This window comes from Dyadobacter soli, assembly GCF_900101885.1.
Taxonomy (GTDB): Bacteria; Bacteroidota; Bacteroidia; order Cytophagales; family Spirosomataceae; genus Dyadobacter; species Dyadobacter soli.
Genome location: NZ_FNAN01000018.1, coordinates 1 through 55,656, shown reverse-complemented (window position 1 = coordinate 55,656; position 55,656 = coordinate 1). Strand labels below are relative to the sequence as shown.

Here is a 55,656-nt window from a genome sequence, read left to right as displayed (position 1 = left end):
TGCGCATTCATATTCGCACCATCCATATAAACCTGCCCGCCAAATGAATGGATCATCTCGCAGATCTCGATAATGCTTTCTTCATACACGCCGTGCGTCGACGGGTAAGTTACCATCAAACACGACAGGTCACCGGCATGTTGCTCCGCTTTCGCGCGCAGGTCTTCCACATCGATGTTTCCACGCTCGTCGCATTTCGTTACCACCACTTTCATACCGGCCATTACAGCAGATGCCGGGTTGGTACCGTGTGCGGAAGATGGGATCAATGCTACATTACGATGTGCCTCTCCACGGCTCTCATGGTATGCACGAATGGCCATCAGACCCGCATATTCACCCTGTGCACCTGAATTCGGCTGGAATGACATCGCCGCGAAACCGGTGATTTCGCAAAGCCAGGTGTTGAGCTCGCTCACCAGCTGTGCGTATCCGCCAACTTGATTGGTAGGAGCAAACGGGTGAATGCCGCCAAATTCCGGCCAGGTAAGCGGGATCATTTCGGCAGTTGCATTCAATTTCATGGTACAGCTACCGAGCGAAATCATGGAGTGTACCAGCGAAAGGTCTTTGTTTTCCAATGATTTCAAATAACGCAGCATTTCGTGCTCGGTGTGGTGCGTATTGAAAACCGGGTGCGTCAGGTAATCCGACGTCCTTACCAGGTTTTCGGGAAGCGAGAATTCAAGCTCCTCGTCAATCACCATTTCACCCTGGAAGCCTGAGACTTCTGCAAATACATTCAGCAATGCGATCACATCGTCGAAAGTTTTAGCCTCATCAAAAGAAATTGAAAAGCTTTCGTCGCCGTGGTAGCAAAGGTTAATGCCGTATTTCAACGACTGCTCACGCAGCTTGCGCGTCAGCGGCGTCTTGATAGTTACTGTATCGAAATAATTTTCCGTAACAACTTCATAATTGAATTTCCGGACAGTATCCACAAACAAACGGGTAAGGCCATGCACGCGTGCGGCAATGCTCTTAATACCCTCAGGTCCGTGATATACGGAATAGGCGCCGGCGATAACGGCCAGCAATACCTGTGCGGTACAAATGTTGGAAGTCGCTTTCTCGCGGCGGATGTGCTGCTCACGGGTCTGCAATGCCATACGCAATGCCCGGTTGCCTTCGCCATCCACGGATACGCCAATAATACGGCCCGGAATCTGGCGTTTGAATGCGTCTTTGGTTGCGAAGTAAGCTGCGTGCGGGCCGCCGTAGCCCATTGGTACACCGAAACGTTGCGATGAACCTATCACCACATCCGCGCCCATCTCGCCCGGTGATTTCAGCAATGTCAATGCGAGCAAATCTGCTGCTACCGCTACGGTAATGCCCAGCTCGTGTGACGAAGCGATGAAGTCGGTATAATCGATTACTTCACCGTTGGTAGCAGGATACTGAACCAGTGCGGCGTAAATGTTTTCGTCGGTAAGATCTACTGTCGCGTGGTTACCTACCACTACATCAATGCCGATAGGCTTTGCGCGGGTGTAAATGAGGTCGATCGTTTGGGGGTGGCAAAGCTCCGATACGAAGAATGTATTGGCTTTTTTCCTGGAAGCGCCTTTCACGGCGTGCAGCATTGTCATCGCCTCTGCGGCAGCAGTTGCCTCATCGAGCAACGATGCATTCGCGATCTCCATTCCCGTCAGGTCGGTCACGACTGTCTGGAAGTTCAAAAGCATTTCAAGGCGTCCCTGTGCGATTTCTGCCTGGTAAGGCGTGTAAGCAGTATACCAGGACGGATTTTCGAGGATATTCCTGAGAATGACGTTCGGTGTGATTGTGTCGTAGTAGCCCGTGCCGATGTACGATTTCAGCACCGCATTTTTGGAAGCAATTCTTTTAATGTATTGTAAAAACTCCTGCTCCGATTTGGGCCTCGGCAAATTCAATGGTTTTTGTAGACGAATCGCAGAAGGCAGAGTCTGGTCAATCAGTTCATCCACTGACCCGGCTCCGATAGTCTTCAACATTTCCTGCAATTCCTGTTCATCTTTACCGTGGTGACGGTTTTCAAACTTGTCCTGGTTTCGAAGATTAACTTTCATTCAAGTTAGGCTGAGAATGCCGCTATTAGGTGATTTTAAAATACAAAAGTAAGCAAATCCAAACAAATCTCTCAGAGATTGATGGCTATGCTTACTCTTGAATATGTACAAAATGTAACGGCGGGAAGTTCCTAGTGGTTAGGGCAGCCGCAATCGGTTTTTCGTTTGAATATCCCAAGGAATTTTTTGGACCTGGGCTTCTTGTAACCTTTGAATTTTTTCTTCTTACCAAACAATTCCACTTTCGCAGCTTCCGGCGTGGCAGCCGTAGCGGCAGAAACCGTTTGTACACCCGAAATACTGCACATCAATGCAAGTACGAGAAGCCAGGGGGTAATTTTTTTCGTCAGTTTCATAGTTGGATCTTCAAAGGTTACTAATGCAACGCAATGCACGCCGGTTTCGGTATGCAATGCGCTAACCCTATCACAATTTTCCGAAAATTTTACGCTTTTACCAATTCCAGGATCGTGATTTCGGGCAGGATACCCACGCGGCCGGGATAACCCAGGTAGCCAAAACCGCGATTAACGTACAAATACTGGTCATTCTCCTCATACAGCCCTGCCCATTGCTTGTACCGATATTGCACCGGGCTCCACCTCACCTTCCCGATTTCTACCCCGAACTGCATCCCGTGCGTATGCCCCGCGAGCGCGAGATCGATGTCTTTGTATTTAGGCAAAACCTGCGCTTCCCAATGGCTGGGATCGTGTGAAAGCAATATTTTGACGGGATAATCGTCAGTATGCTCGTAAGCTTTTTCCAGGTTTCCGTATTTGGCAAAATTACCTGCACCCCAGTTCTGAATGCCGATCAAACCGATGGATTCCCCATCTACTTTAATGGCCCGGTTTTCATCCAGCATCAGCTTCCAGCCCAGCAATTCATGTGCTTTTTTCAGATCATCGAGGTTCGCTGTCTTCGACCGTACATCGGCCCAATGGAAATAGTCGCCATAATCGTGGTTCCCGAGCACCGAGTGGACGCCGAGCGGCGCTTTTACCTTATCGAAAATGTTGATATAATCCTTCACCTCGATCGCCCGGTCGTTGACAAGGTCGCCGGTAAAAAATGCAATGTCGGGTTTTTCCTTCATCAACATTTCTATCCCGCCCTTCACAGCCGTTTTATTGAAAAAACTACCCGAGTGAATGTCCGAAAGCTGGGCGATTTTCATGCCGTGAAATTGCCGGGGCAAATTTTTCAAAGGCACCTTCACGCGACGAATGCGGTAATCGTGCGCGCCCGAGAGAATGCCGTACGCAAATGTTCCCATCAATCCTGCACCTGCCACCACGGCGGTCGTCGCGAGGAACTGGGAACGCGGGATCGTCGGCTCACCGGTTTCAGGGGAAGGTGTAGCTACCGAAGGCGCGAAAAAGCTCACAATCCACTGAAAAAAGCGACGGATATCGTCTATCAAAAGAATCGCCACGGCGAGTAATTTAGAAAGATAGGGAATGGCGATAAACGCAACCACGAAAGTCCGGGTGGTGCTTTTGAAATAATCAGGCGGCAATAGTTGCATTCCTATGTATGCGCCGAGCGTGACGAGCGTCAATGCCCAATATGCCCCTCCGATCCAGCGTTGTGTTAATGGGTTCAGGCTGCGGATGGCGAGTTTCAGACCTTGCCAGACGTACCAGTCGATGGCAAAAAGTATAAAGGTTAGTATGATAAAAAAGAAGGTTCTGTTCATTTTAAAATGATAGTTGTCATATCAACGACAAACATATGCAAAACCTTTCACGTTCAGCGCCCGACCGGGATTTTGGATGAATGTATAGAATGGATGAATGAAGGCTGATTTCGGCAGCTAAGCGGTTTTCGGTACTTTTGCACCTTATCCTTTCTTAACTATGTCTAAATATGATTTCAAACGGTTTCACATTCGCTCGATGAATGCGGGATCGGACCAGGAAAGAGCGGCGATCAATCAGGAATTGAAAGATTTGTACGCGTCGCTGCCTGATGACGAAAAAAAGATTTTCAATGAGGAATTACAGCATTTCCTCACGCACGAGGTTGCACGGATCAAGTCGGACTATGAATCGGTGAAAGGCCTGAACCAGCCGAACTGATCAGTTAAGGCGGGGATCGATAGGGTAATGTGCGATTGAGCGGTATTCACCGCCCATGGTGCGCAGGATCTCGCGCCAGAAGTTTCCTGCGGGTGTTGAAAACAGGAAATCGGAGTTGGTACTGGAAATAATCCACGAGTCCTGTTTGATCTCCTCGTCGAGCTGCCCGCCGCTCCATCCGGAATACCCGATGAAAAACATGACATCTTCCTGTTTCAGCGTATTCAGGTTCAGCAGCGTCTTGACATTCTCGAAATCACCACCCCAGAAAACATCCTTCATGATCTCCGTTCCGCCTGCAACGAGGTCGGGACGGCGGTGGATGAAATGCAATGTATTTTTCTCGACAGGGCCACCCAGATGCAGCGGGATGTCCTGGTAAATGGTCTCGTCCAGCACATCTCCGAGGAACAAATCGGTCGTTTGGTTCAATACAAAACCGAAGCTTCCCTGTTCATTATGCTCGCACATAAGGATTACTCCCCTTTCAAAATTGGGATCGCCCAAAAACGGCTTGGCGATGAGCAAGCTTCCTTTTGAAACTTTCGCGGCTGACGGCATGACCTGGCAAATTATTAATTCAACAACGAAATATATTTATTTTTCGCACTGAAAAACGGATATTGCCCAAAATATAATAAAAATAAGATCATGGCATTGATAAAATCTGTCCGCGGGCATCACCCTACCTTCCATGAGAGTTGCTGGTTTGCAGAAAACGCTACCATTGTGGGCGACGTGGTGATGGGCGAAAATTGTACTGTATGGTTCAACGCGGTAATCCGCGGGGACGTGAACAGTATCCGCATCGGGCATCACTCCAATGTTCAGGACGGCGCCGTGATCCATTGTACCTACCAGCGTTTCGCCACCACCATCGGCAATTACGTCTCCATCGCGCACAATGCCATCGTGCACGGCTGCACCATCGAAGACCACGTACTGATCGGCATGGGTGCCATCGTCATGGACGGCGCAGTTGTCGGTGAAGGGGCCATTATCGCAGCAGGAGCCATTGTCACCCAAGGTACCAAAGTGCCTCCCGGAACCATCTACGCCGGAAATCCTGCCAAATACCTGAAAGACGTTTCACCGGAATTGAATGCGGCCATTGACAGGACGGCTAATAACTATCTGGTTTATTCGGGGTGGTTTAGGGAAGAGGATGGTTTGAAATAATGATCCTCCTGCCCCGGCACGCCCGGAGGAATCAGAATCACGGCCTCCGGAACACGGTTTTCAAATAGGGATTTTCTTTTGCGTTTTACTGCGCGATACATTACGTAATACGTGGCAATACCTCCCAAAGGCCGATACACAGGCTTTGAAAGCTGAAAAGCGACCGTCAACCCTCCAAGTGCAATACCGGCGACACATGCCGGCAGCATAACTCGCTTCATGAGTTTGATTTTGTCGATATTGACAATGTCCTCATAAAAAACGAAACCGCCACTCCCGGGGATGTAAGGGTTATCCCGCAACATAACGCCATCATGTCTTATGACCGTGACCTCTCCAAAAACAAACTCCTCCTGCCCAAAGGCATTCTTTTGAATGCATTGCAAAAACTGGCCTTTTTTAATATAGGTAGTCTGTTTTGTTTTGACGGATTGTATCTGAAAATACGGCTTCTGAGCAGAAGTCGCTGGCACGATCAACCACAAGACTATAATAATCGAAAGTTTGAAGCGGTTTGAAAGACGTACAACATGGCTGACCATTGGCAATTTAAAAGAGTTCATATACAAGAGACGAGACAAACATATCCTCCCTTCATGCATCTGTTAATGCCAGCAACAGTACCAACAAAACCTCCAACAGCAGCTCCACCAATAGCAGCTGGCAGAGTTCCGATCGCAGCAAATGGCACACCGGCGATCAAACCTAGCAATGCACCATAGGTGATCTGGTGCTTGTAATTATAAATTTTCGCGTAGGCTTGATTCAATGAAAACTGATTGGGATTGGCTTTGTAGGACGCGGCTAAACCGTCATACCACGGACCAGTAGCCGCTCCATACTTGGCTATTGCCTTGTTCCTGTACTTCGTATTCAAGGCATTTTCATTTAAAGTCGAGCAATCCAGCGATCCGAAATTGTTGCCCGACATCTTAGCGTAGGCATCGGTCGCCATAGCTGGTGTCTTAGCGGTTGTGGATGGGCTTACGTCATCGTTGTATTTACTACAAGAGGAGATGATAATTGACGCTGCACAGAAAAGAAATACAGTAAACAGTAAACGGTAAGAATTAGTGTTTAATTCTTTCATGACATTATCAAGATTAAAGTGTGAGAAAATGATGATGCATTAAGGAGAAAAGCCCCTTTGAATGCATTTGGTCAAGTTTGTTGATGAACTACCCTCCTCATTTTACGCAATGTGAAACTACCTCACAAAGCAAATCAATTAATTACCTGATGCTGTTGCGGAAAGCGCAGGACTGCTTGCGGTTTCCGCACATAATTGCGCGGAACGGGCGTGAGCTATTTGGCGATTTCAAAAAGCCGTTAAATTTGTCAAGCGACTCATAACGAAGCACACTATGACAGATTTTGGAAGTAATTTCAGGAAGTTGAGAGAATGGGCGGGACTTTCCCAGGAGGCGCTGGGAATTAGTTTGAATGTGTCCGCTTCTGTCGTCAACAGGATTGAAAACAATAAGAGGAAGCTCGATATTCAGATATTGCAAAAGCTGGCGATCAGCCTGCAACTGGACATATCGCTTGTAGTGACGGTATTGTTCAAAGGCAAGTCGGCATTGCCGAAACAGCGAGCACCGAAAAGAGAAAAAGTGTTACCAATGCCCGCCTAGGAGATTCTATTCCGCCATTCCTTTCCGCGCGTTCAGATATCCCTTGATCACGGTGAAAGTCGTAATCGCCAGGAAGAAGATTATAATGTACTGCACGTAATCGACGATCCACGGGAATCTTTCACCGAAAAGATAGCCGCCGCCGGTTAATGTGAAGATCCATATCGCCCCGCCTACTACATTGTTGATCAGGAAGGAAGAAAACGACATTTTTACAATCCCCGCAAGTATAGGCGCGAATGTGCGCACGATAGGCAGAAAGCGGCTGATAATGAGCGTCCTGCTGCCGTATTTTTCAAAATAGTTATGCGTGGTCTCGATGTGTTTTTTCTTGAAAAAGAAAGAATCCGGCCTGTTTTTGAACATATCACCAAAATACTTCCCGAAAATGTAGCCGACCAGCGACCCCAATATCGCGGCCGTCAGCATGCTGATCAGCAAAATGAGAATGGGTACGTCGAGAATGCCGGTACCGCAGAAAACCCCCGCCAGGAACACGAGGTAATCGCCCGGCAGGAAGAATGCGAAAAACAGGCCGTTTTCCGCGAACACGATAAATGTAATTACCAAAAGCCCCCCGGTACGGATGATTTCCTCCGAATTGAGAATGTACTGGAAAAACTCGACAATTGAATCCATAATCAGTAATCTAAAAGTCGGGCCGCGGCTCATATTCCGCGGCTACCGGTTTGTTGACCTTTTAAAATTAAGCATTTTCCGATAGTTCCAGCCAGCGCATTTCCTTCTCGACCTGGCTCTCACTTATTTCCTCGATCTGTTTCGACCATTTGGCCAGCTCTTCATGCGAGCCGCCCTTGTTCAGGTTCTCCACCAATTGCGTTTTAGTCACTTCCATTTTGGCAATATCCGCTTCCAGCTGCTCCATTTCCTTTTGCTCCTTATAACTGAGCTTCCTCTTGGTGGCAGTGGGCGGTGCCGGCGCAGCTGCTACCGGTTCTTTTGGAGCGGCTACAACGGGCGCGGCAGGTTTCGGAGCATTGGCCGCTATTTTCTTCTCAGCCTCCTGCTCATCCTGGTAATCCCTCAGCTCGGTATAGTTACCCGGGAAATCGCTGATCTTACCCTCTCCGTCAAACACGAAAATATGCTGCACGAGGCGATCCAGGAAGTAGCGGTCGTGGGAAACGATCATTAAGCAGCCCGGAAAATTGAGCAGAAACTCTTCCAGCACATTCAAACTGTCGATATCCAGGTCGTTCGTAGGCTCATCGAGGATCAGGAAGTTCGGTTGTTTGATCAGAATCAACAGAAGCTGCAAACGGCGGCGTTCTCCTCCACTTAGTTTTGATATAAAATCATATTGTTTCGAAGGTGAAAACAGAAATGCCTGCAACAGCACGCCCACCGTCACGGTTTCACCGGTCCCAAGTTGAACCACTTCGGCCACATCTTTGACAATGTCGATCACCCGCTGGTTTTCATTAAATACCAGATCGGTCTGTTTGTAATAGCCAAACTGAACCGTTTCGCCGGTACTGATCTTGCCTTTATCGGGCTGCAACTCGCCGGTGATCATATTCAGCAGCGTCGATTTGCCCATTCCATTCTTCCCTACCACACCAATGCGGTCGCCGCGGCGGAATGTGTATTCGAAGTTTTTAATCAGTTCGCGCTCGCCGAAGCCCTTGCTGATATTTTCCAGCTCGATAATCTTGCTGCCGAGGCGCGACGTGCGCACATTGAGCTCCATTTGCACATCGAACTTCTTCTGGCTGGCTCTCTCTTTCAGGTCTTCGAATGCGTCCACACGGTATTTTGCTTTCGTACCGCGTGCTTTTGGCTGCTTTCTGATCCATTCCAGCTCCTTGCGCATAAGGTTACGCGCCTTATCGATGGTCGCGGCTTCGAGCTCTTCACGCTCGGCCTTCTTTTCGAGGAAGTACGAGTAGTTTCCTTTATAAGTATACGCCGAACCGTGGTCGAGTTCGAGCATCTGGTTGCAGACGGTGTCGAGGAAGTAACGGTCGTGGGTTACTACCAGCAATGTTGTGTTCGAAGTATTGAGGTATTCTTCGAGCCATTCGACGGTATCGAGGTCGAGGTGGTTGGTAGGCTCATCGAGAATGAGCAGGTCGGGGTCTTCGAGGAGCACTTTCGCCAATGCCACGCGTTTGCGCTGGCCACCTGAAAGCGTTCCGTAAGCATTGTCGGTATGGTGAATACCGAGGCGGCCGAGAACTTCTTTCGTTTTATACTCAAAATCCCAGGCATTGAACTTGTCCATATCCTCCATCACCTCCGAGAGCTCGTCGTGGTTGTCGGTTTCAATAGCGTGCTCATAGCGCTTCACTACCTGTGCTACCGGGTTATTGGAAGAAAATATCACATCCAGTACCGTAAGCGTTTCATCAAATGCAGGACTTTGGTCGAGATAGCCCACACGGATGTCTTTGCGGATACTTACCGAGCCTTCATCGGCGGGAATCTTGCCCGTCAGGATATTCAGAAATGTGGTTTTCCCCGTTCCGTTCGTCCCGATCAACGCTACTTTATCACCCTTGCTGATTCCAAAACTGATATTCTTAAAAAGCCACCGGTCACCGAATGACTTCGCGATATTTTCCGCCGAAAGATAATTCATGATTAAATCTAAAATTCTGTATATGCAAAGTTAGGACAGATATTAAACAACGAAGAAAAAATTCGCTTTCATAGGGTAAATAGGCTAATATTGCCACTTATATTCAGTTAGATGGTTCCATTGAACACATTCATTATCATGTCCAAACAACCCCTTTACCTAATCTTAACCGTTTTTCTTTGTTTTAATGCAGTAGCGCAGGACAGTAATTTTAAAAGCTATACCCAAAAAATCGGAGGCAGCCCTCAGGTGTACGACATGGTCGCGATACCGGGCGGTGAATACACGATGGGAAGCCCGGCAAGCGAAAAAGGTCGCAGAGCCGACGAAGGTCCCCAGCACAAGGTGAAAATCGAACCTTTCTGGATGGGCAAAACTGAAATGACCTGGGACATTTACGATTTGTACGCTTTCAAAAATATGGAAAAGGAAATGGGCGCCCGTCACCCGGATCCTGACAAGAGCGTTCAGAAAACCGACGCAAGTACCCGCCCCTCCCCTCCTTATGTAGACATGTCTTTCGGAATGGGCCGCGCGGGTTATCCTGCGATCAATATGACGCAATATGCGGCAATCTTTTTCTGCAAATGGTTGTATGAAAAAACCGGCATCTTCTACCGCCTTCCAACCGAAGCGGAATGGGAGTATGCCTGCCGCGCGGGTTCTAACACACCTTATTCTTTCGGTGACGAATCCAAAATCAACGACTATGCATGGTACCGCAAAAACAGCGATGCCGCTTACAAAAAAGTAGGAACAAAAAAGCCGAATGCGTGGGGATTGCACGATATGCACGGAAACGTAATGGAATGGACGCTCGACCAGTACATTCCTGACTATTACGCGAAACAGCCAAAAGGTGAAGCATTCGCTCCGGTGACCGAGCTGTATCCTACCTCCGTGCGCGGCGGTTCATGGGACGACGAGGCGGCCGATCTGCGCAGCGCAGCCCGCGTGGCTTCCAAGCCTGAATGGAAAATCCTCGACCCTCAATTGCCGAAATCGGAATGGTGGATGACCAGCGCGTCGTTTGTGGGTTTCCGCGTTGTAAGACCTGTAAAAGTACCTTCGCAAGAAGAGATTAACGCTTATTACAGCCCTAAGTTGATTGAAGACTACTGATCATATTTAAACTCTTAATTCGAAATGGAACAAAACAGACGTAATTTTTTGAAAGCATCGGGCCTGATCGCCGGCGGTGCTATCCTGAGCCCGCTAGCCGGCTATGGCTACAACAGCGCGGTTGGTGACACCATCAAAGTGGCCCTTATCGGTTGCGGCGGACGTGGAACCGGCGCGGCGGCACAGGCATTGAGCACTACGCAAAACGTGCAGATCGTGGCTATGGCTGATGCTTTCAAGGACCGTCTTGATGATGCCTACAAAAACCTGACAGCTAAAAAATACAAGGATGCTGCCGGAAAGCCTGTTGATATTAAACTGAAAGTGGATGTCCCCGACGACCGCAAGTTTGTTGGGTTCGACGCATTCAAGAAGGCCATCGCATTGAAAGATGTGGATGTAGTGATCCTGGCAACGCCTCCGGGCTTCCGTCCTTCGCATTTCGAAGAGGCTGTGAAAAATAACAAGCACATTTTCATGGAAAAACCCGTTGCAACCGACGCACCCGGTATCCGCAAAGTGCTTGAACTGGCAGAAGAAGCTAAAAAGAAAAAACTGAACGTAGTAGTAGGTTTGCAACGCCACTACCAGGCCAACTACCGCGAGGCGATCAAACGCATTCACGACGGCGCGCTGGGTGATATCGTAGGTGGCCAGGTGTATTGGGTAGGCAGCAGCCCCTGGATGAAAGAGCGCCAGCCCAACCAGACTGAAATGGAATACCAAATGAGAAACTGGTATTACTTCAACTGGCTTTGCGGCGACCACATTTCGGAGCAGCACGTACACAATATCGACGTCGCCAACTGGGTGAAAAACGGCTATCCTGTTTCGATCCAGGGCACAGGCGGACGTCAGGTTCGTACAGGTAAGGCTTATGGCGAGATTTACGACCACCATACCCTCGACCTGGTTTATGCGGATGGTACAGTAATTTCAAGCCAGTGCCGCCAGTTCGAAGGAACCTGGAACCGCGTTGACGAGGCATTCGTAGGTACAAAAGGCCGTATCGACAGCTTCGACGACAAGAAGACTATCCTGAAAGACTACAAAGGCGGCGTGATTTACCACCACGACAACTCCAATTACAGAAACCCATACCAGGTAGAGCACGACGAACTGTTCGCCGCCATTGCAAAAGGGGAATACAAATTTGCCGATGCAGAAAACGGTGCGAAAAGTACCATGACCTCCATTATGGGCCGTATGGCGACCTACTCAGGTAAGCAGATCAAATGGGAAGAAGCGTTGAACTCCGATATCAACCTGTTCCCTGACAAACTTGCATGGGATGCGTCTCCGAAAATTGTGCCGGGTCCTGACGGGCTTTATCCTGTGGCAATCCCGGGTAAAACTCAGGTGATATAATTCAAGACCAATAACGCAAAATGGCCCTCAACGGGCCATTTTGCGTTTTAATAGTATTTCTCGAAGCGAATGTATATATTCGGTTAGGGAATTCTTGACGATACTTATTGTTGAACGAAATATGTAGTCAGTGAAACTAAGCCTGAGAAACGCTCTACTTATCCTTCTTGCCGGTATGATCGTGCTGGCAACCGGTTCGTTTTTAAACGCATCCAAAACCCAGTTCAGTGACCCGGTCATTCTGAGCGGGCTTGCGATCGAATTCATAGGTACCATTTGGCTGGTACTTTACCTCAACCAGCGCCGCAGGCGGCACAAAGCCTGACTACAATTTCGCCGACCTGTTTCTCAGGTAAAAATCCGCCAGTACCAACGCCGTCATCGCTTCTACGATAGGCACTGCGCGCGGTACTACACATGGGTCGTGACGGCCTTTTCCTTGTACAATGGCCACATTCCCGAACTGATCTACGCTCTCCTGGTCCTGCATAATGGTAGCAACAGGTTTGAATGCCGTGCGGAAATAAATGTCCTCGCCATTTGAAATGCCGCCCTGAATTCCACCGGAATGGTTGGTACGTGTGTGAACATTACCAGTTTCATCGGTATAGAATGCATCGTTGTGTTGCGAGCCGGGTAGCAATACCCCGTCGAAGCCGCTGCCGTATTCAAAACCTTTCACTGCATTAATGCTCAGCATAGCTTTGCCGAGTTCCGCATGAAGCTTGTCGAACACAGGTTCTCCCCAACCGGCGGGCGTTCCTTTTACTACACAATTGACAACCCCGCCGATGGAATCGCCTTGTTTACGGATGCCGTCGATATAGTCGAACATTTGCTGGGCCATTGTCGGGTCCGGGCAGCGTACTGCATTGTTCTCAGTTTCCGAAAGGTCCAGCTCCTGGTAGCTCTTCTCCAATTTCATCGTACCCACTTGCGACACATAAGCCTGAATGCTTACGCCCAGTTCGGCCAGCATAAGCTTCGCGAGTGCGCCTGCGGCTACGCGTGCGGCCGTCTCGCGCGCAGAACTGCGCCCGCCTCCGCGATAGTCGCGCACGCCATATTTGACCTGATAAGTATAATCGGCGTGGGAAGGCCTGAATTGCGCCGCTATATGCGAGTAATCCTTGCTCCGCTGGTCCTCGTTCCGGATCACCATCGCGATGGGCGTACCGGTCGTTTTTCCCTCAAATACTCCTGAAAGTACTTCAAATTCGTCGGCCTCCTTGCGTTGCGTCGTAATTCTCGACTGTCCCGGCTTTCTGCGGGTCAGTTCGCTTTGTATGAAATCCGAGTCGAAATTCACGCCTGCCGGACAGCCTTCGATCACTACCCCGATCCCTACTCCGTGCGATTCGCCAAAAGTGGCTATTTTAAATATCTTGCCGTATGTACTGCCCATTAACTTACTTTCTAAATACCCAAATCATTGTTACCAACAACAACACGATTACGATGTTGGTTAAATCCTTCAAAATCTTTTTATAATCGATCGTCTCGCGCCCACTGTCGAGGTTTTCCAGGTTATCGTACAACCCCGACGAGCCCGAAAGCGACAAGTTAGTCAATTTGTAGTCTTCTCCCCTCACTTCCAGCGATGCCGCGGAGGTAAGTGTATCGTATTTTGCTTTTTCCACATTGAAATATATCCAGTGAAAATACCGGCTCAATGGGAATTCGCCATCTTTCCGCGGAACTACAAAATAGTTGAACGTCTTTTCGCCAACCACGCTCTGGTAACTTCGCTTGGTGATCTGGCTAACTTCGGGCGGATATATATCAAAGGAAGAACTTGCCTGGATCACGGGCGCGGGGATCGCTGTAATATTGCCCACTCCTTCCACCTTGAACATGTATCGGACGCTCTCTCCCGGATAAACCAGATCGCTCGATAACCTCTCCTTCAAACTATATTGACCAACTGCGACCTGGTCGCGAAGCGGATGATCGGGAAGTTGCTTTACCACTACCGTTAACGGCCTCGAATAAAACCCTTTTATAGACTTTTTATCCACATTCACCGCCCGTCCGCTTTCAGTCACCAGCATATCCAGCTTCACCGCGGGCAACTTTATATCTTCCGTAGTAATAGGGAAAAAACGGGCCTGATACATATTATACTCGGCGAATTTCCGGCCCCTGATAGTCACCTTCCGTTTGATGATCTCCTCCACACCCACATTCTCTTCCCAGCAATTTACAGGCCTTATCGCTTTCAAAATGCCCTGTAACTGTTCGTTGAAACGGTAAAACTCCATTTGCACCGGCGCATTTTCGGCGATGTACAGCGATATGCGTACTGCGAAGCCCTGCCTGATGTAAACCTGCTTCTTATCAGTCTGTACCGATAAAAAAACCGATTGGCTGTTATCATCTACTTCTTCCACATCCATGGTTTCCGTTGCCAGCGCACCACCCGACTCCTCTCCCGACCGGGCGAACACAACCATCGTCTCCTCCGAGCGCAGTTTGGTATTGTTAACTGTCAGCGTAAACTCGGGAATGAGGTAATTACCGGCCTTGTTCGCATAATATTCCTGCGTGATAGTCTGGATTACTACCTTCCGGCCGTCCACCGTGCTCACCGAGCTCGTGGCCGACTTGCTGCGCTTTTCCAAATCCTTGATTTCGGGGAAGATAACCGATGGCCTTGTCTCCACATCCCGTAAAACTACCGATACAAGGAACGGTTGATCCAGCGTGAGATTTTTCGATCCATACTCGATTGTAGCGGCATTTTCTGGGGATTGCGCCAGGGAAATACTAAAAAAACACAAAAAAATATTTAATAACGCATATAATTTCATTTCAGTTTTTCGTTATCTTTATTGGAATTGCTGAAAACGAAGCGTTTTAAGGGTTTCTCTTTGTTTTATTCGTTGTCCCTAAACCACAAAACTACATAATACTATGGCCTCGATGCTTGAATACATTAAAATTATTCTCCAAAAAGTCAGCTTCGACCGCAAATTATTTGAAAAAGAACTCAGAAAAGCGATACGCATGTTAATGCCCGCTGAGATCAAAAGGCTTAGGCAATGGTGTTACGACCATTATGCAACCGTTCACCTTCCGGTGTTGAACACGTGTTTTGAACGACTTTCCTCATTGAATTAGCAACAACAAATTACCATTTGATAATCGAGAGCTTAAGAAAAAAGAAAGCCGCCCGGATTCGGGCGGCTTTCTTGCTTTTAGCCTTTTTGGAGACTTATTTCTTCTTCGGAGCAGGCTTCGCTGCCGTACCAGCCGCAGCAGGTTGTGCTGCCGGCTGAGCAACCGCCAATCCTAATGCTTCTTTCGCAGCGGCATTATCCGGATCTACTTTAAGCAGCTTCTCCCAATATTCCTTCGCTTTCGCTTCGTCTTTCAATGTAGACTGCGCGTGGAATGCAAGGTACGGATACGCAAACTTCAAATACGGCTTGTACTTGTTTGGATCTGGATCTTTTTCAGCTAATTCTGCCAATTTCAGATAGTATGGCTGCGAGATGCCTTTGTCAACATTCTCTTGTCTGTCGTACGCATTGTAAAGCGTACTTGCACGCCAGTAGTAACCGTATGGCCAATCTGGCAATTTCTGCGTTACAGTTGCGAAAATCGAATCTGCTTTCAGGTACAGGTTACGCTTGTCAGTTGCAATTTTCACGCTGTCGGCGAAGTTAGGATCACCTGTTTTCGGAACAACGATAGCCTGAGCAGTCTGGAAGTTAGAAAGACCTTCATAGTAGTAATCATTGGCGCTTGCTTTGGCTGTATCCAGTGAATTACCCTGTTCGTAAGCAGCAGCAGCCTTAGGGAAATCTTTCGCAGCGTAATATAAGCCGGCAACTTCTTTGTAAGCAGCAGCAGCTTCAACTTTGCTGGTGTCCATAGCAGCACCTTTTTTGATATACTCCATACCCAGCGAGTCGTAGCCTTTGCCATCTGTTGATTTCGCGTTAAGCGCACGGCCAAGATATTTGTAATCGTCACCGATTACTTTTTCAGGAGATCCTTTGATAAACTCGTCCAGATTCTGGATTGCTTCGTCAGGCTTGTTGGTTTTAAAATAAGCCCAACCATACATACGCTTGATGATCGGGTTGTTGATCTTACCTTTTGCTTCTTCCAGGAATTGAAGTGATTTGTTGTAGTCGTCAGCAGTAAATGCAAACTGAGCACCACGAAGCTTCATTTCAGGGTCCGTGCTACCGCTTTTTTGCAGGTACAAATCGAAGTTTTCAGCAGCCTGCTTGAACTTCTGAGCCCAGAAATACAATTCAGCAAGGTCTCTGTAAGCGGGAGCGAAGTTCGCATCCGCATCAATCGCTTTTTTGTAGTTTTCCAAAGCGAGGTTATAGTTTTTACCACGCAGGTAAACAGAACCTATCGCATTGTGAGCAACCGCATAGTTTGGTTTCGCCGTCAGCGCGTATTCGTAAGCTGTTACAGCATTACCACCTTCGTTACGCAGCATCAACGCATCACCTTTCGCGATGTACGCGTCAGCCAGGTTCTTGTCGCGTGCGATCGCCAGGTCGAGCAAGCGGATCGCTTCGGCAGGGTCATTATTTTTTTCAAACAATGTATAAGCCTCACCTATTCTGAAAAGAACTTCTGCATCTTTCTTGTTTTTCTTTTCAGCTACATCGAACAATTCTTTCGCCTTTGCACGATCGCCTTTCGACAATGCAATGGTTCCAAGACCTACCTGGTTCAGGTAAGACTTTTCGTCCAGCGACAGACCTTTTTCGAATGCTTTCTGCGCCTCATCCAGTTGATTGGTTTTGATATAGTAATAACCAAGGTAATATTGGTTATCAGCAGAAGGGGTTCCTTCGGCAAGCTTTTTGAACGCAGCGCCTGCCTCATTATAACGTTCTCCATTAATTAATGCCAACCCGTCCTGTACCGTCTGTGCGTGTAAGTTAACAAACGCTAATAAACCAAATACCAATGCTACTAATTTCATTCTCATGTTTCTGTTCATTTTTTACCCGGTTAAAATAATGATAAAAAACTTGGTTTTTCAATAACAAGCCCCAAATCTACTAATTGTTTACTGTACTATAACTCTGTCTTAATTTCAAGTTCTCGCGGGTAAACTACGGTAGGCAGTAAACCCATTTTTTGAATAATCAACCCGCCGACATCCCGGGCAATGTAGGTCATTAACCCACCTCCAAGCCCCGAGTATCCTTCCCGGCTGATGATATATAGATCCCTGTGCAAAGGATAGCGTTTGAACTCCAATCCTTCCTGAAATGGCTGGATGTAGTCCGAAAGTGAATCAGGCTGGGCGTCTTTCGCAACTCCCATTACCCGGATACCCTTTGAAAGCTCTTCCGAAGCCAGCGAATGTCCGTCACTGATCCAGTTCACCCCGATAAACCCGAGATGGGTCGGGTTCTCCCTTACGTCCTTGATTACATTCTCGTTGGATCCTGCTGAAATAATCCTCAGCTTCTGGATATCCTTAATGCCAAACTTGTTGAGAACGAAGTTCAGGTTGCTTGCATTGGCATTATCGAAAACCAGTGTAATCAATCCCTCTTGTCCACCTTTGATCTGCGACCAGTCGGTAAGTTTACCTTCCATGACCGCTTTCAGCTCTGGAAGCGTGATAAGGCTATCCGTATTGCTCTTGCCGATTACCAGGGCAAGTCCGTCGGTTGCGATATGCTGAAACTTCTGACTGCCCTTTTGCTTCTTGATAATGTCCAGCTCTTTCTCGTTCAACTGGCGCGTCGCGAAAATAATCCTTGCGCTATCATTCAATAGCTGGCGGATCGCTTCCTGCTCCGGCTTATAGTCTACGTTAAAGTGCGTGTTGGGATAAATTCCCTCATAGGCACCCGTCAGCGAGTTGATCAGCGGTTTGAAAGATTCGTCGGCCGCAATCGTGATCGTTCCCTGCCGCGGATTGTCCAGGTCACCGCTGGACGAGGTACATCTGAGTAATCCTGCTATACCGAGCGTTGCCAGCAGCAGCAATCCTGCCAATCTCTTTTTCATGACTCGTCGTCCTGGTTTTTTCTCAACACTCTGTAACCCCGGTAGGCTCCGTATAAAATAAGCGTGCCAGCAAAAGCATACCGCCAGATGCTGCCGATCGGCAACAATCTAAATGAGAAGGAGGAGAGGATCAAAAAGACCCCTCCTCCTACGTATGCCAGAGCCATTACCGAAGAGGTCAGATCACCGAGCTTCTCGTGCAATGGTTTCTCCCTCATGCCTTACTCCAATTGGAAGTTGATTGGCAGGTTGTATTTAACACGAACTGCACGTCCTGACTGCTTTCCTGGCTTCCATTTAGGCATAGCTTTCACTACGCGGATCGCCTCTTCATCGCAACCAAAACCCAAACCTTTCAAAACAGCTACGTCCTGGATACTTCCGTCAGTGTTCACAACGAAGGACATGAAAACCCTTCCGGAAACGTTAGCACGGGATGCAGCACTTGGGTATTTGATGTTTTTTCCAAGGTACTTGTACATTTCTGCGGTACCTCCCGGGAATTCCGGTTGTTGCTCAACCACTGTAAATACCTTTTCAGGCTCAGGGGCTGCCTCTACTACTGTTCCTTTGCTAGGCGCCGCAACAGCTTCGGGTGCAACAATGATTTCATTCGCGTTAGGGTCACCCTCGATGGTTTTGTCCGCAACAACAGCTTCTTTAATTTCTTCCACTGTTGGTGGTGGTACCTCTTCGGGAACCTCTTCATCTTTCTTAACCTCAGGAGGCAAGAACTTCACCGTGTTCACCTTAGGTGCTTCCACTGGTGGTGGTGGCGGTGGTGGTGGTTCTGCCGGGTCAATTGGTGGCGGCGGGATTTTCATCAAATCCACTTCAACCATCGGTGCCTCTTCTTCCTTACCGGCCGTCAAGCTGTTGATGATCGACGGTGTAAACATGGCAAGGACAAAAAGCGCAGCTCCGAGTAAAGTAGCCTTCGTCACATCTCTGCGATATCCTTGACGAAGTGAAAATGCACCGTACGCCTTATTACGATCCGCAAACACTATATCATCCAGTGTTGCATTCGGGCTGATTTCTGCCATGGCGCTGTGATTAATTTTGTTTGAAACTAATTTTATGGTTTGATTTTGTCACCCAAAAGAGTCTTTTCCGAATCGGTCAAGGCATCTACGAGTGCATAACGCTTGGTCTTTGTGATCGCCATTTCGTCGAGTACGTCTACCATATTTTTATAGGTAGATACCGCCGTTGGCTTAATTACCACTACAAACGCTTCATTACCGTCTTTATCCTTTGGATTAGCTGCGTTGATACGCTTTTGAGACGCGAAAATCACACTTCTCAGATCGAACCCGTAACGGGTTGTTTTCATATCTGTCTTTGCTTTATCGTCATCTGCAGCGATACCATCCAGATAGTAAACGTCATCGTTCGCACCCATAAACAGGGTCAATACTTTCGACGCTTTCAAAGGTTCTGTCGGCTTTTCCTGATCTTCGGTTTTGTCAGGCACAGCGAGCGACATGGATGTCGGTTTCGACATTGTTGTCGCCAGCATGAAAAAGGTGATTAGCAAAAATCCTAGGTCTACCATGGGAGTCATGTCCACACGGGTGGACATTTTCTTGGCCCTTACCTTACCATCACCTTTACCGTGCCCACCACCACCGGATTCTTCAATTGCTGCCATTTCTTCTAATTATTAAATGATAACATTATTCGTTTGTGTAACCGGCCGGTGCTTGTTCGCTACCTGTGATCAGGTTGAACTTGTTGATGTTCTGCGACTGCAGGTTAGCAAGCACGTCTTTGAACGCAGGGAATTTCGACAGGTTGTCGCCTTTCAATGCGATACGTAGCTGGCTATCCGCTTTACGTGCAGCATAAACCCAGTCTGCCAATTCGCTTGCGCCTGTGGAGTCAACCGGGATCCCTGGTTGCTTCACCTGGCTCATCTGCTCTTTCGGCATGTTCAACCAGGGCTTCAACTGATTCAGGGGCAAACCGAAGCTTGACTGCAGTGCAAACTTAGTTCTCTCGGCATCAGTGAATGTAATGCCTTTGGCCTGACCAATGTTGTCCAGCATCGCAGCGCGAGTAGGCTGGGCGTCAACACCAAAGAACACTTTCCCTGCTTTGTCAATGCTAATGACCATGATCTTATCATCTGGCACTTTGATCTGCGAAATCGATGTAGGTGTTGTAATCTCTGCATCGTTCGACTTAAAAGTCGCCGTCATAATGAAGAACGTCAAGAGCAAGAAGGCAACATCCGTCATGGCCGTCATATCAGTATGCGGCGCATGTTTCTTAGGCCTTACCTTTCCCATACAAATATATAAGTTTTTTTTATATTAACGAAACTTCACTATAAAATAGTTCAGCGAACTATTAATAATGTGCAGCAAAGTTCGACTGAAGGCTCATGCCAATTTCGTCGATGCTGTAAGTAAGATCGTCAACACGGCTGTTCAGGTAAGCGTAAGAGATAGTCGCGATAGCCGAAGTACCGATACCCAATGCGGTATTGATAAGGGCCTCAGAGATACCAGTTGCAAGAGCAGCGGAGTCAGGAGAACCTGATGTACCCAAAGCCGCGAACGCCTTGATCATACCGATTACCGTTCCCAAAAGCGCCAAGAGGGTAGAAGCACCCGCGAGTGTAGCGATGATGGTCAGGTTTTTCTGAAGCATTGGAAGTTCAAGTGTAGTAGCTTCTTCGATCTCTTTCTGAAGAGCCGCCAGTTTTTGCTCTTTGTCAAGCGCAGTTTCAGTAGTCAACTGCTTGTATTTCAAAAGACCTGCTTTGATAACGTTACCAACAGATCCTTTTTGCTTATCGCATTCTTTGATCGCTTCTTCGATTTGGTTTTTGTCAAGCAGGCTTCTCACTTTGCGAACGAAAGAATCAATGCTGCCTGAGCCGCTAGCTTTGTTCAAAGTGATCAAACGCTCGATTGTAAAGGTCAATACAATAAGGAAACACGTCATCAAGATCGGTACGATAGGACCTCCCTTGTAAACGATTCCGTAGTAATCACCATCGATAGGCCCTTTTTCGTGATCACCGTCTTTAAAGTGTTCCGGAGCACCCAGAACGAAAATGTAAACACAAAGTGCAATCGCAAAAAGGAGAGGGATTACCAATGCCGGGTTCAAACCGCCTTTGCCTTTAGTTGCTGCCGCAGCAGGCTTTGGAGCTGGTGCCGGACTTGTAGCTTTCTTTTCCATCAGACTTACTTTTAAAGGTTAAATTGAGATTTTGGTTGTGAATTAAATAAAACTTTTGGTTTAAACTGGTTTTCGTAAAATAAAATTTTGAATGCTTTTCGGATAAACGACATCTACAAAAGTATGAGTTTTCCTTTTAAAAAAAAGCAAGCGTTTCGGCAGATTTTTTCTCAGATTTTTCTCCGAAACGATTCCGAATTGCATAATTTAAAGAATGCCCTCCCTTCTATTTTTAGTAAAATTTCTAGTTTTAATACTGACTTCTAAGGATATAACGGTTACCCTCAAACCTCTATATAATTGTACTCTTTGCGTTCATATGTAGCAACATGTTTTTTAGTGAGGAGATTTGCGTTTCAAAATATTTCAAGATTACCCTAGAAAAGCAAATATTATTTTTCTCCTACTATGTGTCTTAACAACAATTTTAAATTTCAGTGGTGCCGATTTTCAGCCGAACCCTGAAATTTGACTAAATCAATCCTGCCCGCGTCCCGATTTTTTCGGCCTTGCAACCGCTCGTCACTTAATTTCCCGAAGCTTACCACTAGCGGAATGACAAAAATCCGGTAATTTTGGCTTTCCGCAGATAGCATGTCTGTTAACTTAACAAATTCTTAAAATACATGAAGATCGATCAGGAGTCGCTCAAAAAGATCGCGCACCTCGCACGATTGGAGATCAGGCCCGGGGAAGAAGCGGCGCTCTTGCAGAGTATGGACTCGGTTCTTACCTGGATGGACCAGCTCAATGAAATCAATACGCAGGGAGTGGAGCCTTTGACGCACGTGCTCGATGAAGAAAATAACTGGCGCGAGGATAAAGGTGCCAATACGCTCACCCGCGAGGAAGCGCTCTTCAATGCACCTTCGAAAAATAGTACCTATATAATGGTACCCAAAGTGATTGAGTAAGTATAGGACACAATGTCCTATACATCAACAACGGATCTCGAAATCGTCGGCGTCCGACAATGCGGGGAAACTTTGCCGGTAAGCCATCAAATCCGCCTTTGAAATGTGGACGATCTTTTCGGCCTCCTGATTTCCGAGCAATACCACTGGCTCACCCAGATAATCCAGTGCCGCGGAATCTCCCTTGTATTCCAGCCCGTTTCCATCGCTCCCGACGCGGTTCACGCCTATCACATAGCATTGGTTTTCGATCGCCCTGGCTTGCAGGAGCGTGGTCCACGCATGCGCGCGGCGCGTGGGCCAGTTCGCTACATATAATAAGATGTCATAAGGATCGCTTTGCAGGTTACGGCTCCAAACCGGGAACCGGAGATCATAGCAAACCAGCGGGCAGATTTTCCAGCCCTTCCATTCGATCGTCAGCCGTGCATTGCCGGCGGTATGATGGTCGCGCTCCCCTCCCATTTTGAAAAGGTGCCGCTTATCGCTATGTGCGAGCACGCCGTCCGGACGTGCGCACAGGAGGCGGTTATAAAAATTCCCACCTTCATTTACTGTGAAACTTCCCACCACCAATGCATTGTGCTGTTTCGCGATCTGCTTCATCCAGCGCGTGGTGGTGAGGTTCATCGGTTCCGCGAGTGCGGTATTCATCGTAAAACCGGTATTGAACATTTCCGGAAGTACGATCATGTCCACCGGCTCCGGCAATGCGGCCAGCTTTTCTTCGAATGTGGCCAGGTTGGCCGTCACATTTTCCCAATGCAGATCAGCCTGGACCAATGTGACGGATAGTGTTTCCTTATTTTCCTGCATTACCGGATATATAATGATTAGAACCTATCGACGGCTTGGGAAACGCATACGATAATCCGCATCTACATTTCCTTTGGAGATATCGGTTAGTTTCTTCTTGATGAACTGCTTTTTCAGTGTAGGCAGGTAATCCACGAACAGCTTGCCCAGCAAATGGTCGTACTCGTGCTGGATAATGCGGGCGGCCATTCCGGAATAGGTTTCCTCGTGCTCGTTCCAGTCGAGATCGCGGTAGCGGATGCGCAGCGTTTCGGGACGGTACACATCGCCGCGGATGCCGGGAATGCTTAGGCAGCCTTCCTCGAATGCCCATTCCTCACCGGTTTCTTCCAGTATCTCGGGATTGATGAACGTCTTTTTAAAATCGACCAATGACAAATCCGGCTCGTCGTCTTCGTCTTCCTCATCTCTTTCAGCGAACGGCGTACCGTCTACTACGAAAATGCGGATATTCAGACCGATCTGCGGCGCCGCCAGGCCTACGCCATTCGCGCCGTGCATGGTTTCGAACATATCCTCCGAAAGTTTCTTCAAATCCACTTCATCTTTCTCGATAAAACGGGTTGGCTTTCTCAGGATCGGGTCACCGTATGCAACTATTGGATAAATCATGCTTATTAAACTTTTGCTTCCTATATAATATGTACTACTTACAAATTCTACCTTCTGCTTTCCATGAACGATTGGAGGATGATCGTGGCGCTAACCTTATCGATATTGCCCTTATCCCGCCTGTCGCTTTTCTTCGATCCCGCGACGATCATGGATTGTAATGCCATGGATGAGGTAAACCGCTCGTCGTGCAAATGCACAGGGATTTCGGGAAATGCTTTTTGTAATGTCTTTACAAATGCTGAAACCCGGGCCGCATTCTCGCTGTCGGTATTATCGAGCTTTTTGGGCATTCCTACCACAAATGCTTCCACTTGCTCACCCGATGTGTATTTTTTGAGAAAATCGGTGAGCTGATGCGTGGGTACTGTATCGAGCGCAGTTGCGATGATTTTCAACGGGTCGGTAACAGCTAATCCGCTGCGTTTGGCACCGTAGTCGATCGCCAGGAGACGTGGCATGGGCTTAAAATATGTTAATAGTTTGCAAAGATAAGAGCTTTCGGCTAGCTTTTCCCGATGGATCACCCGATTGCACATTTTGGCAGCATGCATTCCGGATTCCGATTATCTTTGTTCTATGATTGAAAAGCGCTGGATACATTACCCTCCCTTTACCTCTGAACAAGAACAGGTTGCACAGAGATTGACCGAATCCCTGAAAGTAAGCCCCTCGCTGGCAACGCTTTTGGTGCAGCGCGGCATTCTCGATTTCGACCAGTCGCGCGATTTTTTCCGCCCCGATATCAAGCATTTACACGATCCGTTTCAAATGGCGGATATGGAAAAAGCCGTGGAGCGTTTGATCAAAGCTATTGATTCGAATGAGAAAATACTCGTTTACGGTGATTACGATGTGGATGGTACCACGTCCGTCGCATTGTTTTACGGTTTTCTCAAAAGGATTTATCCCAATCTCGATTATTACATTCCCGATCGCTACGAGGAAGGCTACGGCGTTTCCTGGCAGGGCGTGGAATGGGCCGAAGCCAATGGCTATACATTAATAGTAACCCTCGACTGCGGCGTTAAATCCGTTGACAAGGTAACCGTCGCCCTCGAAAAGGGCATCGACTTCATTATATGTGACCACCACCGGCCAGGCGACGAGCTGCCGCCAGCCGCTGCCGTGCTCGACCCAAAGCGCGAGGATTGTTTGTATCCTTATAAAGAGCTCACAGGCTGCGGCGTCGGTTTCAAGCTTTTGCAGGCATTTTGTATCAAACAAGGCCTCGATCCTGAAACGCTTTACGACTATCTCGACTTGCTGGTCGTCAGTATTGCTTCCGACATCGTGCCGATTACGGGCGAAAACCGCGTGTTAGCATTCTATGGTTTACAAAGATTGAATGCGCATCCGCGGACCGGCATTAAAGCATTGATCCAAATCTCAGGAATCAGCGGCTCGCTGGATATTACCAATGTCGTTTTCGGACTCGGCCCGCGCATTAATGCAGCCGGGCGCATCAAGCACGCGAAAGAAGCTGTTAGACTATTGCTTTCGGAAATCGAGGAAGAGGCCATTGCATTCGCCGAAGAAATTAACAAGCATAACAGCGAGCGCCGCAATTTCGATTCGAGCATTACCGAGCAGGCACTTTTCATGATCGAAAACGACGAATGGTTTTCGAATGCGAAAAGTACCGTATTATATAAGGAAGACTGGCACAAAGGCGTGATCGGCATTGTGGCCAGCCGGTGCATTGAAAAATACCACCGCCCAACGATCATACTCACGCAATCGCACGGGAAAGCGGCCGGTTCCGCCCGCTCGGTGCCTGGTTTCGATGTGTACGAGGCGATCGAGGAATGCGCGGATCTTTTGGAACAATACGGCGGGCACACTTTTGCTGCCGGACTCACATTGCCGCTCGATAATGTGGAAGCATTTCGAATGCGGTTCAACGAAATCGTAAGCAGCCGCATTCAGCCGGACCAGCTGGTGCCGATGATCAATGTGGATATGCTGCTGGAACTGGAAAACATCACGCCGAAGTTTTACAATATCCTTCGGCAAATGGGACCATTCGGACCAGGGAATTTGACGCCGGTTTTCGAATCACGAAATATGACGCTGGTCGGAAGGCCGATGTTGATGAAAGAAAAGCATATCAAATTTGATGTAAAGCAAAACAGCTCGGCGGTTTTTACGGCCGTGGGCTTCGGAATGGGGCATTTTTATCCGGATATCGTCAACGGAAGGCCGTTCTCGATCTGCTATTGCCTCGAAGAGAATAATTTCCGCGACAAGAAAACCTTGCAGCTGTCGTTGAAAGACATTAAGCTGCATTGAGGAAGAACTGAACGAACAATGATACTAAGAACCGAAAACCTCGTGAAGAAATACGGGGTTCGTCTTGTTAATAATAATGTAAGCTACCAGGTCGAGCAGGGCGAGATCGTCGGGCTGCTCGGGCCGAATGGGGCGGGGAAAACCACTTCCTTTTATATGGCCGTTGGATTGGTGAAACCTAACAGCGGAAAAGTGTACCTCGACGATAAGGACATTACGAACCTTCCCATGTACAAGCGCGCGCGCCTGGGCCTGGGCTATCTCGCGCAGGAAGCATCCGTTTTCCGCACATTGACGGTAGAAGAAAACATTAAGGCGGTCCTGGAAATGACCGACCTTTCCAAAGCCGACCAGAAGCATAAGGTAGAAGAACTGATCGAAGAATTCCACCTTGGCCATGTCCGCAAAAGCAAAGGTATGGTCCTTTCGGGAGGTGAACGCCGCCGTACGGAAATTGCAAGATCACTGGCGGTGGATCCGAAATTTATATTGCTCGATGAGCCATTCGCTGGTGTGGACCCGATTGCGGTAGAGGACATTCAAAGCATTGTCGCCAAATTGAAACATAAAAACATCGGTATCCTCATCACCGACCATAATGTGAACGAAACCCTGTCGATTACCGACCGGGCATATCTGCTTTTCGAAGGGAAGATTTTGAAACAGGGAAGTGCCGAGGAACTGGCGGAAGACGAGGTGGTGCGCCGCGTTTACCTGGGACAGAATTTCGAGTTGAAAAGGAAGATCTGAAATGTCTCCAGCATAGAAAAGGGAACGCTCGCGGCACTCCCTCTCTTACAATTATTCACCATGAACTGTATTACTAGTCAAAAAGAGTAACAGCGATGCTACTTCTTAGGGCACTTTTTACAATGCTTGCCCTTCTTCTTGTATTTCTCGCAACACTTCTTAAACACGCATTCGGTGCTGTCTTCGAAGTTTTTCATCCAGAAACACCCCTGCTCCGACCCCACATTGTAATCACTCATTGTACAAGCGCTCATTCACATTGCCGTTTAAACTGAGGCAAATATATTACCTATTTAGAATGATTCAAATTTTAGGCGAAAATTATTTTGAATAAATCTAAATAATCAGAATACCGGAAATGGGTCACTTATCACTTCGCCCCGCTCCATTTGTCCGATCTCCTCCTCGCTGCAAAGACATTCGCGTAGTTCCCGGGTAACCGTACCTTCATCTACATCCTGTCCGATGATGACAAGCTCGTTCATCCTGTCGCCAAACCTTCCCCAGCGGCTTTCGATCATGCCCCGGTTTTCGAGAAAAGCCTGGTATTTCAGCCGCTCTTTGAATGGCATGCTAACCCACCACACACCTGCGGGTTCCGCTCGCAACGAACCGCCTGCCTGGCTCCAGTTCATCGCCTGCTCCGGCCGGGAGCTAAGCCAGAACAGCCCTTTGCTGCGGATAATGCCCGCCGGCCAGTTTTGGGACAGGTATTTCCAAAACCGCTGCGGATGGAATGGGCGCGAGTCGGTAAAAATGAAGGAGCGAATGCCATACTCTTCTGTTTCAGGCTTGTGCCCACCATTCTGAACCAGGTTCAATTCGCGTATCCAGCCTGCTGACTGGGATGCCACTTCATAGTCAAACAACCCCGTGTTCAGGATCGAAGAAGGCGAAACTTTTGAAAAAGAGCTCTCGATAAGCCTTGCAACTGGATTCAATGCTTTGATCACAGCTTTTAATTCCTGCAAATGCTGCCGTGATACGAGGTCTGATTTATTCAGAATAATCACATCTGCAAACTCGATCTGATCGGTAAGCAGGTTGACAATCGCCCTGGTATCCGACTGATCCTCATTTAGTTCACGGCTCACCACTGTATCCACCGACCCGAAATCCTTCGCAAAGTTGAATGCATCCACGACCGTCACCATGCAATCGATCGTCGCCCATCGGGAAAGGTCGATCCCGTTTTGCTCGTCCGAGAAACTGAAAGTTTGCGCGACCGGCACCGGTTCGGAAATGCCTGTACTCTCGATCAGCAGGTAATCGAAGCGTCCCTCGCGCGCCAGCTTTTCCACTTCCACCATCAGGTCCTCCCTCAAAGTGCAGCAAATGCAGCCATTCGACATTTCCACCAGCTTCTCTTCCGTCCTGTGCAAAACATTTTCCTCCCGCACCAACCGCGCATCGACGTTGATCTCGCTCATGTCATTCACGATCACCGCCACTTTGAGCCCTTCCTTATTATGGAGGATATGGTTGAGAAGCGTCGTCTTACCCGCGCCCAAAAAGCCACTTACTACCGTAACGGGCAACTTTGTTCTTTGCATAAAAGGTCGTATTTATATTTGCAACAATGTTGCAAATATAAATACAGCACAAACAATAATGCAACACTGTTGCATTATTGGAACTTATATCCTTTGGTTTTCAATGCCTGGTAGATTTCGTCCGGGCTGGTACGGCCCTTTTCATAAGAGAGGCTTACCGCGGGCATAGCAACCTTGATACTACTTTTCCGAATCCCGTCAATACCCGACAGGTCGGTTCTCAGCCGCTGCTCGCCGCTATGTTCTAAAAAATGGATGTCCAGCTGCCGCGATTGCCGGAACCGCTCGAAATGCTGCTCAGCCAGTATTTGCTCTTCCGTTTTGAACGGTTCGCGGTAACCGATGACCAGGCCGCCCACGGTAATCACCAGACTGCCATAAAACGACAGCATTTCCAGCCGGCTATGGAATGATAATGCAAAAAAGTGGTAGGCTAAAATTCTTCCCACGAGCCAAAGCAGAACACACCACTGCATTACCGCGAACATAGGCTGGTAACTGCTTAAAAAACCGGTATGTGCGACCGACGCGGGAATTAATGAGAAAAGTGGAAGCAGGCAGCATCCGATATGCAGAAGTGTAGCAAAGAGGCTGGCAGACAATGAATAAACGAATCGCATTGGTAAATAGAACTTGCAAGACTATTGTTTCCTAAAACTTTTTAATTCATTTTTGCAACGTTGTTGCATTTAATGAAGTTCCATTCGCAATGAATCTTACCCGTCCGATTTCCCTGTTTGCTATTTGCCTGCTGGCAGCCTCCTGCTCGAAGAAAAGCGAGAAAAGCCCTCAGCTAATCGAAGCAAACCGTTTGCATCTCGAAGCCATTGAAATTTCAAAACAATTGGAAACCAGACTCGATAGCCTGTCGCCCAAAGCAGCCGGCGATGTGGAGAAATCACGGATCGATAGCCTGAGATCCCTGATTGAAACCTGGGAGGAGAATGTGATTGAGGTGCCCGGCTTCCCGCATGCACACGACCACGCACATGGCGCACATTCGCACAAGTCAGCCCCGCCCATGACCGACGAATCAATGCTAGATTATCAGCGGCAATCGCGTGAGGCTATTATTGAATTGAAAGAGGCTATTGTAAAAATTGACAGTCTGCAAAAATGAAACGACTTGCCTTACTCTGCACTCCTCTGCTGGCATTCGCATTCCATGCCGAACCGCTGCAAATAAACTGGAAACGGTTGACCGACGTTCGGTTTACCAGAAAACTTAATAGCGAGTTGAGCATGTATTTCCTCTACCCCACGTTCGGGCCATCGGTGAATGCATTACAGGGCAAAGAGGTGATTATCAGAGGATATATGATACCCGTCGATCCCAATGAGGACATTTACGTAATTTCCGCCAAGCCGATGGCTGCCTGCTTTTTCTGCGGCGGCTCAGGCCCGGAGTCGATTATGGAACTACAATTCAGGAAGAAAAAACAGCGCTTTCGCACCGATGAAGTAAGGACTGTGCGCGGGAAGCTGGCATTGAATGCCAATGATGTCGATCACCTCAACTACATTTTGAAGGAAGCGGAAGTGATCGAGTAAAAATCAGGGGATTTTCTCCCAAATTTCATGCATAGGCTTGCCGTCGCTGCTTTTGCCGCTATGGTCCCAACGGCCATTATCGAGCTTATGGTTAAATGAGAGGGACGAGCCCACGCGATTATTATCCTTGGAGAAAAACTGGATATTCTCGGTATACTTGCCGTCTTTCACCGTGTAGGTTCCGCCGCCCGTCGCATAAAATCCCTTCACCGCCGGGTCGATCGCAAACCATTGAAAACGGGTTTTCGACAGCAATTTGAGCGTTTTTCGCGTTCCTGTCTGGTGAATTTGAACGAGCCCGCCCTGACCATTGTCGCGCTCCGTAATGTGCCACGCGCCCGCCATCGGTGCATTAGTGGTTGCATCATCTACACGCATCCACACCATCGCTTCCTCATAGCGCAATGTGAGAATGTCATCTTTCACCGTTACCGTGAACTCGATCGGAATGCCGATTTTGGCCGTATCCGCCGAGTTGAATTCGGGTGTGTAAGTCATTTTATCGCCGTTCATCGTAAACGGGCCGCCCTCGGCTCTTTCAAAATATTTGTTACCAATGCTGTAAGAAGCGATAACGAGGTAATTATCAGCCACAATGAGCGTCGAAGCACTCCCGGTTGGCTCCTGCGACTTCCAGGCACCTTTCGGAGCTTGTGCCAGGAGCTCCTGCGCGAATGTTAAGAAAGAAATGAGTAGAAAGGCGGTTGTCAGTATATGTTTCATTGCATTCGGTTTGATGGAGTTACCATATACGTTATCAAAATTATGCCAATTTCTGTCGGAAGCAATTTTCAGCGCAAAACTTCCCGCAAAACATCCAGCGACTTGATCTCTCCAAGTCCCTCCATGTGGATTTTGTAAAAGAAAATCAGCTTTTCGAGGATATTTATCCGCCTTGTCCTGTCCAGTGGAATGGACAATCCGTAGCCATTTTCCAGCATTTCGACCGTGGCCGAGTGCTCCTGCGCATCGGGTTGGTGGGGAAAATGGTTGTGTTTCAACTCATTTTCCAGGTCGTCTGCCGTCTCCACGCCAAACCCCAGGTAATGTGCAAGTTGCATCAGGAACTGGATATGGAAATTTTCGAAACCCGTCTCCGCCTCATCCAGATACAGGACCGATTGTTCAATAAAATGGAACAATGGCTCGTTGTTTTCTTCCTCGCGCAAAGTCTTACCAAGCATTTCGGTCACAAAAAGTGCCAGGCCTGATTTTATTACATCAAAAGGTATCGCGTAGAATGGCGCGTAGCATTTGATCTCGGAAATACGGTGGATAGTGTCTTCCTTGTTCTTGTGATACACCACCAGATCGAGCAAAGTGAGGGGTTGAAAGAAGGCGATCCGGTTGGTTTTGGAATTGCTGCTTCGTACGCCGTTGACGATATATGTCTGTATACCAAAGGCTTCCGTATAAATCTTCGCGATAATGGAAGATTCTTTGTAACGGATGTAGCTCAATGCGATGCCACGGGTTTTATGAAGCATGGAAATTTTAATATCGATTTGATCAAAAGTAGTTATCTTTCTTTTAATTGATTGTCTATTGAAATCTTGCTTTCTCTTGTGATCCGGCAGTTAAAACTGCCGGCAAGGGGATTGACGGTTCGGCACTTTCGCGCAGAGTCGCAATCTAATACCGTCGGTTTAAACCAACGGAAAGGCAGTTAAAACTGCCGGCAAGAGGATTTGACGGTCCGGTACTTTCGCGCAAAGCCGCAATCTAATACCGTCGGTTTAAACCGACGGAAGGAAAGGAAAATTTGAGCAATTTTGCAGTTTTTTAAGCCAAAGGATTTGTACCTTTGTAAGAAATAACGAACTAAACGAGAATCGAAATTCGTTAGGCTAATATTCAGGGAATACGCTTTGCATACCAGCAAACACCAATATCTCTAAAAGCATTACTCTTCTTATGAGCGACGCCATTAAGCATGAGTGCGGCATAGCACTTATCCGTCTTAGAAAGCCTTATCAATACTACATCGACAAGTACGAAACGCCGCTGTACGCAGTCCATAAGCTTTCGGTGATGATGGAAAAACAGGTCAACCGGGGCCAGGATGGAGCCGGGGTAGCCAACATCAAGATTGATGTCCCGCCCGGGAAACGATACATCAGCCGATACAGATCCGTAGAGCCTCAGCCACTTACGGACATTTTCTCCAAAATTCACAAAAAATTCAGGAAGGGTCTCAAAAACAACCGGGACCATGCCAGCGACGGAAAATGGTTGCAGGAAAACCTGGCTTTTACGGGAGAAGTGTGGCTGGGACATCTTCGATACGGTACACATGGCTCCAATGAAGTGGAAAACTGCCACCCGATGCTGCGCCAAAGTAACTGGCGGAGCCGCAATCTTGTTATGGCGGGTAACTTCAACATGACCAATGTGGATGAGCTTTTCGGCAAACTGGTTTCACTCGGCCAGCACCCGAAAGAGAAAGTCGACACCGTAACGGTAATGGAAAAAATTGGACATTTCCTGGATGAAGAAAACCAGCGGGTGTTCGAGCGTTTCAAAGGAGTTTATGAAAACCCGACATTGTCCGACGTTATCGAGGACAATATTGACCTGCCTCGCTTGCTCTACCGCTCGTGCCGCGATTTCGACGGCGGCTATGCGATGTGCGGCCTCACAGGTTATGGCGCATCTTTCGTAATCCGCGACCCGGCAGGCATTCGCCCGGCATTCTATTATGCTGACGATGAAGTAGTTGTAGTCGCCTCCGAAAAGCAGGCGATCAAGGCTGCATTCAATGTAGATTATGATCAGATCACCGAAATTACACCGGGTTCTGCATTGATCGTAGACAAAAACGGTGAATATAACGAGTTCCCGATCCTGCCCCGCTTGGAAAAACGTTCATGCAGTTTCGAGCGCATTTATTTCTCCCGCGGCACCGATCCGGACATTTATAATGAGCGCAAACAGCTTGGTAAACTGCTGATTCCGCAAATTCTTAAAGAAGTTAATTACGACCTCGAAAACACGATTTTCTCATACATTCCGAACACAGCTGAAACGGCTTTCCTCGGAATGATCGAAGGTTTGGAAGAATATCTTGCCAAAAAGCGCAAGCAGGCCATTATGGAAGGCATTTTGTTCGAAGAAGACCTTGAAAAAGTGCTTTCTTTCCGCCCGAGGATCGAGAAACTGGTTACCAAAGATGTGAAATCACGCACATTCATCACAGCCGATGCTTTGCGCGATGACATGGTTTCGAGTGTGTACGATACCACTTTCGAGGTAGTTCGCAAAAATGTGGACACCGTGGTGATCATCGACGACTCCATCGTTCGCGGTACCACCCTTGAAAAGAGCATTCTGACAATGCTCGACCGTCTGAAACCGAAGAAAATCGTGGTAGCATCTTCCGCCCCACAAATCCGCTTCCCGGATTGCTACGGTATCGACATGTCGAGGATGAAGGATTTCGTCGCTTACCGCGCGGTATTGAAATTGCTGGAAGAACGCGACATGGAATACAAACTGGAAGATGCTTACACCCAGAGTGTTACAGCATTGGCAACCAAGAATCCATATCACACCAACTACGTAAAAGCGCTGTACGAACCTTTTACGGACGAAGAGATTTCACAAAAAATCGCTGAAATTATCCGCCCGAAAGGTTTGAATGCAGAACTCGCAGTAGTGTTCCAAACCGTTGAAAACCTGCACAAAGCGTGCCCGGGCCATCTCGGAGACTGGTACTTCACCGGAAACTACCCAACTCAGGGTGGTAACAAAGTTGTGAACAAAGCCTTTACGAACTCCTACGAGGGTAAGTTGGAGCGCGCTTATTGATAGGAAATATTTGAAGTGATGGTAGTCGGCCTGGAAACGGGCCGGCTATTTTTTTGATCACCTACCTAAATTGAGTCAGTACGTTGACGGAATTAACATTTCTATTAATTTGCCACCTCAATTCTCAACCTAAATCTCAATGACCCAATTCAACACAATTCAAAAAGCCTGTCTGGCATTTGTTCTGGTATTGACGGCGACATTTGCTCAGGCACAAGGTACCTTGAACGACATCGCATTCCTCGACGGCCGCTGGCTCGGAACTTATAACGGTGGGCCTATCGAAGCTTCCTGGACTGCGCCCAAAGGCAATAACATCGTCGGTTTCATTCGAATGATCAAAGATGATAAGCCTGCGCTTTATGAAATCTTCGCATTTGAACAGACCGATAATGGCCCTGTGGCGATGGTGAAGCATTTTAAACCCGGCATGATCTCGCTGGAAGAAAAAGAGGTAGCTGATCGTTACAAATTCATCGAAGCTAAAAAGAACCAGGCTTTATTTGAAAAAGACGACGCTTCTGTGCGTATCATTTACGAAAGACGCTCCCCTACTCAACTGGTGATCCAGCGCGGAAAAAAAGAAAATGATAAATGGAGCTTTGTGGATCTGTTTATTTTCAACAAAATCCCCTGAGAGAACCCCAATGACATTTTGAACAGCAATCCACGCGGGTTGCTGTTTTTTTATGTCTTAATTTTTGAGGATCAGGTACACGCCGCTTACGAGCAAAATGGCACCCAAAATGCGCGGCAATGTGATATGATGGACCGCAAAGCCCTGTAAACCAAAATGGTCGATCGTCATGACGGTTACCATTTGTCCCGCGATGATGAGGCACATCATATTGGACGGGCCGATATTGCGGACGATAAAGATCACCGTAATCACATAAAACGCGCCCAATACACCGCCCAGGAAGCGCGTCCAGGAAACCTGTTTGAGATCCGCTATCGACGGGATCGGGTTTTGATTGAAGCAGGCAAATGCAATGCTCAGGACCATTAATCCCACGAAAAACGAAGTCATTCCGGCGAGAATCGGGTTATTGATCGACTCCCGGAGCTCGGTATTCACGCCGGATTGCACGGCGTTGCTGATACCGATGAGAAAAGCGAAGATCAGGAAAATCCAGTTCATGCGGCAGCGGTGATCTTTAAGCTATTGCTTCAATTCATTTACCTTATCGGGATCGACCGTTTTAAATCGGCCATAAACCCGCAGAATGATCGCCAGCGCCACGGTTACCTCGGCTGCCGCGACCACAATTACAAACAATGCGAAAAGCTGGCCGCTCAATCGCTCGGGATCGTGCCGGCCAAATGCTACCAGATTGATATTGACCGCATTCAGCATCAACTCGATACCGAGCAGCATACCTATAAAATGCCGTTTGGTGATGGAAATAGCGAGCCCTATGCAAAACAATGCAGCCGCAACAACCAGGTAATATTGTACAGGAATGGTCGTCATGCGGTCGGGTTTCTGTTTAATGCGAGATAGGCAGCGCCGATGAGCGCAACGAGCAAGAGAATTGCGGCTATTTCAAAAGGTAATAAATGGCTGGTCATCAGTTCTACGCCAATCGTTTTGATCGTCGATTTGGTACTCATTTCTTCTCCCGCCATTCTGAAATCCGAGGATAGAATCACTTTCACCAGCAATCCGAATAGCCCGGCGCCAGCCACAAAACCCCAAATTTTCCTGGTTATGGCTACTTCGACGCGGTTATGGCGTGTGGAGTCGTCGCTTTTCTCCTTTTTTTGTGTAAGCATTATGCCAAATATCAGCAGCACGAGAATCCCGCCCACATAAATCATGATCTGGGAAACGGCCAGAAAATCCGCGCCCGCGAGCACGTATAATGCAGCCACGCCCAGGAACGCGACGAACAATGCGAATGCGCCGTAAATGAGGTTTCTGGAAAAAAGTATGAACAGCCCGGCAGCGAGTGTCAATGCGGAAAAAACGTAGAATATAATTGCCTCCATGCGCGCCTATTCTTTGGGTTTCGGTTTCATTGTCGGACGGAATGCTGGTTTGGCGGCTACTGGCTTTTCCTCAGACGCCGCAGGTGTCTCCGGGGTTGGCGTCTCTGCCGCCGGTTTTTCGGCATTATCTTCTGAAACCACTTTCGGCTTCATCGTAGGACGGAATGGCGCTTTGGCAACTGGTTTTTCAACCGGTTCGGCAGGCGTTTCGGCAACCGGCTTCTCAACTGGTTCAACAGGCGTTTCAGCAACCGGCTTCTCCGCATTGTCTTCTGAAACCACTTTTGGTTTCATCGTCGGACGAAATGCTGGCTTGGCAGCAGCGGGAGTTTCGGTAACTGGTTTTTCAACCGGTTCAGCAGGCGTTTCGGCAATCAGCTTCTCCGCATTCTCCTCTAAAACCGCTTTCGGCTTCATCGTTGGACGGAATGGCACCTTGGCAACTGGTTTTTCAACCGGTTCAGCAGGCGTTTCAGCAACGGGTCTCTCCGCATTATCTTCTGAAACCGCTTTCGGCTTCATCGTTGGACGGAACGGCGCTTTGGCAACTGGTTTTTCAACCGGTTCAACAGGCGTTTCAGCAACCGGCTTTTCCGCATTTTCATCCGATACAACCTTTGGTTTCAAAGTCGGACGGAATACAGGCTTGGCAGCCGCGGGCTTTTCAGTTGGTACGGCTTCCGGTGCAGCTTCCTGCGCCGGCACCTCACCTTCCACCTTCTTAGGCTTCATCACCGGTTTGAATGCCGGTTTCGGAGCCGGAGTTACCGATTCATCGGCATCGGCATTGGTATCTTTGGCTACGGGCTCTTCAACTGGCTTCGGTTTTGCGGTGGGTTTGAAAACCGGGCGGGCAGGTGCAGCAGTACCGGTTGCAGCCGTCGCTGGCGTAGCCGCAGGGGCTGCTTTCGCGGCTTTCAGCGCTTCTTTTTCCTTCTGGAACTGGTCGAGGAGCATGCGCTTCTCGTCGGCTTGTTCGGCGGTGAGGTTGGAATAATTGTAAACCATATCCCGCACATCGAGCTCGCTGTAATCGAATGTCTTGGTCATTGTCAGACATTCCGTCGGACAAACCGTTGTGCAAAGGCCGCAATAGCAGCATTTGGCCATATCGATATCGAATTTGGCCGCATACAGGCGGATCGGCGAGCCGTCGGAGGCACGCCCAACGTCTTCTACCGCTTTTATCGGCTCGATATCGATGCAATCGACCGGACAAACCTTCGCGCATTTGTCGCAGACAATGCAGTCGTCCATCTCGTTATGCAAACGGTACCTGCCATTATCGGGAATGGGAATGGTTTCCAGCGGATATTGGATCGTAACGATGCCATCCTGCTGGTCGTAAAAGTCGGATGAACGAATATCCGCAGGTTTACGACTCTTACGGGCATTCAAAAGGTGCCGTAACGTCAGCCGCATGCCCGTGAGGGTCGTACTGATGCCGTCGGATATGTTTTTAAAGTATTCTGACAAAATCCCTGTTCGTTGGTATAGCGGTTTACCCTATCACAAATATAGGGTAAACGGTTCAAAAACTCACTTTTCCACGCCCACTGCTTCCAAAAGCTCCTGCAATTCGCTTTGCAGCGACTCGGTTTTATCGGCAATGTACCAGCGCTGAATGTCCTCCGAAAATTCACTGTAAGACTTCACCGGGTTGGCTTTGTATTCCAGCAACAGTGCTTGTGCACCGGCAGGACGCGGCCCCCAGGTGAAAATTTCATTGAAATCTTCGTCCACAGCAATCAATTTCGGTATAGAACGACCTCCATTGGTCAGGTAGGCGTCCATGAGTTCCGGATTCTCGTCCCGAAGCAGCAACCTGACGGTAATCAAAGGATTCGAAAGCGAAGCGGCAACGATAGTAGGAATATTCTGAGCCGCATCCCCACACCATGCTTCTGTGAGAATGTACCATGTTTGCGGGCCGTCGACCTGGTCCACAGCCTCCCTGAGCGAATCGTGTATCTCCGCCTTTTTATTAAGACGCTGCATCCTCGCAAAGTTCAGCTTCGTGTAATGGCTCAATGATTCGGATTGTTTCGGACCGGTTGTCCTGTTTTCGAGAACCACCGTTTCCATTAAATGCATGTATTCGGAATATGTATAAGCCCCGTTTCTAACCGATTCAGGGAACAGATGTGCTACGTTTTTCATTGGATTCTCATTTATTAGAAAACCCTCCGGCGGCACTTTCAGTTCACTTTTTCATCATCAAAAATTGCACTTTTCTATGTCACTATAAATTGATTTTCAATGCGTTTCAAAAAGTCCTTCGCCAATTCCTCCCGGTTAAAATGGGTATGTACAAACCGGTAGCCATTTTTACCATGCTTGTGCAAAAGTTCCGGGTCGTTCATGTAAAGTCTGATCTTTTCTGCCATGTCCGCCGGATTTCCTGGCTCCGCAAACATCCCCGCTTCCGCTCGCTCGATCAGCTCGCGCGAAACGCCGTCGATCGCCATGAGTACCGGCTTTTTACAGGACAGGTAGTCAAAGGTTTTGTTACTATAAACTGTTTTGAAAATAGCTGCTTTTTTCAAAACGGCTACGCCAATATCTGCCATTACTATGTACTCGATTATCTCCTCTTTCGACACCGGCGCCAGGAACGAAATGTTGCTCAGCTGCCTGCAACCGGCCTCTTCCATTATCATTTTCTTCTTCATTCCATCGCCGACCAACAGAAAATGCGCATTGGTACCATGGAGCCGGGTGGCAGCCTCCACCAGCTGCATTAAATCATTTGCCAAACCATGCGCTCCGACGTAGATGATCACAAACTTTCCTTCCAACCCAAGCCTCGCCCGTAACCCGCTCGTACATACGCTATGCAACGCGCGTTCGCTCAACCGGAAATCCGCCGCATTGGGAACCATCACGATCTTACCCGGTTCGACGCCTTTGTCATGAATAAGCCGTTCCCGAAATGCCGGCGTAAGCACATTAATCAGCTTTGCCTTTCGATAGAGGTATTTTTCAAAACGACAGGACAATCTGATCAGCCACTTATTCTTCAAAACGCCCATTTCAATCGCCGATTCCGGCCAGAGGTCCCGTATTTCCAGCACCAGCGGAATGTGCTTCAATCTTGAAAGCAGCAAACCGGGAATGCCCACCAACAGCGGCGGCGACGTTACGATCATGCAATCATAGCTGGAATTGGCGAAACGCAAACCCGCATAGGTGGCTGCCAATGCAAAAGAAATGTAGCTCAAAAGCCTTCCCGCAAAACAGTTATGATAATGCCGCGAGCCGCTGCAACGGATCAGCCGGACGCCATATGCATTCTCTCTTATCTCGAAATGCTCCCTCATTTCGCCACCCGATTGCTCCTGCATATAATGTACATCACCCGCGATCACCGTCACCGCATGCCCTTCACGCACCCATACCCGCGCCATTTCATTCCAGCGTGACCCTCCTGCGGCATTGTCTTCGAGAAAATATTGGTGGATGAGAAGAATGTGCATAAATCCCGATCAATAAGCTTTGATAACCGTTTGAACATAGCACTCAGCCGTTTCGAATACCAAGGCATTGCATTCCACCTTTTCACCATACACCTTCGAGTACCAGCCCTTTTTAACGGTCATTGGGATTTCTTCACCGCATTCATCGACGGCACTAATCTGAAAATCGCGTAAAAAAGCCTTGTCAGGATGCCATAGCTGGCGAATGCGCATTCCTCTGGGCACATTCAAAACACGATCTTCAATTGTCCAATGCGGTTGGCCAACCTTTTTAACGACCCGTCTTTTATGAACAATCCCCTTGCCGACGTGCCGAAAACCTTCGAATTCGGCCTCTATCCAGAATTCATCCCCACTGATACCCGCTGCTCCCTTTGCATTTTTGATCCAATGCGTCCAGATGAACCGGTGCTGCTTTTGCATTTGATCAAAATCATCGATCATGACCGTGTTGTGTGCGCTCGTGCCTGAGAAGTAGCGCATCGATTCGTCGTCAGCATTGTAAAGCCAGGTTCCGGCGTCACGCAGGATATTGCGGCCGTCGATCCAGATGTCGAGATGGTTGTTATCGGCCTGGAATGGACGGCTGTAATACTTGCCGCAGCGCAAAAAGGTGATCGTGTTACTGTCGCGGATCACGTGATAACCGCCTTTTTCGAAAACAGACAGCGGTTTGATGGTGGGTTCCAAGGTAGATGCATCCGCATTCCGATCGCCTGTCAGCCACAGCAGCTCTTCGGTCCAATCTCCCGTTTGATAACCCAAATCTACTCCCAGAACATTGGCGAGTGCGGCCAGTTGCGGTCGGAAATCGCGGAAACTGCATTCCGTTAGTGGGAAAAACAATGCGCCGTCATTGTTCCCGTAGTTGGGAAGGTGACCGTTTTCATCGTTCTGACAAGTTCTTAGGAAAGTCAACGAAGCCCTCGCACGCGTATAAACGCCTTCACACATAGGACTATGCTGCAATTTGGCCAGTCGAATGCCACAGGTCATCAGCTGCACGACTAGCCGATGGTAATTCATCGAAAATTGAAGGTAAGTCCCGTCCGATGTGATTTGTGAAACAATCTCTCTTTCGAACAAATGCTTGCCTTGCTTTTTCCAGCGCCCGCTTGTCGGGAAACAGGGGAATATTGTGCCGGTAGCAAAAAGACCCAATGCTTCTGTCAGAATGTGATTATTCCGCACGGCGATTTCCGAAAACCTGATATTTCCCGCTACATGCCGCATCTGGTCGTAAATGCTGCACAGTATCTTATCAAGTAACGCCTGGTTCAATGTGCCCGAGAGGCGATAGTAATGCAATGCAAAAGTCCAGTTGAGTACCCGCAGCGCGATTTCCTGGCTGCATTTCCAGTTCGGACCACAGTTAACAGGATTTTTATCGATCCAGTCCGTCATCAGTTCAAAAACCATTTCGGATTGGTCCTCCCAAAAATGATAGTCATAGCGAATGAGGTCGTACAAAAATGTAAACCGCGATTTCTCCCACACATATTTGATATCCCCTGCTTTTACCGAAAAATCATTCACCTGCGACCAATGCTCATTTACATCGTACCGATATCCAGTTATCGGATTGGTGTGCCAATCAGCCATTTCGAACCATTGGCTGCTGAAATAGCGAAACCTGCCTGCCCGTATCTGCAAAACCCGCCATTCAAGGCTGTCGAGGCTCTCGTTTCTTCTCACATTTAGTTTGTGAGTATCGAAAAGAAATCTGGGTTTATGATCGCGCCACTCCCAAATGCTGATAAACGAATGATTCGTAGCGCGTTTCGGAAAGCGCAATTTGAGCAGTCCGGTTTTTGTCTGCAACCAATAACCCATCCGAAACAGCACATAGCGCCATCCCATTTGCCGACCGACGTACCACAGAAGTGTCAAGTATCGCACCGCTTTCATGATACTTTCACCCAACTGCCGGTCCACATACTATCCCGCGCCGCCAATGTCGCCCGGCTCGCATTCCAGATGTCTTCCGGAGGCATTAGTGGCTCTTTTCCGCATGAAATGCATTCAAACAGCTGGTCAAACTGCTCCTGATGACCTTTGCCGGCATTCTTGGTCATTCCGCGGAATCCTTCGAAGCCATAGCCGCGCAGCGTTTTGTAGTCATCCAAAACCAATGTCCGCCCGAGCGAATGCACTTCGATCCGCTCCTTTGGATAACCACCATGACCATTCGAAAAGTAATGCACGGTACCGGCAGACCCGTTCGCCAGCCGCAGCAGCACGCTCGCATTCTCGGAACTCAGGCAACCACCGACCGTCAATGCATGGGTACAAACTTCCGTAATGCGGCTTTGAGTTATCCAGGCAACGAGATCGATGAAATGGCACGCCTCTCCCACCAGCCTTCCTCCGCCCCGCGTGCTATCGTGTATCCAGGTGTTACCTAAAATGCAGCCGGCATTGACGGTAATGACAATATTCATCGGGCCGCCTTCGAGCAACTCCCGCATCTGGGCGACGTGCGGCGCGTATCTCCGGTTGAAACCCACCGTGAGGGAAACCGGAGACGGTGCGTTTTGAAGTGCAGTTTTAACCTTATCAATGCCCGCAGCATCGATACTAAGCGGCTTTTCCACAAAAACATGCTTACCCGCCCGGAGCGCATCAGCCGCAATTGCAACATGCTGATCGTGCCTCGTAGCAATGATGACCAGGTTCACTCCCCTATCGGCCAGAACTTTGCGGTAATCGGTGGCAATCAACGGAATACCATATTTCGCGGCCAGTTCCGAGGCCCGTAATCCACCGTAGCTTGCAATGTATTTAATGCATTTTCTTCTAAGTGCCGGCAGCAGCGTCATACAGGCAAAATTTCCCGCCCCTATCACGGCTGCCACTACATTTTGCCTCACGAATGCATGGTCGGGATTCCGAATCACCGTTTCGTCAGGCTGGCATTCGCCGCTATAATCGATCAGCACTCCGAGTGATCGGTTATCCTTTCGAAACAGGCTTGAATAACTTTCCAGCGGAAGAATATCAGAGATTAACGGCTTTACATCCAGCGAGCCATTACCCAGTAACCGAAGGACTTCCTGGAAATTCCGGTTCACTGTCCACCGGACGTAAGGCAGAGGATAATCGGCACCTTGCTCCTCGTACGCGTGGTCGTAGCGCCCGGGCCCATACGCGCAGGAGACCTGGAATGTCAGTTCCTTGTGATAAAAATCGGAACGATTCAAATGCAGCGGAACATCGCCGATGAGCACTATTTTGCCCTTTTTTCTGCAAATAGCAGCGGCCATTCCAATGACATTCACCGACCTGGACGAAGCTGCTATGATCACTCCATCCATTTCACCGAACTGCCCGGAGATTAATTTGCCGGTATATTTCGTCGGATCAATGGCTGCAATGCCTTTTGCTTCGGCAATGCGCCGGCGGCTCTCTTCGGGCTCGATGCCTGTTACCTCGCATCCTTGCGCACGCAGGATGTCGGCCACCATCAACCCTACCAATCCCAAACCTATCACCGCCACCCGCTCACCAATGGCGGGCGCGAGCAATCGCACGCCATGCAGGCCTACCGCGCCTAAAACTGCGAATGCAGCTTCCTCATCGGGAACATGATCCGGGACTTTGGCTACAAGGTTCGCCGGTACGCAAACCATCCCGGCATGCGGGCCGTTGCTAACCACCCGGTCACCGATCGTGAAGCCCTCGACTCCCTCTCCTATTCCTACTATTTCTCCCACATTGCAATACCCCAACGGCAGGAGTTGATCCAGCCTGCGGAGCACCGAGCGCGTCGTTTTCCATAAGCCATCGGTTTTAATTTTGTCTAAAACAAGGCGGAGCTTGTCGGGTTGCTGCCGCGCTTTCAAGAGAAAGTTGGCTTTGCCGAACGCGATCAGCATTCGTTCGGTGCCGGCGGAAACGAGACTTTTGCGGCTTTTAATAAGCAAATAACCCTTTCGGGCGAGCGGAACGGGGACATTTAGTAGCGACGTCTCCCCCGTCCGGAGGTTCTGGACAAGTTGTTTCATAAATATAGTGTGCAGTTTGATTAAAAATCAGGAGATGGAATTTACGAATTAATCCTGTCATCAAGATTTGATACTTTTGGCAAACCTGTTCAGCATACAATCCTTAATCATATCCATTCCCGAATGAAAAAGCAGATCAATATCGGCATCGTAGGTTACAAGTTTATGGGCCGGGCACATAGCAATGCATGGAAAAAAGCCCCACTGTTTTTCGACACGCCGTCGGTACCCGTGCTGAAAGTCGCGTGCGGCCGTCATCAGGAATCACTGTCGGAGTTTGCGGAAAACTGGGGCTGGGAAGAAACCGAAACCGACTGGCAGAAGCTGGTAAACCGCCCGGATATCGACATTATCGACATTGCATTACCCCAAAACCTGCATTATGAAGTGGCGCTGGCCGCAGCGAAGGCCGGCAAGCACATCTTTTGCGAAAAACCGCTTTCGATGGACAGCGCACAAGCGGTCGAAATGCTGAGAGCCTGCGAGGAAAACGGCGTGAAGCATTATCTCAACCACAACTACCGCCGGACGCCGGCTGTGGCGCTCGCCAAAAAAATGATCGAGGATGGCAAAATTGGGCGCATTTTCCACTGGCGCTGCGCATACCAGCAGGACTGGATCGTGGACCCGTCGTTCCCGCTTACCTGGCAGTTGAAAAAAGAAACCGCGAAGGCTGGCCCGCAATGGGACCTCAATTCGCACGCCGTCGATCTGGCGCATTTCCTCGTCGGTGACATTGTTTCCGTGTCTTCACTGACCACCAACTTTATCAAAGAGCGCCCCATCGCCGACGAAACCGCCACCGGAAGTCTCACCGGCGCATCCAAGGGCGACGAAACGGGCGAAGTAACCGTCGAGGACGCCGCATTGATGATGGTAAGGTTCCAGAACGGCGCCATAGGCTCGTTTGAAGCGACCCGGTTCGCCACCGGCCGCAAAAACCGCCTTACATTCGAGATTTACGGAAGCAAAGGCAGCCTCGTTTTCGACCTGGAACGCATGAACGAGCTGCAATACTACTCCAACGAAGACACAAAAGGCGAACACGGTTTCCGCACCATTCTCGCCACCGAATCCATCCACCCCTACGCTGGTAACTGGTGGCCCGCCGGGCACATCATCGGCTACGAGCACGCATTCGTACACGCGGCAGTCGATTTTCTGGATGCCATCGAAAACGATTCGGAGATCAAACCGAATTTTGCGGACGGTCTGAAAATTATTCAGGTGCTGGAAGCCGGATTACGTTCGGCGGAGAGCGGTGTTGAGCAGAGGCTTTAAGGTGGGAGGAAGGAGGAAGGGACGAATGGGAGGATGGAATGGCATTTTTCCTCCTTTCCTCCCTTTTCTCCTTTCATCCCTTTCCTCCCTTCCTATCTCAAAAGCGCCGCCACTTTCAAATCCACTGCATTATCCCCGGTGTCGTAGCCTACGTGCTGATCGACTACTTTGCCATCGCCGTCCAGAAGCACCCAAAGCGGAATGATTTCCAAGTTGTACTTCTTATCCAGCATCGCAAAAGTTTCACCCGCAGGCAGCAGGAATTGCTTCCATGGCATTTTTTCCTTTTCCATAGCCTTTTTCCAGGCATTCTGGTCTTTGTCGACGGAAATGCTGACTACATTCAGGTCCGATCCTCTGCTTTCATAGAGCTTCTTAATTTGTGGAATTTCCATCCGGCAAGGCCCGCACCAGCTCGCCCAGAAGACGATCAGATTATGTTTGGAGGAATCGACAAGGACTTCTTTTACCGATTTGTCATCGGCCGTTTTCAATGCAACTTCCGTCGGGAAGTCGTTGCCGGTTTTGTTTTCGTATTCCAGATAAGCTTTTAAAGCAATATAACCGGGGTTTGAATGTAGCTCGGGACTAAAAAGTGAGAGCAGATGCGTGGCTTCGCCGTTGTCGAGTGATGATTTGCTGAAATTCAATGTTCGTAACAAGTCGATCGAATACGGATGCTTTTGAACAATCGAGCGATTATAAGCTTGGTTATCGGAAACATTCTTTGAGCCGCTTTTGAAATTGTAATGGTGGAACAGCACGCTGGTTTGCGGGTTGGCGTTCCCTATTTTGAATGATATTGCCTTATTTTTTGGCGTAAAAATCTGGATTGTGTCGAGTTGTAAATCCATTACTCCGTCTTCGGCATAGAAGTTACTTTCAATCGTTTTTTTGAAATAGGGGTTTTTATAGCCTACTAGCTGATATGGAAATGCGGGATTACCCGTTTCATACAAGATCGCTGCCCTGAACGGGGCCAAATCGTCGCCTGACCTTATTTTGAATTCAAATTTCCCTTCCCGAACAACGGCGGTATCCAAAAAATCCTTGGTTTCCGCATTGCCAAAATATAGCTTCTTCCCTTCCAAAAACGTATCCACACCCCGCAAATCACCCCGTATGACTATTCCCCGGCTATCCCCGCAAGCCGACAATATGCAAATCATCACAAGCACCCCCGCCATACCGGAAAGGGAGCGACTAATCCGACTGTTTTCCATAATGCGTTACGATTTGTTATTGCGCAATTGTAAACACTTTATTATAGAAAACAAAATATAAAATTAAATTACATATAACTATCGACTTGCTGCTAAACAAAAATGGCAACCGAAACGGCTGCCATCCAATTGAAATTTCAATACCAATGCATTTACAACACTAATTAGGTTCCGTATGCGTGGTGGGCGTGTGCACGATATCGAAATACACTGACTTGTCGTTGCTGTCCGGATAAATCCTGTATGTAAATTCATCCTTTGTCAATACCGTAATTTCAACCACACGTGTAAACAAAGTAGCACCGGCATTATCCCTGGCTACAATCGTACGGGTTTTTCCATCAGCAGAAACAGACCAATCCCCGTGCATTTTAGGTGAATCGTCGAGGTTGTACATTGTGAACGTCCCGTCCGGTTTGAAGTAAGCAAATCCAACAAAGTTGGCCACATTGGCGTCCGTCAATGCTACATTTTCTCCCTTGTTATTTTTTGCATTTGTCGTTTCCCACGCAACACTTGCTAATACTTCGCTGGGTGTTAACGCTTTCTGAGGCTCATGGTCGTCACTGCAACCGATGAACAGCGTGGCGCAAAACATCACCACCAAACCCAATACAATCTTCTTAAAATCAGTCATGTTTGATAAAGTTTAATACACGGCAAAAGTATTTTACCCGTCGTGTAATCACTTTACCCCTTTCATCCCGATAGTTGCAGCATTTATAACAATGCAATACGGGCTCTCAACGCACGACCTTGATTTTCACTTGCCAAACTCAGCGTTCCGACAAAATCTTTACTATCTCCGAAAATCCCCGACTTTTTGCATGCTGCAATGGCGTAATGCCGTCATGGTCCGGGATTCCGAGATCGGCACCGCCGTCTTTCAGCAACTGCACGATTTCCTGGTACTTTTTGCCTCCGTTACCCAGGACAATGGCTTCCATCAAGGCCGTCCACCCCAAACGATTGATGTGGTTGACGGGAAACCCATTCGTGCCTACCAACACTTTGACGGTTTCCACATGCCCGCGTTCGCATGCGGGGATCAATGCGGTTCCATTATACCGGTTGAAAACATCGAAACGTGCGCCATGCGCGAGAAAGAGCTTCACCAATGCCGTCTGTCCCGTTGCTCCGGCATATAGAAACGGGCTATCCTGGATGTCATCCTGTAAATTGACATCCGCGCCTTTCTCCGTCAGCAGCGTTGCCATTTCCTCTTGCCTGCCGATCGTCGCCAGCAAGAGTAACGACTTTCCCCTTCCATCCCGGGTGTTTACATTCACACCGCCAGCAAGCGCCTTTTTTACACCGGCTAAATCGTTTCGTTCCACCAGCCTTATAATGTCCTCCTGTTGCATAATTGTGTCATTGTTCAACGGCTGGTCTTTCGCATTGCAAGACGCAAAAATGCCTGCCAATGCCAGCAGCAATAATGTTTTCATAAGTCCAAATGATTAATTGAAGATCGCCGCTACAAGGTAAGGGAGGTTTCCGGCTGGTCCTTTGCGGATGCTATGCTGATAGTTGGAGGTTTTATTACTTTTGTCTTCAAATCTCAACCGCACAACGGGTTTTGGTATTTTAGTTGGAAAAACAACCAAAAGGTCCTGATCAAAGGCAATGAAAAACATCTTAAAGTTAATTTCCAGAGTGAATTTGAGGACCATATATTTCAATTTGAAATACCTTCCACTGCGGCAAGCATTGCTTTTGCCTGTTCTGGTATCCAGGCGAACCTACCTAAGAACTACTTCCGGCAAAATTAAAATCAATGGACCGCTGAGAATGGGCCTGATACAAATCGGCTATGGTAAGATCGGAATTTTCGACGAGAAGCGATCAAGGACGATTTGGGAAGTATCCGGAACCGTGGTTTTCAACGGAACGTGTAATATCGGACATGGCTCCAAAATATCCGTGGCAAGTACCGGATCACTTTCTTTTGGTGAGGATTTTTTTATCACCGCAGAAACTTCAATCGTTGCACAGCTGAATATTGAATTTGGCAAAAACTGCTTGATATCCTGGGATACGCTCATCATGGACAGCGACCTGCACAAGATAAAAAACGAGCATGGCTTAGAGATAAATGCTCCACAACCCGTTTTGATAGGCGACGATGTCTGGATCGGATGTCGATGCTTAGTGCTGAAAGGCGCTAAAATTCCCAACAACTCCATTATTGGTGCAAGCTCACTGGTCAGCAAAGCACTTGAAAAGGAAAATGCACTCTACGCTGGAAGTCCTTGCAAATTAATCAAGGAGAACGTTTCCTGGGAGCGCTGACCTGAGTTACGCAGGGGATTAGAGTTTGAGGGACTCGAACCGCGCGGCGGACCGCGGCAACGGCCGACCGCCCCGACCCTCTGCTTGTAAGGCAGATGCCGCATGGGCCAAAAACAAAAAAAGCACCGATTTATCGATGCTTTTCGTGGGAGTTGAGGGATTCGAACCCCCGACCCTCTGCTTGTAAGGCAGATGCTCTGAACCAACTGAGCTAAACTCCCTTTCTTTTTTTCTTTGTTTTCCCGTCGTTTGGGAGTGCAAATATGTGCGACTAAATTGAACTCTGCAAATATTCTTGAAAAAAATTTTAAAATATTTTTTAACCTCCTGATAACCAGTATACGCTATTCGAAATTTAAATAGAGCGTTACGGTGTGGGTACGCATGCGGCTGATGCCATTGGCTACGGAATTTGTTCCGGGCACGAGCATATTGGTCAATCCGTGTGAAAAACGCAGTTCGGGAGCGAATTTGAAGAACTCGAAGAACTGTTCGTAGCCGATGCCGTAATCGATCGAGAAGTCGCTCGACTTCGTGTTCAAGGCACCAACCCCACCTCCGCGGTTGCGCTTTACGTTGGTCTCGATCCCGAGCGTCACGCCCGCGATCATATACATGCGCGAGTTCACGCGACGCAAGGATTTGTATTTTAGCAAGAGCGGGACTTCTATCCACGTCGACTCGCGCTTTTCCGTACGGTCGGTGCCGTTGGGATAGCTGAATTTGACATGCCGCTCGTAAAGCGAAACGGCAGGCGTGGTGCGCAGGTCAAAATGCTCGTTCAGGTAGGCGTTAATGGTGAAACCCATGCGAAATGCGCCGTTCGTGGGCGACTGGATCGCATATGCGGAGTCCTTCGGCACGAAGTCATTGCTATGCTTGATATTGAAGCGCGTGAATGGTACCGCGAAAAGAATACCGTAATGAATCGGCTTATCGTCGTAGTATTCGAGGTGCTTACGACGGTAGCCGATGCCCTGAGACCGGGCCTCCTGCGCCGCCATAAGCAACGCCAGGATGCCGATAATTACTTGTGTCCGACGTAAATTGAACAGATCCCGAAGGTAAGTGATATGCATTTGGTATTTATGAAACCTGCTTTTTTATAAATATCAAGAAAAGCTTCCCCGTCCGGAAAGGCCTGTACCGACTCGGGCAGATAAGTGTAAGCTGCGCTGTCTTTCGAGACCGTTTTCCCTATTATTGGTAAAATGTATTTGAAATAAAAATTGTAAATCTGCTTGAACGGAAAGCTTTTAGGCTTCGAAAACTCTACCACCACACAAGTTCCGCCCGGCTTCATCACGCGGTTCATCTCTGTCAGTCCGGCCAGCAAATTCTGAAAATTGCGTACTCCAAACGAAACGATAATCGCGTCAAAATAATTGTTTGCAAAAGCCAAACTTTCCGAGTCGCCGCTTTGCAGGGTAATCACGTCCTGCTTGCCCAGTTTAGCGATTTTTTCACGGCCAACGGCCAGCATTCCTTCCGAAATATCGACGCCGATGATCTTCTCGGGCTTCAATGCAAGCGCCTCAATTGCGAAATCGCCGGTACCGGTTGCAATGTCGAGAATGACCTTCGGTTGCTGCTTTTTGAGCAGTTTAATGGCCCTTTTACGCCAATATATGTCTACACCGCCACTTAGGACGTGGTTCAGCAGGTCGTATTTAGGCGAAATGTTGTCGAACATCTCCGCAACCTGCTCCCGCTTGGTCCCTTCCTTATCTTTATAGGGTACTACACTCATCTTTGTATTGTATTTTTCAACTATAAGCAAAACTAACAGATATTTACGGTTATCACACGGCGGGCCGGCATCTTATTGGTTCTACAAAAGGTGACCAAAATGAAAAGCGTGCGTATCAATGGCTGAACAAAGATTTCATTCCGATCATTTCAAGCCATGCGTTACATTTTGCTCCTTACCACCTGCATCCTGGCAGGCATAACCCTCGCACAACCTGCCCGTTACCGCTCGCCGAACGGCATCAGCGACAAGAAAAATTACGATCGCCGCGCCTTGCAACCTTACTTTTTGAGCCTTCGCGGCGGCCTTACCCAGTTTTACGGGGAACTCAATGCGCAGGCCATGCACGGGATTGCCGGTATCGGTATAGGCAAGTCGCTCAACAAGCAATTCGCCGTTCAGCTCGATTACAATGCCGGAAGAATCGGCGGCGAAAAGCGGGAATTTTTCAATTCCTGGTTCGTGAATGAATACAATAGCTTGGAATGCCTCGTGAAATGGGACCTCTCCGAGCAGTTCGGCAATAAAGAGCCGGGACCGGTGCATTTTAATGTTTATGCCGGATTAGGACAAATCTGGTTCAGCGCCAATGCTTTCGACCTCGACGATAACCGGCTGTTACGCTTCACCAACAGCACGCAAAGCGCCCGAAACCCGTTTTTTCTGCGCTGGGGACCGCCCAAAGGCCCGAAAGGCATCCGAAAAACAAGGGAAGGAATTTTGCCGCTCGGCACTTCTGTGGATTATGCTTTGTTAGAAAAATTGAAAATTGCACTCGAATACCGTTTCTATTTCGTGCGGACCGATAAGCTCGACGCCACCTCCGGCCATCGGCTGATCAACCCGGAAGAAAGCGAATCGTACAGCGACACGCCCAATGATGCATTCAGTTTTATAGCGGTTTCAATGCAATACTATTTTGGCAAAAAGGAGAAACGAATGCCTGCTAACATTGTTAAATAATGATTTCTACCACTGTTAAATACAAACTTTACCCGTCCCTGCTAGGCTGTTTCGACCGCTTTGAGCGTGGCTATATCGATGAACAGGCGCTTCTCGACCGCATTAATCGCGTTCCTATGCCGCAAACCGAGGCACAGTTTCGCGGCGTGTCGTTTGAAGATGCGGTGATCAAAGGCATTGGCGAAGAGACATTTGACCCGGAAATCCTTTCAAAAGTACGATCGTTTCTGCCCCGCCCGATGCTGAAAACGCAGGTATATTGCGAATACCAGCTCAACGACAGCCTCATTTACGGCTATGTGGATGTGATAGGTAAAATGCTGGCTGTCGATATCAAAACCACCAGCAATTACCGGCCGGGTTGCTTTGCCAAAAGCCATCAGAACTTTTACCTGCCCGCATTGCGCGCAAAGGGCATCAGAAGCCTGCGCTACGTAATCACTGATTTCAATGATGTTTACGTGGAAGAATATGATCAGTTGACCGATTTCACTTACCAGGAGGAACAAGCCGCTCGCTTCTGCACATTTTTGGAAACCTACCGCGACCGCATTACGGATTTACGGGTATTTGCCCGCATTTAACACTGGTAACCGCGTTAGAAGTCCAGTAGTTGATATTTAACCGCAAATATCGCCAGGCTCACGGAGTTGCTTGCGCCCGTTTTTTCGAGCAGATTTTTGCGATGGCCTTCCACCGTCCGGTAGCTGATAAACAGCTCCTCAGCGATCTTGGCGGTATTATATCCTTTGCAAATCAATGTGAGCACCTCCATTTCACGGTCGGTGAGGCCGATGTTCAGCGAGGGAATGGCCACTTTGCTCCGGGCAGGCTTGATATCGCCATGCTGCAAACCCTGCCGCATTACCTGTGCAATATCGTCGTTGATATAATATCCTTTGGTGACCACCTGCTCAATAGCTTCGCTCAGAATGCCCTGGTCGATATCCTTGGGAAGGTACCCGTGCACGCCTACGCGCATGAGCTGTAAAATGTGCTCCGGGGAATAATTCATGGACAGGATTATGATTTTCACATCCGGGTACTCTTTGAGCAGCAACCCGGCAACCTCTTTTCCGTCCATGCCCTTCATAAAAAGGTCCAGCAGCACTACATCCGGCGCAGCATTGCCTATTGCTTCCAGCAACTCCTCGCCGGAAGCAGCTTCCAGCACTATCAGATAGTCGTCATTTCGGGAGAGGATCTGGCCCAAACCCTGGCGGAACAGCTTGTGATCGTCCGCTATTGCTATTTTTACCGGTTTCAATGTATCGTTGAGAAAATGTTAAACGGGCATTTCAATTCTAAAACGGGTGCCTTCGCCCGGCGCCGAACTCAACTCGAGTTTTGCACCCAACAGGTCGGTACGGGTGCGGATTGTGCTCATTCCCATCCCGGCCGCTTTCTGGCTGGAATGTATATCGAAGCCTTTTCCATTGTCGCTCATGAGCAAGCTCAGTTGTGAACTCCCATGATGCAGATCGAAAGTGATCTCACTGGCTTCGGCGTGCTTCACCACATTACCGATCACTTCCTGGATAATGCGGTACAAAACCAGCTGCTGGTAGGATGAGAGTACGTCAGCCGGATCGTCGATCGCGCAGCGAATATCCATTCCGGCATCTTCCATCCTCCGGAGCAAAATTTTCACCGCGCCGGCAAAACCGAAGTTTTCGATGATAACCGGCGACAAATTATGTGCAATCTGTCGTACATCCTTCACCACATCCCCGATAATCTGCCCCGAACGCGCCGCAAGGCCCTTCATTTCTTCCGGCGACTTTTCGTACTGAATCTGGTTCACAAACAAACGCACCGCCGACAACGACGCCCCTACCTCGTCGTGCAAGTCACGCGCAATGCGCTCGCGCTCGTTCTCCTGCGAGGCCACGATCGATTCGAGGATCTTTTTCTGATGGAGCATTTCCATCTGGTGCAGGCGGCTTTGCTGAAAATGCAGTTTCCGCTGGTAGAGCAGCACAAAAATGACGATCGCGAGCGCCATCATCACCATAATGCCGATGCCCCCGAACAGCAGTTGTGCAAATTCTATTTCCCCCGGCCTACCCATAGTGCGATCGCGTAAGTAATGTACAGCATATAATTCATCAGCGAATGGATCACCCAGATCTGGTCGTTCAGGTTTTTGGAATACAACAAAATGAAATTCATAAATATGAAAATCAGGAAGTTACCCGAAAAGAACAGCAGTAATCCCGCCGACACCCAAAAGAAAGGCTCAACCAACAAGTTTTGCACTTTTAATTCCTGAAAAACTTTATAGAAATACGACAATGCGAGCAATATCACGACCACACTTTCGATCGACCGCCCCGCATTATCGATCCACACCGACTGCCCTTGCTGCCCCAACTCGCGCACGAGCACGATGGCCGTAAACGCCGCCAGCATCCAGCCACGCACGGTTGTCAGCCACTTCTGGTCGAGTACCAGGCTATACATCCAGGTCAGCAATGCGAATTCGACCGTGATATAAATCGGCCAGAGAAACAGGTTGGATACTTTAAAAAACCAGAAAATGCGCGAAATACTCTCGATGAGTAATGCAAAGAAGATCAGCCAGCATAACAGTTTTACGGGACGGTCGGCCCCGCGGTACCTCCTTAACGCCATCCACGCCGCCACAAGCACGGGCAGATACGTGAAAAGCACGATGAGTTGCTCCCTCGAATAATGCATGGTATTTAGCCTGATGAAGTTTTGGAATGCGTAATCCTTCGACGGATCAGATCCGACCGAGCATGAAAATATGGAAATAATTGAACACTTAGTGCAAGTTAGTTACATTTGAAGTTTAGTACTCACCAAACTCTCTATGTTCTTTTGTACACAACTTCTCCGACCAGGCAGGTCGGCTTTTGCTTCCATTTGTACCCTTGCGCTGCTTCTCCTTTTTATCTCCTCCCGGTCATTTATTCTCGCACAGCCACCTGCTAAACTTTGGGACAAAACCATTGGCGGAAATGGCGATGAATATCAGGTGAAAGTAATACAAACCAGCGACGGGGGGTATATGGTGGCTGGCTCATCCCCTTCCAATGCATCCGGTGATAAATCCGAAAATTCCAAGGGCAATCTAGATTACTGGATAATCAAACTCAATGATTCCGGCGTTAAGCAATGGGATAAAACGATCGGAGGCAACGGCGCGGATTTTTTATCTGATATCCGGCAAACATTTGATGGCGGGTATATTCTTGCCGGCACCTCACAGTCTGGTTTGAGCGGCGATAAAAGTAAAGGTTCACTGAGCCCGGATGCGTGGATTGTCAAATTATCGGCAAGTGGCAGCATTGAGTGGGACAATACCTTAGGTGGCAATGATGGCGATAACGTGAAAGAAATACGTCAGACCGCCGACGGCGGATACATTTTCATCAGCGATTCTTTTTCTGGACTCAGTGGTGATAAAACCGAACCTTCACGGGGAAGCTTTGATCTTTGGGTCGTCAAGTTGAACGTCAATGGCAGTAAAGCATGGGACCGTACCTATGGCGGAAGCGACTATGAAATGAACGGTTCTTTGTCGCTTACAGCAGACGGGGGGTACATCATTGGTGGCATGTCTGGCTCCGGCATCAGCGGAGATAAAACGCAAGCAAACTTCGGTCAACCAGACTATTGGATATTGAAACTTTCATCGTCAGGAGTTAAAGAATGGGATAGGACATTCGGTGGTGATAACTCCGACTTCTTTAGACGTATCGTCCAGACACCATCCGGTGATTATCTGGCAGCCGGCGACTCCTATTCAGGTATAAGCGGCAACAAGTCGGCCGACAATCAAGGCCCTTCCAGCAGGGACTTCTGGGTAGTCAAAATCGATGGTAACGGCAACAAGATTTGGGATAAAGCTTATGGTAGAGGTGGCCAGTATGATGAATTTACTTCCCTGGCTACAACTTCCGACGGCGGTTTTGTATTGGGAGGCTGGTCATTGGCGCTCGACCCAAAAGAGGACTTTGACTTTGACTATTGGCTCACCAAATTATCGCCGGATGGCGCCTATCAGTGGGATAAGACTTTTGCCGGCCCCAAACAAGATGTGCTTTACAGCGTGGTGCCGACCTCCGACCGGGGATATATAATAGGTGGACATTCCTATTCGGGTGCGGGGCCCGACAAATCTGAAAATAATAATGGAGACGGTGATTTCTGGATAATCAGACTTGCTACCGACCCATTACCCGTTACACTCGCCGCGTTTACAGCAACGAAAGAAGGTAATACTGCATTACTTCAATGGAAAACAACGTCCGAATCAGCATCCAGCGAGTTTGAAATCCAGCATAGCATCAACGGCAAGCAATGGAATGCGATTGGCTCAGTAGCCGCTGCGGGCGAGAGCACCACAGAGAAGCCGTATCAGTTCATACACACGGAACCCGTAAGCGGTCAAAACAATTTCTATCGACTGAAAATGATCGACACCGACGGAAGTTTCGCATTGAGCAGTATCAAGGCCCTTTCATTCGGATCAAAGGATGCCGCGCGCATTTATCCTAACCCCGTTTCTGCCGGGCATCTCACTGTGGATGTAAACAATTGGGAAACCGTCAAAAAGGTGCAGATCAGCACCATCAGCGCGCTGACAGTTTACGACTCAGGCAGCAACCCACGGCAGACGATCAATGTAAACAGCCTTCCTGCGGGTGTTTACATTTTAAAGGTGTTCAAGAAAGACGGCACCTCGGAGGTGTTTCGCTTCGTGCGGTGATAGGACCTTGATCGTACGCAACAAAAGCAGGCGGATTGCCTGCTTTTGTTGGGATCAAGACCAAATGTTGTGGAGCACCTTGGATTAAGCATATAACTGGGTAAGGCGGTAAAGGAAGAATTCTACATTCCTGACTCCTCTGAACTGCGCCCTGAACGCTTTGATCTTCGCATTGAAAGATTCAGCGGATGCATTGGTGCTTCTGTTATCAAAATAGTTAACAATGGTCTTGTAGTGATTCTCAATCGAGCGGGCAACGGTATTGAATGATTTGAAGCCGGATTGCCTGACCTTTTCGTGCCACTTAGCCAGCCTGGTCAGTCCGTATATTTTTTCTTTTGTAGTCGTGAAAATGTTACTGAGCTCCAATGCCAGCTCGTATGCCTTTTTAAGGTCTGGAAAGC

61 protein-coding genes and 1 tRNA gene (1 of these 62 only partly in view) are annotated in these 55,656 nt (G+C 48.5%); 19 read left to right on the top strand and 43 right to left on the bottom strand.

Translation table 11 applies throughout. The features are described from left to right. The 3 genes from gcvP to BLQ88_RS26680 all read right to left on the bottom strand — a co-directional run. A protein-coding gene (gene gcvP / locus BLQ88_RS26690; protein ID WP_090156067.1) for an aminomethyl-transferring glycine dehydrogenase crosses the window boundary here: on the bottom strand, window positions 1-2,054 show its 5' portion. It extends 844 nt beyond the left edge of the window; 2,054 of the gene's 2,898 nt are visible here — the first part of the coding sequence; its start codon is at window positions 2,052-2,054; its stop codon lies beyond the left edge, outside the window. 131 nt (window positions 2,055-2,185) lie between these two features. Beyond that, window positions 2,186-2,410, bottom strand: coding sequence for a hypothetical protein (locus BLQ88_RS26685; protein WP_090156194.1), 225 nt, complete (start codon window positions 2,408-2,410; stop codon window positions 2,186-2,188). Between the two features lie 89 nt (window positions 2,411-2,499). After that, complete coding sequence (locus BLQ88_RS26680; RefSeq protein WP_090156066.1) at window positions 2,500-3,756, bottom strand: metallophosphoesterase; 1,257 nt, start codon at window positions 3,754-3,756, stop codon at window positions 2,500-2,502. Window positions 3,757-3,916: 160 nt separating this feature from the next. On the opposite strand from BLQ88_RS26680, the gene BLQ88_RS26675 reads away from it, so the two are divergent. After that, a complete protein-coding gene (locus tag BLQ88_RS26675; protein ID WP_176885122.1) occupies window positions 3,917-4,138 on the top strand; it encodes a hypothetical protein in 222 nt (73 codons plus the stop codon). On the opposite strand, the gene BLQ88_RS26670 is transcribed toward BLQ88_RS26675, so the two are convergent. Further along, window positions 4,139-4,699: a YqgE/AlgH family protein gene (locus BLQ88_RS26670; RefSeq protein WP_090156064.1), complete on the bottom strand. Its 561-nt coding sequence runs from the start codon at window positions 4,697-4,699 to the stop codon at window positions 4,139-4,141. It lies immediately after the preceding gene. A 90-nt stretch (window positions 4,700-4,789) separates the two neighbouring features. On the opposite strand from BLQ88_RS26670, the gene BLQ88_RS26665 reads away from it, so the two are divergent. Beyond that, complete coding sequence (locus tag BLQ88_RS26665; protein WP_090156063.1) at window positions 4,790-5,317, top strand: gamma carbonic anhydrase family protein; 528 nt, start codon at window positions 4,790-4,792, stop codon at window positions 5,315-5,317. Here BLQ88_RS26665 and BLQ88_RS26660 read toward each other — a convergent pair. Together BLQ88_RS26660 and BLQ88_RS26655 are read right to left on the bottom strand one after the other, a co-directional pair. Next, window positions 5,278-5,880: a hypothetical protein gene (locus BLQ88_RS26660; protein ID WP_229212877.1), complete on the bottom strand. Its 603-nt coding sequence runs from the start codon at window positions 5,878-5,880 to the stop codon at window positions 5,278-5,280. The genes BLQ88_RS26665 and BLQ88_RS26660 overlap by 40 nt on opposite strands. Beyond that, on the bottom strand, window positions 5,877-6,407 hold the full coding sequence (locus tag BLQ88_RS26655; RefSeq protein WP_090156062.1) for a hypothetical protein: 531 nt from the start codon (window positions 6,405-6,407) through the stop codon (window positions 5,877-5,879). The genes BLQ88_RS26660 and BLQ88_RS26655 overlap by 4 nt, the downstream gene beginning before the upstream one ends. Window positions 6,408-6,681: 274 nt before the next feature. Between BLQ88_RS26655 and BLQ88_RS26650 the strand changes: the two genes are divergently transcribed. Then, window positions 6,682-6,951, top strand: coding sequence for a helix-turn-helix domain-containing protein (locus BLQ88_RS26650; RefSeq protein ID WP_090156061.1), 270 nt, complete (start codon window positions 6,682-6,684; stop codon window positions 6,949-6,951). A 6-nt stretch (window positions 6,952-6,957) separates the two neighbouring features. Here the strand turns inward: BLQ88_RS26650 and BLQ88_RS26645 are convergent, their stop codons facing one another. Continuing rightward, entirely contained in the window at window positions 6,958-7,590 is a 633-nt protein-coding gene (locus tag BLQ88_RS26645) for a DedA family protein (RefSeq protein WP_090156192.1), read from the bottom strand. A gap of 67 nt (window positions 7,591-7,657) precedes the next feature. Then, window positions 7,658-9,553 (bottom strand): ABC-F family ATP-binding cassette domain-containing protein, encoded by a 1,896-nt coding sequence (locus BLQ88_RS26640; protein ID WP_090156060.1) that lies wholly within the window; start codon window positions 9,551-9,553, stop codon window positions 7,658-7,660. Window positions 9,554-9,664: 111 nt separating this feature from the next. Between BLQ88_RS26640 and BLQ88_RS26635 the strand changes: the two genes are divergently transcribed. The 3 genes from BLQ88_RS26635 to BLQ88_RS36515 all read left to right on the top strand — a co-directional run bounded on the left by BLQ88_RS26635 (window position 9,665) and on the right by BLQ88_RS36515 (window position 12,368). Beyond that, window positions 9,665-10,675, top strand: a complete 1,011-nt coding sequence (locus BLQ88_RS26635; RefSeq protein WP_090156059.1) for a formylglycine-generating enzyme family protein — start codon at window positions 9,665-9,667, stop codon at window positions 10,673-10,675. Window positions 10,676-10,699: 24 nt separating this feature from the next. Then, window positions 10,700-12,043, top strand: a complete 1,344-nt coding sequence (locus BLQ88_RS26630) for a Gfo/Idh/MocA family protein (RefSeq protein ID WP_090156058.1) — start codon at window positions 10,700-10,702, stop codon at window positions 12,041-12,043. Window positions 12,044-12,173: 130 nt separating this feature from the next. Beyond that, the gene (locus BLQ88_RS36515) at window positions 12,174-12,368 is read left to right on the top strand and encodes a hypothetical protein (RefSeq protein ID WP_143016941.1); all 195 of its coding nucleotides are present in this window, start codon (window positions 12,174-12,176) and stop codon (window positions 12,366-12,368) included. Here the strand turns inward: BLQ88_RS36515 and aroC are convergent, their stop codons facing one another. Together aroC and BLQ88_RS26620 are read right to left on the bottom strand one after the other, a co-directional pair. Next, the gene (gene aroC / locus BLQ88_RS26625) at window positions 12,369-13,448 is read right to left on the bottom strand and encodes a chorismate synthase (RefSeq protein WP_090156057.1); all 1,080 of its coding nucleotides are present in this window, start codon (window positions 13,446-13,448) and stop codon (window positions 12,369-12,371) included. A gap of 4 nt (window positions 13,449-13,452) precedes the next feature. Next, the gene (locus tag BLQ88_RS26620) at window positions 13,453-14,853 is read right to left on the bottom strand and encodes a BatD family protein (protein WP_090156056.1); all 1,401 of its coding nucleotides are present in this window, start codon (window positions 14,851-14,853) and stop codon (window positions 13,453-13,455) included. Window positions 14,854-14,956: 103 nt separating this feature from the next. Between BLQ88_RS26620 and BLQ88_RS37260 the strand changes: the two genes are divergently transcribed. Continuing rightward, window positions 14,957-15,163, top strand: coding sequence for a hypothetical protein (locus tag BLQ88_RS37260; protein WP_090156055.1), 207 nt, complete (start codon window positions 14,957-14,959; stop codon window positions 15,161-15,163). 94 nt (window positions 15,164-15,257) lie between these two features. Here BLQ88_RS37260 and BLQ88_RS26610 read toward each other — a convergent pair whose 3' ends face one another. The 7 genes from BLQ88_RS26610 to BLQ88_RS26580 form a co-directional block, all read right to left on the bottom strand. Beyond that, window positions 15,258-17,006 carry a tetratricopeptide repeat protein gene (locus BLQ88_RS26610; RefSeq protein WP_229212875.1) on the bottom strand — a complete coding sequence of 583 codons (1,749 nt, stop codon included), beginning with the start codon at window positions 17,004-17,006 and terminating at the stop codon, window positions 15,258-15,260. Window positions 17,007-17,095: 89 nt separating this feature from the next. Then, on the bottom strand, window positions 17,096-18,043 hold the full coding sequence (locus BLQ88_RS26605; protein ID WP_090156053.1) for a substrate-binding domain-containing protein: 948 nt from the start codon (window positions 18,041-18,043) through the stop codon (window positions 17,096-17,098). Continuing rightward, complete coding sequence (locus BLQ88_RS26600; RefSeq protein ID WP_090156052.1) at window positions 18,040-18,261, bottom strand: hypothetical protein; 222 nt, start codon at window positions 18,259-18,261, stop codon at window positions 18,040-18,042. Before BLQ88_RS26600 ends, BLQ88_RS26605 begins: the two co-directional genes overlap by 4 nt. 3 nt (window positions 18,262-18,264) lie before the next feature. Next, window positions 18,265-19,089 carry an energy transducer TonB gene (locus BLQ88_RS26595; protein WP_090156051.1) on the bottom strand — a complete coding sequence of 275 codons (825 nt, stop codon included), beginning with the start codon at window positions 19,087-19,089 and terminating at the stop codon, window positions 18,265-18,267. Between the two features lie 32 nt (window positions 19,090-19,121). Continuing rightward, the gene (locus tag BLQ88_RS26590; RefSeq protein WP_090156050.1) at window positions 19,122-19,697 is read right to left on the bottom strand and encodes an ExbD/TolR family protein; all 576 of its coding nucleotides are present in this window, start codon (window positions 19,695-19,697) and stop codon (window positions 19,122-19,124) included. Between the two features lie 25 nt (window positions 19,698-19,722). Next, complete coding sequence (locus BLQ88_RS26585) at window positions 19,723-20,337, bottom strand: ExbD/TolR family protein (protein ID WP_090156049.1); 615 nt, start codon at window positions 20,335-20,337, stop codon at window positions 19,723-19,725. Between the two features lie 61 nt (window positions 20,338-20,398). After that, on the bottom strand, window positions 20,399-21,238 hold the full coding sequence (locus tag BLQ88_RS26580) for a MotA/TolQ/ExbB proton channel family protein (RefSeq protein ID WP_090156048.1): 840 nt from the start codon (window positions 21,236-21,238) through the stop codon (window positions 20,399-20,401). Window positions 21,239-21,864: 626 nt separating this feature from the next. On the opposite strand from BLQ88_RS26580, the gene gatC reads away from it, so the two are divergent. Continuing rightward, entirely contained in the window at window positions 21,865-22,152 is a 288-nt protein-coding gene (gene gatC, locus BLQ88_RS26575; RefSeq protein WP_090156047.1) for an Asp-tRNA(Asn)/Glu-tRNA(Gln) amidotransferase subunit GatC, read from the top strand. A gap of 24 nt (window positions 22,153-22,176) precedes the next feature. On the opposite strand, the gene BLQ88_RS26570 is transcribed toward gatC, so the two are convergent. The 3 genes from BLQ88_RS26570 to ruvX are packed head-to-tail and all read right to left on the bottom strand — an operon-like array spanning window position 22,177 to window position 24,041. Beyond that, a complete protein-coding gene (locus BLQ88_RS26570) occupies window positions 22,177-22,968 on the bottom strand; it encodes an amidohydrolase (protein ID WP_090156046.1) in 792 nt (263 codons plus the stop codon). Between the two features lie 24 nt (window positions 22,969-22,992). Further along, window positions 22,993-23,580, bottom strand: coding sequence for a peptide deformylase (gene def, locus BLQ88_RS26565; RefSeq protein ID WP_090156045.1), 588 nt, complete (start codon window positions 23,578-23,580; stop codon window positions 22,993-22,995). A gap of 47 nt (window positions 23,581-23,627) precedes the next feature. Further along, window positions 23,628-24,041, bottom strand: a complete 414-nt coding sequence (gene ruvX / locus BLQ88_RS26560) for a Holliday junction resolvase RuvX (protein ID WP_090156044.1) — start codon at window positions 24,039-24,041, stop codon at window positions 23,628-23,630. 118 nt (window positions 24,042-24,159) lie between these two features. On the opposite strand from ruvX, the gene recJ reads away from it, so the two are divergent. Next, window positions 24,160-25,872, top strand: coding sequence for a single-stranded-DNA-specific exonuclease RecJ (recJ, locus tag BLQ88_RS26555; RefSeq protein WP_090156043.1), 1,713 nt, complete (start codon window positions 24,160-24,162; stop codon window positions 25,870-25,872). Between the two features lie 18 nt (window positions 25,873-25,890). Beyond that, window positions 25,891-26,622 carry an LPS export ABC transporter ATP-binding protein gene (gene lptB, locus BLQ88_RS26550; RefSeq protein ID WP_090156042.1) on the top strand — a complete coding sequence of 244 codons (732 nt, stop codon included), beginning with the start codon at window positions 25,891-25,893 and terminating at the stop codon, window positions 26,620-26,622. A gap of 98 nt (window positions 26,623-26,720) precedes the next feature. Here the strand turns inward: lptB and BLQ88_RS36860 are convergent, their stop codons facing one another. The 3 genes from BLQ88_RS36860 to BLQ88_RS26540 form a co-directional block, all read right to left on the bottom strand. Continuing rightward, window positions 26,721-26,876, bottom strand: a complete 156-nt coding sequence (locus tag BLQ88_RS36860) for a hypothetical protein (RefSeq protein ID WP_176885121.1) — start codon at window positions 26,874-26,876, stop codon at window positions 26,721-26,723. Between the two features lie 90 nt (window positions 26,877-26,966). Then, complete coding sequence (locus tag BLQ88_RS26545) at window positions 26,967-28,175, bottom strand: GTP-binding protein (protein WP_090156041.1); 1,209 nt, start codon at window positions 28,173-28,175, stop codon at window positions 26,967-26,969. A gap of 74 nt (window positions 28,176-28,249) precedes the next feature. After that, window positions 28,250-28,795, bottom strand: a complete 546-nt coding sequence (locus tag BLQ88_RS26540) for a copper chaperone (RefSeq protein ID WP_143016940.1) — start codon at window positions 28,793-28,795, stop codon at window positions 28,250-28,252. A gap of 89 nt (window positions 28,796-28,884) precedes the next feature. On the opposite strand from BLQ88_RS26540, the gene BLQ88_RS26535 reads away from it, so the two are divergent. Together BLQ88_RS26535 and BLQ88_RS26530 are read left to right on the top strand one after the other, a co-directional pair. Then, the gene (locus tag BLQ88_RS26535) at window positions 28,885-29,295 is read left to right on the top strand and encodes a hypothetical protein (RefSeq protein WP_090156039.1); all 411 of its coding nucleotides are present in this window, start codon (window positions 28,885-28,887) and stop codon (window positions 29,293-29,295) included. Further along, the gene (locus BLQ88_RS26530) at window positions 29,292-29,726 is read left to right on the top strand and encodes a DUF3299 domain-containing protein (RefSeq protein WP_090156038.1); all 435 of its coding nucleotides are present in this window, start codon (window positions 29,292-29,294) and stop codon (window positions 29,724-29,726) included. Before BLQ88_RS26535 ends, BLQ88_RS26530 begins: the two co-directional genes overlap by 4 nt. Window positions 29,727-29,729: 3 nt before the next feature. Here BLQ88_RS26530 and BLQ88_RS26525 read toward each other — a convergent pair whose 3' ends face one another. Continuing rightward, entirely contained in the window at window positions 29,730-30,449 is a 720-nt protein-coding gene (locus BLQ88_RS26525; RefSeq protein ID WP_090156037.1) for a DUF4488 domain-containing protein, read from the bottom strand. Window positions 30,450-30,517: 68 nt separating this feature from the next. Next, the gene (gene recO, locus BLQ88_RS26520) at window positions 30,518-31,213 is read right to left on the bottom strand and encodes a DNA repair protein RecO (protein WP_090156036.1); all 696 of its coding nucleotides are present in this window, start codon (window positions 31,211-31,213) and stop codon (window positions 30,518-30,520) included. Window positions 31,214-31,640: 427 nt separating this feature from the next. On the opposite strand from recO, the gene BLQ88_RS26515 reads away from it, so the two are divergent. Further along, complete coding sequence (locus BLQ88_RS26515; protein ID WP_090156035.1) at window positions 31,641-33,533, top strand: amidophosphoribosyltransferase; 1,893 nt, start codon at window positions 31,641-31,643, stop codon at window positions 33,531-33,533. Between the two features lie 139 nt (window positions 33,534-33,672). Then, the gene (locus tag BLQ88_RS26510) at window positions 33,673-34,170 is read left to right on the top strand and encodes a DUF6265 family protein (RefSeq protein ID WP_090156034.1); all 498 of its coding nucleotides are present in this window, start codon (window positions 33,673-33,675) and stop codon (window positions 34,168-34,170) included. Between the two features lie 57 nt (window positions 34,171-34,227). On the opposite strand, the gene BLQ88_RS26505 is transcribed toward BLQ88_RS26510, so the two are convergent. The 8 genes from BLQ88_RS26505 to BLQ88_RS26470 form a co-directional block, all read right to left on the bottom strand. Continuing rightward, window positions 34,228-34,674, bottom strand: coding sequence for a DMT family transporter (locus tag BLQ88_RS26505; protein ID WP_090156033.1), 447 nt, complete (start codon window positions 34,672-34,674; stop codon window positions 34,228-34,230). A 21-nt stretch (window positions 34,675-34,695) separates the two neighbouring features. Next, the gene (gene nuoK / locus BLQ88_RS26500; protein WP_090156032.1) at window positions 34,696-35,007 is read right to left on the bottom strand and encodes an NADH-quinone oxidoreductase subunit NuoK; all 312 of its coding nucleotides are present in this window, start codon (window positions 35,005-35,007) and stop codon (window positions 34,696-34,698) included. Beyond that, on the bottom strand, window positions 35,004-35,525 hold the full coding sequence (locus BLQ88_RS26495; RefSeq protein ID WP_090156031.1) for an NADH-quinone oxidoreductase subunit J family protein: 522 nt from the start codon (window positions 35,523-35,525) through the stop codon (window positions 35,004-35,006). Before BLQ88_RS26495 ends, nuoK begins: the two co-directional genes overlap by 4 nt. A 6-nt stretch (window positions 35,526-35,531) precedes the next feature. Beyond that, on the bottom strand, window positions 35,532-37,001 hold the full coding sequence (locus tag BLQ88_RS26490) for a 4Fe-4S binding protein (RefSeq protein WP_229212874.1): 1,470 nt from the start codon (window positions 36,999-37,001) through the stop codon (window positions 35,532-35,534). A 63-nt stretch (window positions 37,002-37,064) separates the two neighbouring features. Next, entirely contained in the window at window positions 37,065-37,685 is a 621-nt protein-coding gene (locus BLQ88_RS26485) for a thioredoxin family protein (RefSeq protein ID WP_090156030.1), read from the bottom strand. Window positions 37,686-37,759: 74 nt separating this feature from the next. Continuing rightward, window positions 37,760-39,001, bottom strand: a complete 1,242-nt coding sequence (locus tag BLQ88_RS26480) for a glycosyltransferase family 4 protein (protein WP_090156029.1) — start codon at window positions 38,999-39,001, stop codon at window positions 37,760-37,762. Between the two features lie 9 nt (window positions 39,002-39,010). Next, window positions 39,011-40,696: an alginate lyase family protein gene (locus tag BLQ88_RS26475; protein WP_229212873.1), complete on the bottom strand. Its 1,686-nt coding sequence runs from the start codon at window positions 40,694-40,696 to the stop codon at window positions 39,011-39,013. A gap of 209 nt (window positions 40,697-40,905) precedes the next feature. Beyond that, entirely contained in the window at window positions 40,906-43,005 is a 2,100-nt protein-coding gene (locus tag BLQ88_RS26470) for a bi-domain-containing oxidoreductase (RefSeq protein ID WP_090156028.1), read from the bottom strand. Between the two features lie 123 nt (window positions 43,006-43,128). On the opposite strand from BLQ88_RS26470, the gene BLQ88_RS26465 reads away from it, so the two are divergent. Next, window positions 43,129-44,286, top strand: a complete 1,158-nt coding sequence (locus tag BLQ88_RS26465; RefSeq protein ID WP_090156027.1) for a Gfo/Idh/MocA family protein — start codon at window positions 43,129-43,131, stop codon at window positions 44,284-44,286. Between the two features lie 92 nt (window positions 44,287-44,378). Here BLQ88_RS26465 and BLQ88_RS26460 read toward each other — a convergent pair whose 3' ends face one another. From BLQ88_RS26460 to BLQ88_RS26450, 3 genes are all read right to left on the bottom strand, one after another. Next, entirely contained in the window at window positions 44,379-45,509 is a 1,131-nt protein-coding gene (locus BLQ88_RS26460; RefSeq protein WP_090156026.1) for a TlpA family protein disulfide reductase, read from the bottom strand. 160 nt (window positions 45,510-45,669) lie between these two features. Beyond that, window positions 45,670-46,146, bottom strand: a complete 477-nt coding sequence (locus BLQ88_RS26455) for a DUF4822 domain-containing protein (protein ID WP_090156025.1) — start codon at window positions 46,144-46,146, stop codon at window positions 45,670-45,672. A 139-nt stretch (window positions 46,147-46,285) separates the two neighbouring features. Continuing rightward, entirely contained in the window at window positions 46,286-46,957 is a 672-nt protein-coding gene (locus BLQ88_RS26450) for an ankyrin repeat domain-containing protein (RefSeq protein ID WP_090156024.1), read from the bottom strand. A 178-nt stretch (window positions 46,958-47,135) separates the two neighbouring features. Here BLQ88_RS26450 and BLQ88_RS26445 point away from each other — a divergent pair, with 178 nt between their 5' ends. After that, window positions 47,136-47,801 carry an acyltransferase gene (locus BLQ88_RS26445; protein ID WP_090156023.1) on the top strand — a complete coding sequence of 222 codons (666 nt, stop codon included), beginning with the start codon at window positions 47,136-47,138 and terminating at the stop codon, window positions 47,799-47,801. 146 nt (window positions 47,802-47,947) lie between these two features. On the opposite strand, the gene BLQ88_RS26440 is transcribed toward BLQ88_RS26445, so the two are convergent. From BLQ88_RS26440 to ubiE, 3 genes are all read right to left on the bottom strand, one after another. Beyond that, window positions 47,948-48,022 (bottom strand) — tRNA-Val (locus BLQ88_RS26440). 123 nt (window positions 48,023-48,145) lie between these two features. Beyond that, window positions 48,146-48,880, bottom strand: coding sequence for a type IX secretion/gliding motility protein PorT/SprT (gene porT / locus BLQ88_RS26435; protein WP_310590156.1), 735 nt, complete (start codon window positions 48,878-48,880; stop codon window positions 48,146-48,148). Further along, window positions 48,829-49,551 carry a bifunctional demethylmenaquinone methyltransferase/2-methoxy-6-polyprenyl-1,4-benzoquinol methylase UbiE gene (gene ubiE / locus BLQ88_RS26430; protein ID WP_090156021.1) on the bottom strand — a complete coding sequence of 241 codons (723 nt, stop codon included), beginning with the start codon at window positions 49,549-49,551 and terminating at the stop codon, window positions 48,829-48,831. Before ubiE ends, porT begins: the two co-directional genes overlap by 52 nt. Window positions 49,552-49,707: 156 nt before the next feature. Between ubiE and BLQ88_RS26425 the strand changes: the two genes are divergently transcribed. Continuing rightward, the gene (locus tag BLQ88_RS26425; protein ID WP_090156020.1) at window positions 49,708-50,514 is read left to right on the top strand and encodes a hypothetical protein; all 807 of its coding nucleotides are present in this window, start codon (window positions 49,708-49,710) and stop codon (window positions 50,512-50,514) included. Continuing rightward, window positions 50,514-51,098, top strand: a complete 585-nt coding sequence (locus BLQ88_RS26420) for a hypothetical protein (protein ID WP_090156019.1) — start codon at window positions 50,514-50,516, stop codon at window positions 51,096-51,098. Before BLQ88_RS26425 ends, BLQ88_RS26420 begins: the two co-directional genes overlap by 1 nt. Before the next feature lie 14 nt (window positions 51,099-51,112). Here BLQ88_RS26420 and BLQ88_RS26415 read toward each other — a convergent pair whose 3' ends face one another. From BLQ88_RS26415 to BLQ88_RS26405, 3 genes are read right to left on the bottom strand one after another with little or no spacing between them, the layout of a single operon-like run. Further along, window positions 51,113-51,781 carry a response regulator transcription factor gene (locus tag BLQ88_RS26415; RefSeq protein WP_090156018.1) on the bottom strand — a complete coding sequence of 223 codons (669 nt, stop codon included), beginning with the start codon at window positions 51,779-51,781 and terminating at the stop codon, window positions 51,113-51,115. Window positions 51,782-51,799: 18 nt separating this feature from the next. Then, a complete protein-coding gene (locus BLQ88_RS26410) occupies window positions 51,800-52,585 on the bottom strand; it encodes a sensor histidine kinase (protein ID WP_090156017.1) in 786 nt (261 codons plus the stop codon). Further along, window positions 52,564-53,214, bottom strand: coding sequence for a hypothetical protein (locus BLQ88_RS26405; protein WP_090156016.1), 651 nt, complete (start codon window positions 53,212-53,214; stop codon window positions 52,564-52,566). The genes BLQ88_RS26410 and BLQ88_RS26405 overlap by 22 nt, the downstream gene beginning before the upstream one ends. Window positions 53,215-53,350: 136 nt before the next feature. Between BLQ88_RS26405 and BLQ88_RS26400 the strand changes: the two genes are divergently transcribed. Continuing rightward, complete coding sequence (locus BLQ88_RS26400; RefSeq protein WP_090156015.1) at window positions 53,351-55,252, top strand: T9SS type A sorting domain-containing protein; 1,902 nt, start codon at window positions 53,351-53,353, stop codon at window positions 55,250-55,252. A gap of 84 nt (window positions 55,253-55,336) precedes the next feature. On the opposite strand, the gene BLQ88_RS26395 is transcribed toward BLQ88_RS26400, so the two are convergent. Next, the coding region (locus BLQ88_RS26395) for a transposase (protein ID WP_143016939.1) at window positions 55,337-55,656 on the bottom strand (320 nt) is incomplete at its 5' end.

Excerpts from the sequence above, each read along its gene's own strand:
- BLQ88_RS26665 (WP_090156063.1), top strand. The coding sequence starts at position 4,790 with ATGGCATTGATAAAATCTGTCCGCGGGCATCACCCTACCTTCCATGAG.
- BLQ88_RS26410 (WP_090156017.1), bottom strand. The coding sequence starts at position 52,585 with ATGGGTAGGCCGGGGGAAATAGAATTTGCACAACTGCTGTTCGGGGGC.
- BLQ88_RS26465 (WP_090156027.1), top strand. The coding sequence starts at position 43,129 with ATGAAAAAGCAGATCAATATCGGCATCGTAGGTTACAAGTTTATGGGC.
- BLQ88_RS26645 (WP_090156192.1), bottom strand. The coding sequence starts at position 7,590 with ATGGATTCAATTGTCGAGTTTTTCCAGTACATTCTCAATTCGGAGGAA.
- BLQ88_RS26595 (WP_090156051.1), bottom strand. The coding sequence starts at position 19,089 with ATGGCAGAAATCAGCCCGAATGCAACACTGGATGATATAGTGTTTGCG.
- BLQ88_RS26660 (WP_229212877.1), bottom strand. The coding sequence starts at position 5,880 with ATGAACTCTTTTAAATTGCCAATGGTCAGCCATGTTGTACGTCTTTCA.
- aroC (WP_090156057.1), bottom strand. The coding sequence starts at position 13,448 with ATGGGCAGTACATACGGCAAGATATTTAAAATAGCCACTTTTGGCGAA.
- BLQ88_RS26650 (WP_090156061.1), top strand. The coding sequence starts at position 6,682 with ATGACAGATTTTGGAAGTAATTTCAGGAAGTTGAGAGAATGGGCGGGA.
- BLQ88_RS37260 (WP_090156055.1), top strand. The coding sequence starts at position 14,957 with ATGGCCTCGATGCTTGAATACATTAAAATTATTCTCCAAAAAGTCAGC.
- BLQ88_RS26620 (WP_090156056.1), bottom strand. The coding sequence starts at position 14,853 with ATGAAATTATATGCGTTATTAAATATTTTTTTGTGTTTTTTTAGTATT.
- BLQ88_RS26510 (WP_090156034.1), top strand. The coding sequence starts at position 33,673 with ATGACCCAATTCAACACAATTCAAAAAGCCTGTCTGGCATTTGTTCTG.
- nuoK (WP_090156032.1), bottom strand. The coding sequence starts at position 35,007 with ATGACGACCATTCCTGTACAATATTACCTGGTTGTTGCGGCTGCATTG.
- BLQ88_RS26505 (WP_090156033.1), bottom strand. The coding sequence starts at position 34,674 with ATGAACTGGATTTTCCTGATCTTCGCTTTTCTCATCGGTATCAGCAAC.
- BLQ88_RS26405 (WP_090156016.1), bottom strand. The coding sequence starts at position 53,214 with ATGCATTATTCGAGGGAGCAACTCATCGTGCTTTTCACGTATCTGCCC.
- gatC (WP_090156047.1), top strand. The coding sequence starts at position 21,865 with ATGAAGATCGATCAGGAGTCGCTCAAAAAGATCGCGCACCTCGCACGA.
- BLQ88_RS26535 (WP_090156039.1), top strand. The coding sequence starts at position 28,885 with ATGAATCTTACCCGTCCGATTTCCCTGTTTGCTATTTGCCTGCTGGCA.
- BLQ88_RS36860 (WP_176885121.1), bottom strand. The coding sequence starts at position 26,876 with ATGAGCGCTTGTACAATGAGTGATTACAATGTGGGGTCGGAGCAGGGG.
- BLQ88_RS26455 (WP_090156025.1), bottom strand. The coding sequence starts at position 46,146 with ATGACTGATTTTAAGAAGATTGTATTGGGTTTGGTGGTGATGTTTTGC.
- def (WP_090156045.1), bottom strand. The coding sequence starts at position 23,580 with ATGATTTATCCAATAGTTGCATACGGTGACCCGATCCTGAGAAAGCCA.
- BLQ88_RS26580 (WP_090156048.1), bottom strand. The coding sequence starts at position 21,238 with ATGGAAAAGAAAGCTACAAGTCCGGCACCAGCTCCAAAGCCTGCTGCG.
- ruvX (WP_090156044.1), bottom strand. The coding sequence starts at position 24,041 with ATGCCACGTCTCCTGGCGATCGACTACGGTGCCAAACGCAGCGGATTA.
- BLQ88_RS26545 (WP_090156041.1), bottom strand. The coding sequence starts at position 28,175 with ATGCAAAGAACAAAGTTGCCCGTTACGGTAGTAAGTGGCTTTTTGGGC.
- BLQ88_RS26655 (WP_090156062.1), bottom strand. The coding sequence starts at position 6,407 with ATGAAAGAATTAAACACTAATTCTTACCGTTTACTGTTTACTGTATTT.
- BLQ88_RS26605 (WP_090156053.1), bottom strand. The coding sequence starts at position 18,043 with ATGAAAAAGAGATTGGCAGGATTGCTGCTGCTGGCAACGCTCGGTATA.
- BLQ88_RS26600 (WP_090156052.1), bottom strand. The coding sequence starts at position 18,261 with ATGAGGGAGAAACCATTGCACGAGAAGCTCGGTGATCTGACCTCTTCG.
- porT (WP_310590156.1), bottom strand. The coding sequence starts at position 48,880 with ATGCATATCACTTACCTTCGGGATCTGTTCAATTTACGTCGGACACAA.
- BLQ88_RS26420 (WP_090156019.1), top strand. The coding sequence starts at position 50,514 with ATGATTTCTACCACTGTTAAATACAAACTTTACCCGTCCCTGCTAGGC.
- BLQ88_RS26525 (WP_090156037.1), bottom strand. The coding sequence starts at position 30,449 with ATGAAACATATACTGACAACCGCCTTTCTACTCATTTCTTTCTTAACA.
- BLQ88_RS26450 (WP_090156024.1), bottom strand. The coding sequence starts at position 46,957 with ATGAAAACATTATTGCTGCTGGCATTGGCAGGCATTTTTGCGTCTTGC.
- BLQ88_RS26675 (WP_176885122.1), top strand. The coding sequence starts at position 3,917 with ATGTCTAAATATGATTTCAAACGGTTTCACATTCGCTCGATGAATGCG.
- BLQ88_RS26515 (WP_090156035.1), top strand. The coding sequence starts at position 31,641 with ATGAGCGACGCCATTAAGCATGAGTGCGGCATAGCACTTATCCGTCTT.
- BLQ88_RS26495 (WP_090156031.1), bottom strand. The coding sequence starts at position 35,525 with ATGGAGGCAATTATATTCTACGTTTTTTCCGCATTGACACTCGCTGCC.
- BLQ88_RS26590 (WP_090156050.1), bottom strand. The coding sequence starts at position 19,697 with ATGGCAGCAATTGAAGAATCCGGTGGTGGTGGGCACGGTAAAGGTGAT.
- BLQ88_RS26610 (WP_229212875.1), bottom strand. The coding sequence starts at position 17,006 with ATGAGAATGAAATTAGTAGCATTGGTATTTGGTTTATTAGCGTTTGTT.
- BLQ88_RS26445 (WP_090156023.1), top strand. The coding sequence starts at position 47,136 with ATGAAAAACATCTTAAAGTTAATTTCCAGAGTGAATTTGAGGACCATA.
- BLQ88_RS26460 (WP_090156026.1), bottom strand. The coding sequence starts at position 45,509 with ATGGAAAACAGTCGGATTAGTCGCTCCCTTTCCGGTATGGCGGGGGTG.
- BLQ88_RS26570 (WP_090156046.1), bottom strand. The coding sequence starts at position 22,968 with ATGCAGGAAAATAAGGAAACACTATCCGTCACATTGGTCCAGGCTGAT.
- BLQ88_RS26425 (WP_090156020.1), top strand. The coding sequence starts at position 49,708 with ATGCGTTACATTTTGCTCCTTACCACCTGCATCCTGGCAGGCATAACC.
- BLQ88_RS26685 (WP_090156194.1), bottom strand. The coding sequence starts at position 2,410 with ATGAAACTGACGAAAAAAATTACCCCCTGGCTTCTCGTACTTGCATTG.
- BLQ88_RS26585 (WP_090156049.1), bottom strand. The coding sequence starts at position 20,337 with ATGGGAAAGGTAAGGCCTAAGAAACATGCGCCGCATACTGATATGACG.
- lptB (WP_090156042.1), top strand. The coding sequence starts at position 25,891 with ATGATACTAAGAACCGAAAACCTCGTGAAGAAATACGGGGTTCGTCTT.
- BLQ88_RS26540 (WP_143016940.1), bottom strand. The coding sequence starts at position 28,795 with ATGCGATTCGTTTATTCATTGTCTGCCAGCCTCTTTGCTACACTTCTG.
- ubiE (WP_090156021.1), bottom strand. The coding sequence starts at position 49,551 with ATGAGTGTAGTACCCTATAAAGATAAGGAAGGGACCAAGCGGGAGCAG.
- recO (WP_090156036.1), bottom strand. The coding sequence starts at position 31,213 with ATGCTTCATAAAACCCGTGGCATCGCATTGAGCTACATCCGTTACAAA.
- BLQ88_RS26400 (WP_090156015.1), top strand. The coding sequence starts at position 53,351 with ATGTTCTTTTGTACACAACTTCTCCGACCAGGCAGGTCGGCTTTTGCT.
- BLQ88_RS26480 (WP_090156029.1), bottom strand. The coding sequence starts at position 39,001 with ATGCACATTCTTCTCATCCACCAATATTTTCTCGAAGACAATGCCGCA.
- recJ (WP_090156043.1), top strand. The coding sequence starts at position 24,160 with ATGATTGAAAAGCGCTGGATACATTACCCTCCCTTTACCTCTGAACAA.
- BLQ88_RS26640 (WP_090156060.1), bottom strand. The coding sequence starts at position 9,553 with ATGAATTATCTTTCGGCGGAAAATATCGCGAAGTCATTCGGTGACCGG.
- BLQ88_RS26670 (WP_090156064.1), bottom strand. The coding sequence starts at position 4,699 with ATGCCGTCAGCCGCGAAAGTTTCAAAAGGAAGCTTGCTCATCGCCAAG.
- BLQ88_RS26470 (WP_090156028.1), bottom strand. The coding sequence starts at position 43,005 with ATGAAACAACTTGTCCAGAACCTCCGGACGGGGGAGACGTCGCTACTA.
- BLQ88_RS26635 (WP_090156059.1), top strand. The coding sequence starts at position 9,665 with ATGGTTCCATTGAACACATTCATTATCATGTCCAAACAACCCCTTTAC.
- BLQ88_RS26530 (WP_090156038.1), top strand. The coding sequence starts at position 29,292 with ATGAAACGACTTGCCTTACTCTGCACTCCTCTGCTGGCATTCGCATTC.
- BLQ88_RS26485 (WP_090156030.1), bottom strand. The coding sequence starts at position 37,685 with ATGAAAAACGTAGCACATCTGTTCCCTGAATCGGTTAGAAACGGGGCT.
- BLQ88_RS26630 (WP_090156058.1), top strand. The coding sequence starts at position 10,700 with ATGGAACAAAACAGACGTAATTTTTTGAAAGCATCGGGCCTGATCGCC.
- BLQ88_RS26680 (WP_090156066.1), bottom strand. The coding sequence starts at position 3,756 with ATGAACAGAACCTTCTTTTTTATCATACTAACCTTTATACTTTTTGCC.